General features: G+C 64.6%; 50 protein-coding genes (2 of these 50 cut by a window edge). 19 read left to right on the top strand and 31 right to left on the bottom strand.

What is annotated here, in order from left to right:
• Positions 1-1,053: the 5' portion of a hypothetical protein gene (locus tag H6718_29740; protein ID MCB9589634.1), read on the bottom strand. It extends 363 nt beyond the left edge of the window; the window shows 1,053 of its 1,416 coding nt (coding positions 1-1,053); it begins with the start codon at positions 1,051-1,053; its stop codon lies off the left edge, out of view.
• Between the two features lie 307 nt (positions 1,054-1,360).
• Here H6718_29740 and H6718_29735 point away from each other — a divergent pair, with 307 nt between their 5' ends.
• Complete coding sequence (locus H6718_29735) at positions 1,361-2,599, top strand: hypothetical protein (protein MCB9589633.1); 1,239 nt, start codon at positions 1,361-1,363, stop codon at positions 2,597-2,599.
• 21 nt (positions 2,600-2,620) lie between these two features.
• Here the strand turns inward: H6718_29735 and H6718_29730 are convergent, their stop codons facing one another.
• On the bottom strand, positions 2,621-4,096 hold the full coding sequence (locus H6718_29730) for a hypothetical protein (GenBank protein ID MCB9589632.1): 1,476 nt from the start codon (positions 4,094-4,096) through the stop codon (positions 2,621-2,623).
• Positions 4,097-4,321: 225 nt separating this feature from the next.
• Between H6718_29730 and H6718_29725 the strand changes: the two genes are divergently transcribed.
• Complete coding sequence (locus H6718_29725; protein ID MCB9589631.1) at positions 4,322-6,370, top strand: beta-lactamase family protein; 2,049 nt, start codon at positions 4,322-4,324, stop codon at positions 6,368-6,370.
• A 171-nt stretch (positions 6,371-6,541) separates the two neighbouring features.
• On the opposite strand, the gene H6718_29720 is transcribed toward H6718_29725, so the two are convergent.
• The 4 genes from H6718_29720 to H6718_29705 form a co-directional block, all read right to left on the bottom strand.
• A complete protein-coding gene (locus tag H6718_29720; GenBank protein ID MCB9589630.1) occupies positions 6,542-7,939 on the bottom strand; it encodes a hypothetical protein in 1,398 nt (465 codons plus the stop codon).
• A gap of 104 nt (positions 7,940-8,043) precedes the next feature.
• Complete coding sequence (locus H6718_29715) at positions 8,044-8,415, bottom strand: hypothetical protein (GenBank protein MCB9589629.1); 372 nt, start codon at positions 8,413-8,415, stop codon at positions 8,044-8,046.
• A 185-nt stretch (positions 8,416-8,600) separates the two neighbouring features.
• Positions 8,601-9,989: an OmpA family protein gene (locus H6718_29710; GenBank protein MCB9589628.1), complete on the bottom strand. Its 1,389-nt coding sequence runs from the start codon at positions 9,987-9,989 to the stop codon at positions 8,601-8,603.
• Positions 9,990-10,307: 318 nt separating this feature from the next.
• Entirely contained in the window at positions 10,308-10,478 is a 171-nt protein-coding gene (locus H6718_29705; GenBank protein MCB9589627.1) for a hypothetical protein, read from the bottom strand.
• On the opposite strand from H6718_29705, the gene H6718_29700 reads away from it, so the two are divergent.
• Genes H6718_29700 through H6718_29690 form a run of 3 tightly spaced genes read left to right on the top strand, consistent with a single transcriptional unit; the run spans position 10,477 to position 14,383 of the window.
• The gene (locus H6718_29700) at positions 10,477-11,793 is read left to right on the top strand and encodes a mechanosensitive ion channel family protein (GenBank protein MCB9589626.1); all 1,317 of its coding nucleotides are present in this window, start codon (positions 10,477-10,479) and stop codon (positions 11,791-11,793) included. The genes H6718_29705 and H6718_29700 overlap by 2 nt on opposite strands.
• On the top strand, positions 11,790-13,016 hold the full coding sequence (locus H6718_29695) for a potassium transporter Kef (GenBank protein MCB9589625.1): 1,227 nt from the start codon (positions 11,790-11,792) through the stop codon (positions 13,014-13,016). The genes H6718_29700 and H6718_29695 overlap by 4 nt, the downstream gene beginning before the upstream one ends.
• Complete coding sequence (locus H6718_29690; protein MCB9589624.1) at positions 13,013-14,383, top strand: sodium:proton exchanger; 1,371 nt, start codon at positions 13,013-13,015, stop codon at positions 14,381-14,383. The genes H6718_29695 and H6718_29690 overlap by 4 nt, the downstream gene beginning before the upstream one ends.
• Here H6718_29690 and H6718_29685 read toward each other — a convergent pair.
• The 5 genes from H6718_29685 to H6718_29665 form a co-directional block, all read right to left on the bottom strand.
• A complete protein-coding gene (locus H6718_29685) occupies positions 14,350-15,600 on the bottom strand; it encodes an OmpA family protein (protein MCB9589623.1) in 1,251 nt (416 codons plus the stop codon). The genes H6718_29690 and H6718_29685 overlap by 34 nt on opposite strands.
• A gap of 188 nt (positions 15,601-15,788) precedes the next feature.
• Positions 15,789-17,240 (bottom strand): VWA domain-containing protein, encoded by a 1,452-nt coding sequence (locus tag H6718_29680; protein ID MCB9589622.1) that lies wholly within the window; start codon positions 17,238-17,240, stop codon positions 15,789-15,791.
• An 84-nt stretch (positions 17,241-17,324) separates the two neighbouring features.
• On the bottom strand, positions 17,325-17,669 hold the full coding sequence (locus H6718_29675; GenBank protein MCB9589621.1) for a hypothetical protein: 345 nt from the start codon (positions 17,667-17,669) through the stop codon (positions 17,325-17,327).
• Positions 17,670-17,760: 91 nt separating this feature from the next.
• A complete protein-coding gene (locus tag H6718_29670; GenBank protein ID MCB9589620.1) occupies positions 17,761-19,269 on the bottom strand; it encodes a tyrosinase family protein in 1,509 nt (502 codons plus the stop codon).
• 234 nt (positions 19,270-19,503) lie between these two features.
• Positions 19,504-20,088, bottom strand: coding sequence for a hypothetical protein (locus H6718_29665; GenBank protein MCB9589619.1), 585 nt, complete (start codon positions 20,086-20,088; stop codon positions 19,504-19,506).
• 95 nt (positions 20,089-20,183) lie between these two features.
• Here H6718_29665 and H6718_29660 point away from each other — a divergent pair, with 95 nt between their 5' ends.
• The 3 genes from H6718_29660 to H6718_29650 all read left to right on the top strand — a co-directional run bounded on the left by H6718_29660 (position 20,184) and on the right by H6718_29650 (position 23,190).
• Positions 20,184-21,179, top strand: coding sequence for a hypothetical protein (locus tag H6718_29660; protein ID MCB9589618.1), 996 nt, complete (start codon positions 20,184-20,186; stop codon positions 21,177-21,179).
• Positions 21,180-21,363: 184 nt separating this feature from the next.
• Positions 21,364-22,548 (top strand): hypothetical protein, encoded by a 1,185-nt coding sequence (locus tag H6718_29655; GenBank protein ID MCB9589617.1) that lies wholly within the window; start codon positions 21,364-21,366, stop codon positions 22,546-22,548.
• Between the two features lie 39 nt (positions 22,549-22,587).
• Complete coding sequence (locus H6718_29650; protein ID MCB9589616.1) at positions 22,588-23,190, top strand: hypothetical protein; 603 nt, start codon at positions 22,588-22,590, stop codon at positions 23,188-23,190.
• 25 nt (positions 23,191-23,215) lie between these two features.
• Here the strand turns inward: H6718_29650 and H6718_29645 are convergent, their stop codons facing one another.
• The 3 genes from H6718_29645 to H6718_29635 form a co-directional block, all read right to left on the bottom strand.
• On the bottom strand, positions 23,216-24,166 hold the full coding sequence (locus H6718_29645) for an MBL fold metallo-hydrolase (protein MCB9589615.1): 951 nt from the start codon (positions 24,164-24,166) through the stop codon (positions 23,216-23,218).
• 174 nt (positions 24,167-24,340) lie between these two features.
• A complete protein-coding gene (locus tag H6718_29640; GenBank protein ID MCB9589614.1) occupies positions 24,341-25,240 on the bottom strand; it encodes a LysR family transcriptional regulator in 900 nt (299 codons plus the stop codon).
• Between the two features lie 28 nt (positions 25,241-25,268).
• Positions 25,269-26,135, bottom strand: a complete 867-nt coding sequence (locus H6718_29635) for a hypothetical protein (protein MCB9589613.1) — start codon at positions 26,133-26,135, stop codon at positions 25,269-25,271.
• Positions 26,136-26,731: 596 nt separating this feature from the next.
• Here H6718_29635 and H6718_29630 point away from each other — a divergent pair.
• Complete coding sequence (locus tag H6718_29630) at positions 26,732-27,838, top strand: hypothetical protein (GenBank protein ID MCB9589612.1); 1,107 nt, start codon at positions 26,732-26,734, stop codon at positions 27,836-27,838.
• 27 nt (positions 27,839-27,865) lie between these two features.
• Here H6718_29630 and H6718_29625 read toward each other — a convergent pair whose 3' ends face one another.
• The 9 genes from H6718_29625 to H6718_29585 form a co-directional block, all read right to left on the bottom strand.
• Complete coding sequence (locus H6718_29625) at positions 27,866-28,750, bottom strand: hypothetical protein (GenBank protein ID MCB9589611.1); 885 nt, start codon at positions 28,748-28,750, stop codon at positions 27,866-27,868.
• Positions 28,743-29,357: a sigma-70 family RNA polymerase sigma factor gene (locus H6718_29620; protein MCB9589610.1), complete on the bottom strand. Its 615-nt coding sequence runs from the start codon at positions 29,355-29,357 to the stop codon at positions 28,743-28,745. Before H6718_29620 ends, H6718_29625 begins: the two co-directional genes overlap by 8 nt.
• Positions 29,358-29,467: 110 nt before the next feature.
• Positions 29,468-30,391: a hypothetical protein gene (locus H6718_29615; protein ID MCB9589609.1), complete on the bottom strand. Its 924-nt coding sequence runs from the start codon at positions 30,389-30,391 to the stop codon at positions 29,468-29,470.
• A 263-nt stretch (positions 30,392-30,654) separates the two neighbouring features.
• A complete protein-coding gene (locus H6718_29610; protein MCB9589608.1) occupies positions 30,655-33,567 on the bottom strand; it encodes a hypothetical protein in 2,913 nt (970 codons plus the stop codon).
• A gap of 85 nt (positions 33,568-33,652) precedes the next feature.
• Entirely contained in the window at positions 33,653-35,446 is a 1,794-nt protein-coding gene (locus H6718_29605) for a hypothetical protein (protein ID MCB9589607.1), read from the bottom strand.
• Positions 35,443-35,937: a hypothetical protein gene (locus H6718_29600; protein MCB9589606.1), complete on the bottom strand. Its 495-nt coding sequence runs from the start codon at positions 35,935-35,937 to the stop codon at positions 35,443-35,445. Before H6718_29600 ends, H6718_29605 begins: the two co-directional genes overlap by 4 nt.
• Positions 35,924-37,105 carry an AAA family ATPase gene (locus H6718_29595; GenBank protein MCB9589605.1) on the bottom strand — a complete coding sequence of 394 codons (1,182 nt, stop codon included), beginning with the start codon at positions 37,103-37,105 and terminating at the stop codon, positions 35,924-35,926. The genes H6718_29600 and H6718_29595 overlap by 14 nt, the downstream gene beginning before the upstream one ends.
• A gap of 60 nt (positions 37,106-37,165) precedes the next feature.
• The gene (locus tag H6718_29590; protein ID MCB9589604.1) at positions 37,166-37,750 is read right to left on the bottom strand and encodes a hypothetical protein; all 585 of its coding nucleotides are present in this window, start codon (positions 37,748-37,750) and stop codon (positions 37,166-37,168) included.
• Between the two features lie 103 nt (positions 37,751-37,853).
• A complete protein-coding gene (locus H6718_29585) occupies positions 37,854-38,714 on the bottom strand; it encodes a Dyp-type peroxidase (GenBank protein MCB9589603.1) in 861 nt (286 codons plus the stop codon).
• 174 nt (positions 38,715-38,888) lie between these two features.
• Here H6718_29585 and H6718_29580 point away from each other — a divergent pair, with 174 nt between their 5' ends.
• The 6 genes from H6718_29580 (at position 38,889) to H6718_29555 (ending at position 42,511) form a co-directional block, all read left to right on the top strand.
• Positions 38,889-39,602, top strand: coding sequence for an RNA methyltransferase (locus H6718_29580; GenBank protein MCB9589602.1), 714 nt, complete (start codon positions 38,889-38,891; stop codon positions 39,600-39,602).
• A 170-nt stretch (positions 39,603-39,772) separates the two neighbouring features.
• Positions 39,773-40,114, top strand: coding sequence for a polymer-forming cytoskeletal protein (locus H6718_29575; GenBank protein ID MCB9589601.1), 342 nt, complete (start codon positions 39,773-39,775; stop codon positions 40,112-40,114).
• An 81-nt stretch (positions 40,115-40,195) separates the two neighbouring features.
• Positions 40,196-40,510 carry a polymer-forming cytoskeletal protein gene (locus H6718_29570; GenBank protein ID MCB9589600.1) on the top strand — a complete coding sequence of 105 codons (315 nt, stop codon included), beginning with the start codon at positions 40,196-40,198 and terminating at the stop codon, positions 40,508-40,510.
• Between the two features lie 11 nt (positions 40,511-40,521).
• Complete coding sequence (locus tag H6718_29565; protein MCB9589599.1) at positions 40,522-41,157, top strand: polymer-forming cytoskeletal protein; 636 nt, start codon at positions 40,522-40,524, stop codon at positions 41,155-41,157.
• 3 nt (positions 41,158-41,160) lie between these two features.
• Entirely contained in the window at positions 41,161-41,715 is a 555-nt protein-coding gene (gene pyrE, locus H6718_29560; GenBank protein MCB9589598.1) for an orotate phosphoribosyltransferase, read from the top strand.
• A gap of 85 nt (positions 41,716-41,800) precedes the next feature.
• Positions 41,801-42,511: a hypothetical protein gene (locus H6718_29555; GenBank protein ID MCB9589597.1), complete on the top strand. Its 711-nt coding sequence runs from the start codon at positions 41,801-41,803 to the stop codon at positions 42,509-42,511.
• Between the two features lie 95 nt (positions 42,512-42,606).
• On the opposite strand, the gene H6718_29550 is transcribed toward H6718_29555, so the two are convergent.
• The 3 genes from H6718_29550 to H6718_29540 form a co-directional block, all read right to left on the bottom strand.
• A complete protein-coding gene (locus tag H6718_29550) occupies positions 42,607-43,869 on the bottom strand; it encodes an FAD-dependent monooxygenase (GenBank protein ID MCB9589596.1) in 1,263 nt (420 codons plus the stop codon).
• Between the two features lie 35 nt (positions 43,870-43,904).
• Positions 43,905-44,567, bottom strand: a complete 663-nt coding sequence (locus H6718_29545; protein ID MCB9589595.1) for a class I SAM-dependent methyltransferase — start codon at positions 44,565-44,567, stop codon at positions 43,905-43,907.
• A gap of 149 nt (positions 44,568-44,716) precedes the next feature.
• A complete protein-coding gene (locus H6718_29540; GenBank protein ID MCB9589594.1) occupies positions 44,717-45,754 on the bottom strand; it encodes a 2-dehydropantoate 2-reductase in 1,038 nt (345 codons plus the stop codon).
• A gap of 459 nt (positions 45,755-46,213) precedes the next feature.
• On the opposite strand from H6718_29540, the gene H6718_29535 reads away from it, so the two are divergent.
• The 3 genes from H6718_29535 (at position 46,214) to H6718_29525 (ending at position 48,605) form a co-directional block, all read left to right on the top strand.
• Positions 46,214-46,669, top strand: coding sequence for a hypothetical protein (locus tag H6718_29535; GenBank protein MCB9589593.1), 456 nt, complete (start codon positions 46,214-46,216; stop codon positions 46,667-46,669).
• Positions 46,670-46,717: 48 nt separating this feature from the next.
• On the top strand, positions 46,718-47,920 hold the full coding sequence (locus tag H6718_29530; GenBank protein MCB9589592.1) for a hypothetical protein: 1,203 nt from the start codon (positions 46,718-46,720) through the stop codon (positions 47,918-47,920).
• Positions 47,921-48,014: 94 nt separating this feature from the next.
• Positions 48,015-48,605 (top strand): hypothetical protein, encoded by a 591-nt coding sequence (locus tag H6718_29525; GenBank protein ID MCB9589591.1) that lies wholly within the window; start codon positions 48,015-48,017, stop codon positions 48,603-48,605.
• Positions 48,606-48,625: 20 nt separating this feature from the next.
• On the opposite strand, the gene H6718_29520 is transcribed toward H6718_29525, so the two are convergent.
• From H6718_29520 to H6718_29500, 5 genes are read right to left on the bottom strand one after another with little or no spacing between them, the layout of a single operon-like run.
• Positions 48,626-49,780: a class I SAM-dependent rRNA methyltransferase gene (locus tag H6718_29520; protein MCB9589590.1), complete on the bottom strand. Its 1,155-nt coding sequence runs from the start codon at positions 49,778-49,780 to the stop codon at positions 48,626-48,628.
• Positions 49,781-49,794: 14 nt separating this feature from the next.
• Positions 49,795-50,898, bottom strand: coding sequence for a tetratricopeptide repeat protein (locus H6718_29515; protein MCB9589589.1), 1,104 nt, complete (start codon positions 50,896-50,898; stop codon positions 49,795-49,797).
• Positions 50,895-54,281, bottom strand: coding sequence for a tetratricopeptide repeat protein (locus H6718_29510; protein MCB9589588.1), 3,387 nt, complete (start codon positions 54,279-54,281; stop codon positions 50,895-50,897). Before H6718_29510 ends, H6718_29515 begins: the two co-directional genes overlap by 4 nt.
• The gene (locus H6718_29505) at positions 54,278-56,434 is read right to left on the bottom strand and encodes a hypothetical protein (protein MCB9589587.1); all 2,157 of its coding nucleotides are present in this window, start codon (positions 56,432-56,434) and stop codon (positions 54,278-54,280) included. Before H6718_29505 ends, H6718_29510 begins: the two co-directional genes overlap by 4 nt.
• An 8-nt stretch (positions 56,435-56,442) precedes the next feature.
• Complete coding sequence (locus H6718_29500) at positions 56,443-57,267, bottom strand: hypothetical protein (GenBank protein ID MCB9589586.1); 825 nt, start codon at positions 57,265-57,267, stop codon at positions 56,443-56,445.
• A gap of 157 nt (positions 57,268-57,424) precedes the next feature.
• Here H6718_29500 and H6718_29495 point away from each other — a divergent pair, with 157 nt between their 5' ends.
• A protein-coding gene (locus tag H6718_29495; protein MCB9589585.1) for a metal-dependent hydrolase crosses the window boundary here: on the top strand, positions 57,425-57,671 show its beginning. The gene runs 917 nt beyond the window's last position; the window shows 247 of its 1,164 coding nt (coding positions 1-247); its start codon is at positions 57,425-57,427; the stop codon falls past the right edge of the window.

Below are 57,671 nucleotides of genomic sequence, written 5' to 3'. Positions count from 1 at the left end.
GGTGCCTACCACGTCGACGACGTTGTTGATTTCCGAGCTTGGATAGCCGCGCTCCCAGCTCACCGCGCCGTCTGTAGTGAGGCGAGTGGCATGCACGGTGGTGGCATCGGGATCGTAGTCGGCCGGCTCGAAGGGCGTGGAGCGAACGACGACCGCTTCGTCCGCGATCAGGGCAAGGAAGGCGTTGTCTTGACCGGTTGAACCGACTGCGGTCGACCAGCTGAGCGCTCCCGTGGCATCAAACTTCATCAGCTCTGCCTGGTGGGGAGCGCTGAACGCCAAGGGAGACCGCGTCAGAAAGCTCGCGAACACGTTTCCCGACGGATCTGTCTCTAGCTGCTGGGGAGCATGCGCCTCGCTCGACCCGGTAGCGCTCCACTCGGCGCTGCCATCTGTCCCGTGTTTCCGCACGAACCACTCCCCTGCGGCAGCATCTGGCTGGTTCGTGAGCCCCAGGCTGTAGCAATCCCCCGCGCTGCTGATGGCTACATCCGTGACCTCCGCGCCATCTCCACTGAACTCGCTCGCCCAGACCAAGGCACCGTCCGCAGCGTACTTGCGCGTGAACCCACCCACGGGCTTCGCCGACGCCTTGGGACTGTCGTAGCGCTTGCCAGCGACGCACAGCGTCCCGTCCGGGTTCGCCGCGACAGACGTCGCGTCATCGCGATCCGCGGTACCAAACTGATCGACGAATTCGACCCGAGCGCATACTCGGTCCGTGTACTCATCGGGGACGTTCAGCGGAACTTCGTCGGTCCCACACTCACTCCACAGTTGGCACGGGTGCCAAACGTCTTCATGCCAGCTGCCCTCGTCGCACTCGTACGTCTTGCAGTCGATGCAGTCATCACCGCCCACACCTCCCGCACCGCCACCCGCGACACCTCCCATACCTGCCATCGCTCCAGCGCCTGCCGTCGCGCCAACACCTGCCGTCGCTCCAGTGCCCGCTGAAGCATCGTCATCGGCCGGTCCGCAGGCGGCGCAGAGCATTGCCAAAGTGAGCCACGAGATGGATTGAGCCCGAAAAGCTTGGAATCGAAGTGTCATGACATCCGACCCAGCAAGCGGTGTGCCGCTTACCCGCGGATCCACACTATCGGTACGGTCGCTCAGATCCGCCGCGTGTTTCAGCGTGGGTACCCAAGGCGGCCGAAATCAGCCTGAAGCGCAGGGCTCGCAATGGTACCCAGGGCAGCAGGGGGTGAGGATTTCCGCCGGGCAATGGATTTTCGAGAAACCTACCGTCACCCACAACGGAACCATGGACCCGGTACGGGTGGCTTGCGCCAGAACTAGCCGTTTTTAAGGCACTTTCTGACTGTGGACTCGTGGACGGCGACCGTTCCGAGACTCGATGACCAAGTTTCGAGCAGTTTCAGGGATTGTCGGCCTTTCACTGATTGCCGCTTGCGGCGATCCCAACGCCTCCGGCCTCGGCGGCTCGTCTGACCGGGCGGGAGCGACTGGCGGAACCGATACGGGCGGGTCTTCGGGCGCCGGCGCCGGCGGCTACATCGAGCCAGGGACTGGCGGCGGAGGCGGGACGGAGCTTGGCAGTCGAGGCGGCATGGGCCAGATGCCCCACGCCTCTTGCTCGGACTCGGTAACCAACGGGAACGAGAGTGACACCGACTGTGGTGGGTTCTGTGCGCCCTGCGCCGTGGGTCTCGCGTGCAACGGTGCCAGCGACTGCGACAGCTCGTCGTGTCTGAGCGGCACCTGCGCAGCGCCGACGTGTACCGACGGAGCGCGCAATGGGGATGAGACGGACGCCGACTGCGGCGGCTCGTGTGACCCATGCGCAGACGAACAGGCCTGCGCCAGCGACAACGACTGCGTGAGCGGCGTCTGCGGCGAGAAGACGCCGGTAGACAACGGACTCGATGACGAGGTCGACGAGCACGAAAAAGAGCCGCACCATACCGTCTGCCTGCCTGCGAACTGCGTGGACGACGTGAAGAACGGCACGGAGACCGCGGTCGACTGCGGCGGCGATTGCTCACCCTGTGGCGAAGGCAAGGCTTGCACGGGCGGAAGCGACTGCCACTCCGGAGTGTGCAGTGACGGCGCTTGCGCCGCACCACGCTGTGGCGACGCAGTGAAGAACGGCAGCGAGCACTGCGACACAGCTGGCGACACCGGAACGTGCGACGCAGACTGCAGCGCGGCGACTTGTGGGGACGGCTACGTCAACGCCGCCGCCGGCGAGGAGTGCGACGACGGCATCCTCGGCGCGACGGACGGCTGTGACGACCAGTGCAAAGTCCGCATCCCTAACGCATGCGAAGGCGGAAAAGACCACGCCAGCGGCGCCTCCTGGGTGGTGTGCTCTGCAGACGAGACTGAAGCGTGGCTCTCCGCCGACAGCGAAGGCGAGTACCACCCGGAACTGATTTGCGAGTTCTTGGGCTACTCCACGGTGGGCGCCTGGGACGGAACCTATGGTTCGGTCTGCGGCTACCGCGAGAGCTCGAGCTGCGCGGCTCCAGGAACGAAGCAGCTCACGCGCCCCTGGACCGGTGTGGGCAACTGCGGCGCCGATGAGCTCGGCCAGAAGCTCTGCTACGCGGTGCAGTGGTCCTGCGTGCGGTGAGATTTTCCACGCGACAATCTGCTACTTGAGCCATGGCCTGCCGCCCTCGGCAAAGCTCGCGATACGGTTCACGCAGTGCAAGAGCTCGGGGAACTGGTCACACGCCGTCAAGGTGGTCGACCGGGACCACTTCAGTTCTAGCCGGCGCAGGGTTTGCAAGTGGTGAAGCGCCTCCAGCTCCTGGTCGGTTGCGCCTCCTGCGAGGTTCAAGCTCTCCAGGGCTGGGCACTCTGCAAGCACACGCACCGCGCTCGCTTCGACCTTGATACTCAGGTGCTGGAGCCGAGGGAGTCGCTTGAGCGGCTCGACTTCGCTCGGAGAAAGCGGAGACGACTCGATCTCCAAACGCTGCAACGTGCGATAGGAAGCGAAGTGCGCGATCGCTCCGGGCGTATTGCGAAACTTCAGACTTTCCAGCGCCGGAAGCTCGAGCCCTAGAACGTCGCTGCCGTAGAACTTCGCCTGGAACAAGTCGAGTTCACGCAAGTTGCGCAGCCCGTTGATATACGGGACGGCGCTCCGATCGAGCTCTTTCGGTAGGCCCAGGACCTCCAGCTGAGGTAGCTTCGCGAGGAAGGACGGATCTTTGGCCCCAATGAAGACCGCGTGCAGCTCCCGTAGCTCCGGAAACTCCGTCAACGCCCCCATACCAGCGTCGGACAGCTGATGACCGCTGATCTTCAGGCGTCGTAGCTGCTTCAGTGGAGTCAGTTCCCGCAGCTGGCGATCGGACACTAGCTCGATGTCCAGATCCTGGAGCTCAGTCAGCTTCGCGACGTCTACGAGCGGCCCCCGGTAGAGGTCCGTAAGGCGCACATCGAGCACGCGCAGCTGGGTCAGTTCCCCAAGGATCTTCGCGTCAGCGGCGGGAACCTTGCCGGACCAGGCGAGCGTGCGCAGTCCACGCATGCTACGCAGCGCCCGCAGCGGGGCTGGATACGCAGCGTAAGTTCCAGCCTCCAACATCTGGAGCGCCGTGAGCTTGGCGAGGGGGCCGGGGGCGAAGCTGCTCTCCGCAAAGTAGCTCAAGCCAACCGGGAAGCGTCGACTCAGACGGTCGATGGTCTTGAGCACCCAGGCGTCGTGCAGGTGCGCCAACCGGAACGTCACCGGCCCGTCGACCTTGCCGATCAACGCAAGCCCTTCACGCTTGCTCAGATCGAGCCACACGATGCGACCGTCGAGCCGCGCAACGAACGCCTCTCGCCGATCCAGCTCTGCCTCGCGATGCCCTTGCAGCGGCAGGCGCCCCAGATCCGTAGGCGTCCACTCCAGCTCTCCGTCAGCGAGCTTGCGCTGACTCCGCGGGGATACGGGCGGGCTTGGAACGGCGACCGCGCCACCCCCGAGGTTTGGCGGCGTGACGACAGGGCGCTGCCCATGAGCAACGGGCGCACGCTCAATCGGCCGATGTACCGGCTCTCGATTGGCTCCAACGGAGCAAGCTAGACTGAGGCACCCGAGGGCCAGCCAGGTGACGCGGCTTCGAAACTGCATCGGTTCAACTACGTGTAGCAGCGCCGGAAGTGCCCAATCGCGAGCATTCTTCAGGAGCGATCGTCGGATTGCTCGGGTTCGGGGGGTGAGGGCACGAGTCGACGTAGGGCGCTCGGCCGAGCGCGAAAACGCGTGGCGCGACGATTTCGGTGAACCGAACGCCACCCTTCGTCACTTGCCAGACGAGGGACGAGATTGGTCCCCGCAAATACTTGGAGGAAGTTCATGTTTTCGCGCATTCGTCGTTCACGTTTTGGTCTGCAGTCTTTGGCGCTCCTGGGTGGATTCGTCGCAAGTGGGGCCCTCACGGGCTGCGCTGCCCCCACCGCGGAGGATGTCCGCTGCGCGGACGACAGCTGCAATGAAGCCGTGTCGGAGAGCACTGACGAGCTCCTGGTGTCCCCCATCAACAAGCTCCGCTGGCAGGTCACGTCACCGTTCGGGGACCGCGCAGAGCTCCAGCAGACGCTAGCAAACCTCGCCGCGTCGAACACGCCAATCGTTGACATGACCGCGGGCCCCGGGGGCGCCTGGGTGATCCTCACGGAAGAGAACGTCTACTCGGGCGGACCATTGCCGAGCGGAATGGGGTTCTGGCTGAGTCTCATCAAGAGCAACGGACACGCCCTCAAGGCGGTCGATATCAACTCCGACGGCGGCTATGTGATCATCGCCGACGGCACGTACCACATCGGCGGGAGCGTGAATCAGCTCGCCAAGGACGCTGTCGCGAACTACTACAGCAAGGGCTGGGCGATCCGCGACGTAGAAACCACTCCCAACGGCTACGTGATCTTGGGAGACGGCAACCGGGTCTCCTACGACAACACTGGCACTCAACTGATGGCGCTGCTCGCCGACCGACTCAAGTCGAAGCGCCGGGTGGAGCAGGTGGAGATCGGTCTCGACGGTGGTTGGGTCGTGATCTCGGACCAGGAGGCGGCAGTAGCCCAAGCGTCCAGCACCCTCACCAACTCCCTCAAGGCGGCAGCCAAAAACGGCAAGCATCTATCGAAGCTGATGCTCGGAGAGGACGGCGGCTTCGTGCTGTGGAGCAACGGCAACGCCGTGGCTAGCCGTGGCAACGTGATGGAGGCCGTGGAGTACGGCGCTGGAGGCCAGAACATCTGGGAGCGCATGGACTTCTATGGAATTCCCGGCGCGAGCATCTCGATCATCGAAGGCAACCAAGTCACGTATTCACGCGGATACGGTGTGCTCAAGCAAGGGGAAGAACAGCACGTCTTGGCGACTACCGTCTTTGACATGGCGTCGCTCTCCAAGTTCGTTGGTGCGCTCACCATGATGAAGCTCGACAGCGATGGCGCCTACGACTTCGACGTCGATGATTCGATCGTAAACACCGCAGTCGACAACGGACATATCGACAAGTGGCTCACCGCAGGAGAGGCAAATCCAGGCAAATACGGCTTCGCCAACAAAGACGTCTCGACCTCCCTGACCACCGCACACTTCATGCGCCACCAGACAGACTTCATTCAATCCGGAGGCTCTCCCGGCTACCAGCGTGGCTCGAAGTCTCTCGGTGGCGAGACCTGGCAGTACATGTTGGGCTGGAACTGTTCCACGACTCCTTGCGACTACGCTAACGCAGATGCGGCGTGGACGACGACCGGCGCTGGCAAGATCACGTCAGACTACGACAGCGTGAACTTCCTCATCCCGCAGGCGGTGGCCGAAGACGTGTCCGGCATGGAGGCCTATGAGCTCATCGCGAAGTACTGGACCACGCCGATGAACCTCAAGTACCTCCACGCCTACACCTCTTCGCGCGGCATGGACATCGGCAAGGTGGCCTGGCAGCACGGCCCGAATGGTCCCCAGGACAAGCTGTTCGTCTACCCGTGGACCTTTGCTGGTGGCGTGTACGCGGCGCCCATGGACTACGCGGAACTGATGATCTTGGCAATGAACCAGGGTAGAGACTCGACCGGCGTCCAGCGTATCCCCGCGGCATCCATCGATCGCATGCTGACGGCGGACGACGGCAACGTGGGCTTCGGGCTCTTCGGTGACCGAAGCGGCGACATGACCGAGGGCACGGACAACGCCTTCCGTCACAACGGCTCCCACTCTAGCCGCGCGCGCACCGCCATGTGTGGCAACCCCACCCGGGACGAAGGCATCGTGATCACCGTGAACATCGAAGGTGGCGATCGAGACAACAACGGCAGCAACGACTCCCTCGAGTTCATCAACTGGATCCGCAACGAGTACGTCAAGGCCACGGGCTTCAACGGCAACTGCCAGTAGTCCCCTCACCCCCAAACCCGCGAGCTGAATCGCGGAGACTGGCGCGGCGCTTCCTTGCAGGTGTTGAAAGACACTCTGCCGATTGGGAGGTGCCGCGCTGGCGTTTGGGGTCAGTAGTGCATTCGCAGATCACTGCGGCCGGTGCTCCCGGGTGCAACCCAACTTGCTTGGTTAGTTCACTCGCAACTTCACCACCACGGCGTCCCACAACCCAAGGTTCGTTTGCCCGGCGAGGGGCTGAGTTGGTTCACCCACCAGCACCACGAAGCCCGGGATTGACGCGAAGTCGTGCACCGCGACTGGGAAACTGAGCTCGCCGAGGGAGTAGAACCACTGGCCTGCTGCTGACCACGCAGAAATGCCATCCCAGTCTTGAAGCCACACAGCGCCGTCCTCACCGCTTCGCACCTTGGTCGGCAGGTAGGTTGGCACGCCGAGCGGTGTTCCATTTCCGCTAGGATCCAGCACTAGCAACCTACCGCTGCTCGATGATGTAGTATCCCCCGTCAGGAATGCGTAACCGGTCGCATTGGCGGCGGCATCCGTCACGTTGGAAATCTCGGCGCCCTGGTAGGTCTTTTCCCAGCTGACCGATCCCTCGCCAGTCAAGCGGGTCACCGTGCTTGGCGAACGCACGACAACCGCCTCGCGTCCGGCGAGAGCGAAGTAGCTCCGGGCCACGTCGTCGTTGCCCACGCTCGCTGACCAGCTGAGCGCGCCGCTCGCGTCATACTTCACTAGCTCGGTGTGCTGGGGAGTATCCGTGCTGGCCTCGGGAGATCGTGTCACGAAGCTCGCGAAGACATTACCGTCGGGGTCGACTTCCAGCTGCTGCGGGGTCTGAGCCTGGGTGGAGCCAGTCGCTGCCCACGCGACCGCCCCGGCGCCAGTGTGCTTGCGGACGAACCACTGCCCGACACCACCTTGGGGCTGAGACGCCAGACCTAGCGAGAAGCAGTTCCCTGCGGGATCGATCGCCACGTCCGTCACGTTCGCACCATCCCCATCGAAGGACTGGTCCCACAGGAGCGAGCCATCCGCGCCGTACGCGCGCACGAACCCGCCCAGTGACCGCGCAGCGTCGCCGGGTCCCTGGAGACGCGCTCCGGAAACGCATATAGTTCCGTCGGGATTCGCTGCGACCGCCGTCGCCGTGTCGTAGCCCGCGGTACCAAACTGGTCGAGGAACTCTAGCCGTGCGCATGCTCGATCGACATAGTCGTTCGGGAGGTTGATCGCGACTTCGTCTCCTTGGCACTTCGTCCAAGGCCAGCAATCCCAGTCATGGTCGGTGGCGTGCCACCCATCCTCGCAGTCGCAGGCGGCCCCATACGGTTCGCAACCGCCACTGCCTCCGTCTCCTCCATTCCCCGAACCTCCACCACCGTCGACGCTGGCTCCGGTTCCTCCATTCCCCGAACCTCCACCACCGTCGCCGCCTGAGCTACCCGATCCACCGATGGCTCCCTCGCCACCCGTATCGCCAGCATCCGTAGAACACCCACTGCACAGCAGTGCCACACTGAGCCACGTCGCCAAACCAGCAGAAAAGAAGGGAAAGCGTTTCATCACTCCCCACGAGACAGCAAGCACCATGCCACACACGCGACCGCAGGGTCACCAACGCTCACCCACGGAGTTCTCCGTCGGAGGTGCCGCGCTGGCGTTTGGGGTCAGTAGTGCATTCGCAGATCACTGCGGCCCAGCTGCTCGACCACATGATTGAACACGCTGATGTCGTCATCGAGGCCGAGAATCGTCTCCGTGTCGGGGTACTCGTCGTCCTGAGCAACGAAGTAGCGTGCGGCGCCGACGACCAGAGCCTGCTGCTCCACGCTGAACTCCGCCATGAGCGCGAACAGAGCGAGCAAGTTGTCGTGGAGTTCCTGAGCGAGATCCACCGGGAGCATCTCGTGCTGCTTCGCTGCCTCGCGGAAATTCACGAGTTGCTGACTCATCTCGTCCTTGAGCCGGATCAGATGAACCGGCTCGAAATCCTGGGCAAGCCTTTGAAAATGCTCCGAAGCATGCTCGCTGAGTGCCATCTGTTGCCTCCTGACGAATCTCGCCAAAGGCAAAGCGTAACACCGGCTACCGGGCGCGTGGCTCGCTGAGCCAAACACCGCAAACAAAGCCGCCTGGATTCTGGTAGGCGCAGCTTTCGCGTGGTCGCAGTGTTGATCAAGCGCGGTGTTGATCAGTCGCAGTGTTGATCAGTCGCAGTGTTCCCTTAGTCGCAGTGCACTTCGACTCGGCGGTTCAGGCTGCGGCCGGTCTCGTCGGCGTTGGACGCGATGGGTGAAGCCTCGCCACGACCGACGGCGGAGATCCTCCCAGCAGGTAGACCGCGCCGGGTCAAGTCGGCGACGACGGCCTCGGCGCGGCGCTTGGAGAGGTCCAGGTTGTACGCCTCCGAGCCTTCGCTCGAGGTGTGCCCCTCGATGCGGATCTTCGCGTGCTTGTCTGCTTTCAGGCTCGCGAAGAGCTGCGCCAGCAGCGTCTCCGAGTCCTTCTGGATTTCCGCAGAGTTATACTTGAAGTTGATCCCATGGAGGATGGATCCGCAGCCGAGCACCGGGGGCTTGAGGCTCGGGCAGCGGCCTTTGGCGGCCACTTCGTTGCTGAAATCTACGAGCTTGAAGGGCGCGCCGTTGGTGGAGCGGACACCACGGATCGAGCCGTCGGGCATGATGGTCAGCACGAACAGGCTCACCACCTTCGTGCGGGGCTCCTCACCGCGTGCACGCAAGATGTTCCCGCTCACGGTCCCGCTCAGCGGCGCGACGCCGTCATAACACCCGCTCACCGCCGCTCCGCTCTGGGTGAGCTCGAAGCCATGATTGCCCTTGCCCCAGTTGCCCTTGAAGCCCGTAGCCAAGGCGCTGGCCGCTTGGCTGCCTCGCCCGATCAGCTCGCTGAACTGCAGGCTCGTTTTGTCCGCCTCGATCAGGATCCCTCCCGAGAGTCGCAGCTTGATCCACTTCGCGGGCTGCTTGCTGACGACCTCGAGTTCGGTTTGTTGCCCACGCTTCTCGTGCGTCTTCAGCGTGCCCTTCGCGAGCAACGTGTATCCGCTGTCCGGTCCCGTTGCCGATCCGTGAACCTCGACGCCCTGGGTAAACGTCGTGAACTTGCTGGGTACCTCCCAAACGTTTGGCACCGCGAAGCCATCGAAGGTCGTCTCCGCAGGGAGCTGATAGACGAGCTCCGTCGTCGAATCCGCTGCGCCCTTGGAGAGTAGCGTGAAGGGGGTGGAGCTACCATCGATCGACTCGATGGCCTCCTCGATCTTCGCTCCCTGGCTGGCGCCGCTCCCGCCGACCTTCAAGGGGATCGCACCGCGGGCGAAGGTCATCAGATCTTCAGTCGCGGGCAGCTCGTCGTCACCAGCCGCCGCAGCAACCCCGGTCCCTCCCGATGTACCGCTGCCGCTCGCAGCGCCTTCACTTCCCGGCGGATCAGCGACAGTCGACGTCCCGACTGCTCCGCTGCCAGGCGTCGAGTCAGGATTCGCGACCTGCGCCGCGTCAGCGCCCTTCGGCCCAGCGTCCCCTTCTTTTGGCTGACAGCCCCAGGCCAAGCACAAACCACACCCAACGAGTCCAATCCTCAATCCCATGTGTCTCCCCCTATCAAGCACGCGCCGGTTGTACGCGCGGCCCCGACTTTCGCGTTTGGCAATCGATGCCTGGATAGCGGAGCGTCGCAGGTCTTGCGCAGTGAAAAGGCAGAATTGTGTTCTCGCCTCGTAAAACACGGGGCGAAATAGCAACAAGGGCGCACGGCACGCGCACTACCGACCAAGCCTGTTATCGGCGAATTTCCGTGCTTGCACGCGGAAGCCACCCGAGCACGCTTGGGGCGTGCGGCGGTGCGCCTGTTGGCTGGCGACCCGTTCGGGGCGATTGCTCTGGGCGTTGGCACTCGCTTGGCTGTTCTACATCGGTGCCCCGTCCGCGCTGGCGCTGGCCCAGACCCCGAGCAGCGCTCCCTCCGCACCGCCAGCCAGCACACCGCGCACCGACTCCCAGAGTCGGTCGGCGGCGATCACCCTGAGGGGCGCGGAGGTGTTCAAGGTACTGCGCCCTCGCGCCGGGCGTTCGGCCATGGAGCGAGCTCAAGCTGCTAGCAAGGCCTTGGACGCGGGGTTCGAGGATCACACCAGCAGCGATATCCGTACGGAATCTCGCCCCGAAGGGACGCTGATCCTATTTGTTGATGAACCACTGATCTTGTTGACCAAGGAAGACTCGCTCGCCGCCGGGGACTCGAACCTAGACGAGTTCGGCGCGGCCGCAGTCGCGCGCATGCGCGCGGTCTTCGACCAGGAGAAGCGGCGCAGCAATGTCGCTCATGGGGTGTTCTCGATCTCTCTGGTGGTCTTTCTGGGCCTCGTCGCGTTCTACCTGATGCGGAAGGTGAGCGAGCTTGCGGCGCGAGGCCACGTCTGGCTCGAAGAGAACCCGTCGCGAGTGCCCGCGCTGCGCCTGCAACGCATCGAGCTCGCTGGCCCCGCACTGTTACGCACGAGCCTAGAACTCTCGCTGGGCGTCCTGCGGCGAGTCGGCCAAGGGGGCTTGCTCTACTTGTGGGTGGTCGTCAGCTTGTCGCTGTTCGAGTCCACTCGTGGGTACACCAAGCGCCTCACGGGTGTGCTGCTCACCCCGCTTTCCGAGCTGATGGCGCGCCTCGTCGCGTCGCTTCCACTGTTCGTCGTCGCGTTGACGGCGCTGCTGGCCGTGGCGTTGACGCTGCGCTTCGTGGGTCTCTTCTTCGACAACGTGAGTCGAGGAGAGAGCCACGTTGCGTGGCTACCGCGAGACTTCGCTCGCCCCGTCGGCCTGATGGTGCGCGGCGGCCTGGTGATCGCCACGCTGGTGTTTGCGGCTCCGGTGATCACTGGCGACTCCGAGGGTGCGCTCGCACGCTCGGGCACGGTGCTCCTGGTTTCGATCGGCTTGGCGGCCGTGCCGTTGCTTGCGACCGCACTCGTCGGCAGCGTGACCGTGTTTGGGCGACGCCTCAAGCTCGGAGAGCTGGTGGAAACTGACGGGGTTGCCGGGCGGATCACCCGACTCGGGCTGCTAGACCTCGATGTCGCAACGAACGCCGACACAACGGTTCGCGTCCCTCACCTGTTGACTCTGACACGCCCGATTCGGCGTCTCGCAGCGAGTCCGGCGACGCTGAGGGTCACCTTGCCTCGTGCCACGCCAACCACGGAAGGCGTTAGTCTACTCACCCACGTCGCCCAACAAATCCACCCGGATACTAGCGCGAGCGTCCAGGAAGTCTCGGAGCACAGCACCGTCTACGTCCTGACCTTCAACGGCTTGGATTCAGCCGGAAAAGCTCTCCATTTGGAGCGCGTCGCCCACGCGCTGGAAGAAGCAAAGATCGACTTCAAGGAGCTTCGGCCGTGACTGGCGTGTGGCTGTTGCTCGGCTTGCTGTTGTTCGCCTACGCGGGCAGCATGCTCCTCGGCTCGGGCAAGGCGCGAGGCTATGGCTTGCCCTCGGGCGCCGAGTACTTGCTCCTCGGAGTCGTGCTGGGGCCGCACTTCCTGAGCGCCGTGCCTCGCGAGAGCGTGCTCACCTTTCAGCCGCTCATGCTCGCCGCCTTGGGTTGGCTCTGCGTGGTCGTGGGCGTGGACTACGGGGTCGTAGGAGAGCGGCGCATCGTTACCGGCTCTGCGCTGATCGGGGTGGCGCTCGGTGTGCTTTCGAGCGGCGCCGCGTTCGCGGCGGTGATGTGGGTTGGTGTTCGGGTCTTGCATCAGAGCTTGTCAACCCTCCTGCCGCTGGCGCTCGGTCAGGCCATTTGCCTTTCGGAAACGACCCGCCACGCGGTGCGCATGGTCAGCGAGCGCCACAACGCCAGCGGTCCGCTCACGGACTTGCTCTCGGACGTCGCTGACGCGGATGATCTGTTTCCAATCGTGGGGACGGCGATCTTGCTGTGCTTCGCCCCGAGTAGCCCAGGCTGGAGCCTCTGGACGCAACTGGGCATCACCATCGGCGCAGGCGCGGGACTCGGCACGGTCACCGCCACGCTGATGGGTCGGCATCTCCGCACGGATGAAACCTGGGGCTTGATCTTGGGTGCCGCTCTGCTTGGTATTGGGATCTCGACTCACTTGCAGCTTTCGCCGCTGACGCTGATGTTCGCCTTCGGGGTGGCCCTGGCGAACGTCTCGAGACGAGGTGTCGAGCTGAGGGCGATGATGGGGGACTCCGAGCGATTGGTCCTCCCACCCCTGTTGCTCCTCGCCGGCGCGCTGATCGACCTCAGGTTGTCAGGTCACATCTGGCTCCTGGTCGGCGCGGCCCTCTTCGCGCGGCTCGCAAGCAGAGGGATTGGAGGCGCCTTGCTCACGCTACGCAAGGAGGCGCGTGGGAGCGGAGCCAGCCTTGGGCTCGCCACGACACCTGCAGGCGCGATGTCAGTGTGCGTGGGACTCCTGGTCTACATCCGATTCCCGGCGGATATAGGTGGCGCGGTACTCACGGCCTGTGTACTGAGTTCCTTCGTCGGTGAGCTGATCGGAACCACGGCGCTCAAGCGCAGCCTGCGAAAAAAGGGCGAGATCAGCGATGACTCCCAGGGCAGTGCGGCTCCCCTCACACCCGGAGCACAGCTGCCGTGAGTGCCCATACGGCCGCGCTCAAGCCTTCCGGCCTCGCGCGACTAGCGCAACTCGTGGGCCTGGCGACGATGCTCGGCGTCGCCTACGCCTCGAGTCGCTATGCATCCCACCAGATCGATCCCGGCGCCGCGACCATCGCGGCGATTGGCCTCTTGGTGATCGGTGGCTTGCTGCTCTCAGAGTTGCTCGAGCCGCTGGGCCTACCGCACCTCTCTGGGTACCTGGCGGTCGGCGTGTTGGTCGGCCCCCATGTGTTGCACTTGGTCGACCATCACACCGTGGAGCGCCTGAGCCCGGTCAATACCTTGGCCTTGGCGCTGATCGCACTTGCCGGTGGCGCCGAGCTCAAGACGTCACTCCTGCGTAGCACAGCCCGCAGCGTGGGGTTCGCGACGTTGGCGCAGAGCCTGGTCGTCTTCACCCTCATGACGGGTGTGTTCCTCGCCTGCTCGCGCTACCTGCCATTCGCAAAAGCACTCAACGTCAAGGCGCTGATCGGTCTCGCCATGTTGTGGGCGGTGCTGAGCGTCAGCCGCAGTCCGTCGGCGTGCCTCGGCATCCTCGCCCAGACCCAGGCCAAGGGACCGCTCGCGCGCTTCTCCCTCACCTTCATCATGGCTTCCGACGTCGTCGTGGTGGTGATGCTGGCAGGTGTGCTGCTGATTGCGCGACCGTTGATCATTCCCGGAGCGGAGTTTTCCCTCGACGCGCTCAGCGCGCTCGGCCACGAAATCCTGGGGAGCGTCTCCCTGGGGACCACGCTGGGCTTGATCCTCGCGGCCTACCTGCGTCTGGTAAACAAGCAGCTCTTGATCGTGTTGCTGCTGCTGGGGTTCGTGTTTACGGAGGGCCTGCGCTACATCCATCTCGATCCCTTGCTCACATTTATTTCCGCAGGGTTCGTAGTCGAGAACTTCTCCGAGCAAGGGGAGAAGCTCCTGCACGGAGTAGAGCGCACGGGCAGCGTGGTCTTCGTACTGTTCTTCGCCACCGCGGGCGCTCACCTCGATTTGCCGTTGCTCGCGTCGCTCTGGCCGGTAGCCGTCACCCTGGCGGTAGGCCGCGCTGTTTCCACGTGGATCGCAAGTCGAGTGGGGGCGCGCTGGGCGGGGGACACGGACGTCATCCGACGCTGGGGTTGGTCAGGGCTGGTATCGCAAGCGGGCTTGACCTTGGGGCTCGCCGTCGTAATTCAACGCGCTTTCCCCGAAGCCGGAGCGGGTTTCGCGGCGCTCGTGGTCGCCACGGTCGCCATCAACGAGGTGTGTGGCCCGATCTTGTTCAAGCTTGCTTTGGATCGGGCGGGAGAGAGCGCAGGCGCGCGTCCCGCCGATCACCAGAGCAAGCCGAACGAGATCTCGCCGTAGAGCTTCGGGTCGAGCAGGTCGTTACCGTCCGAGTCGAAGGCCGCGCTGAGTGCTTGAGACGTCGCGGCGGGCAGATTGGACGTCGTGCTCGAGCCGTCCATGTCGCCTGTCTGCACCAGGCCACCGATCACGGCCGCGATGCGCCAGGGTGCCTCTGAGCGGTAGCCATAGCCAAGCCCAAGAAAGCCGCCTAGATGCGTGCTGGTGCGCTCGTAGTCGAACTCCCCAGGTGCGTTCTCTTCGTGGCCATTGATGCGGTAGTGGGCGCCCAGCACGCCGAGCTCAGCGATCAAGCTGTGGGTGTCCATGAACCACACGCGACCCCTCACCGGGATGTTGAACTTGTGGGCGGTCGCCTTGGCCTCGGCGCCGGCGGCATCCTCGGTGAACTTGGCAAAGCCGTAGTACAGGCCGCCGCTCACTTCGAGCCAGCACAAGGGCTGCCACGCCGCTTCAGCGCCGAAGAACGAGTTGGGGCCAAGCGCGTTGATGTGGAAGCCAACCAAGTTGGTGGGACAAGACGGCTTCGGCTCCGGCGCTGGAGTGGGCTCGGGTTCCGGCTCCGGCTCTGGCGCTGGGGCAGGTGCAGGGGTTGCGACTGGTTCCTCGGGGATCGTCTCGGCACCGGCGGTGATGGCGAACACCACGCGGCGGTTCCGCTGCCACGGCTCCTCGCACTGGCTGGTGTCGTCCGGGGTCTTGTTGAGGCAGGCGTCGGGTTCCGGAACCTGGGGCTTGCTCTCTCCATAACCTACGCTCGTGAGGCGCTGTTCATCGATGCCGCTCGAGATCAGCCATTTGCGCAGGCTGGCCGCGCGACGCTCCGAGAGATCTTTATTGTAGCGGTCGCTACCTCGCGAGTCGGTGTGCCCCTCGATCTCGAGCTTCACGTCGGGGTACTTCTTCAGGTAGTCGACCAGCTCCTTGAGGGTGGACTGGGTGCCCTCATCACTGCGCAGATTGGCCTTGTTGTACTCGAACTCGATGTTGCCGCTGTAGTTCAGCTTGCCGTCAACCTTGCGGAAACGACCGATCCTGGCCACCTCGACCGGCGTGACCTTCGGTTCCTCCGACCCGGCCTGCGCATCCAGAGATGCGTCGGCATCCGCCTGAGCCTTGGCGTCCGCAGAGCTATCGACGTTGAAACTTCCCGAGGCGCTGGCTTGGCAGCCCACGGCGCCCGCAGCCAGGCCAAGAGCAAAAACGCCTCGCCTCACCCCCAAAAACCAACCCTCAGACGTCGCGCGCAAAGCCATATTATCCTCACTTACGTGCGGAAACCTGCGCGACCTTCCCAAAGCCGGCCACGAGCCCCGCAAACGAGACCCTTTTAGCTCGACTACCAAGGCTAGGCTAGGTGCCGCTGAGGAACGACAGGCGATGCCGGTGTCGCGTTATGAGGCGCTCAGAGGGTGTTCAACAGCACGCGACCGCCGGTCTTCTTTTGGCTGGCCTTGCCATCGCGGGTCTTGGCAGCGGCGGCGGGTGCGGGAGCATCCAGCTCGGCGTCCTCGAAGTCGGTCTGAGTGGCCTTCAGATCGCTCAGCTGGCGATCGATGTCGGCCTTGGCGCGTTTGGGAGCCGGGGCCTTGGCGCGGTTACTCAGGTCGTCGATTTGCCGCCGCAGCTCGCGCTTGGCAGCGTCCACGTCGCCGTTGCCGAACAACACGTTGGCGCGGGTCAGGCTGTCCGCGGTGCCAGCGCGTGCAACGCGGGCCTCCACGATGGGATCGAGCTTCGGTGCGATCCCGGTGAGGAGCGCGGTGCTGAGCGCCGCCTCGGTCTTGCTGGCTCCACCTCGCATCAGATCGGTGTAGCCGAGGTTCACCTGGGCTATCGGACGCGTGCCATCCGCACCTGCCGGGACCTCGACCTCGGCGAGCACGGTCTTCACGTCCTTCGTTGCGAAGCTCCCCAGGGAAACGAAGACGCGGTCACCTTCCTGACGGAACGCGCGATCGTAGATCTTTTGCAGGCGCACGCCGGGAGCCAGCACCAGCTCCACCTCCGCGGCGTCTGCGACGGTGCTCTGCAGGGAAGCAAGCTCGGTGTCGAACACCTGGCCCAAGTCCTTCGCCTGCTCCGCGAAGTGGTGGCGCCCGTTGGTGCCGGTGGCGAGGGCCATCAGTAGCGTCTCGTTGTAGTCGACGTCGATGCCAATCGAGCTGATCGCACAGTCCATGCGCGCGCTGCGCGACGCCAAGCTGCGGAAATCTGCAACGCTACGCAGGCCACTCGTCGGCTGACCGTCGGACAGCAGCAAGATGCGGTCGACCATGTTGCTGCGCTTCTGCAAGAGGCGCATCGACTCCTCGAGGCCGCAGGAGATGCAGGTGTCCCCCTGAGCGGTGATGCGATCGAGCGAGTCCATCAAGCGCGCACGACTCGAGCCGTCGATGGTGGTGCTATCCGCGAGGATCTCCGTCTGGGTGTTGTAGCTGACGATGCTGACCGCGTCTCCATCGCGTAGCCGCTGCACCATCGCGCGCGCCGCGTTGACCGCGTTGGTCAGCCGCACACCTTTCATCGAACCGCTGCGGTCGATGGCGATGGCGAGGTTCAGCGGCTGCTTGGCGATGCCAGGCGCGGTGTCAGGTGCACTGACCTGCACCGACACGAAAGAGCGGTTGGCGACGCCGGACGGAAGTTGCTGGTGGCCGAGCCGGGCCTCGAAGCTCAAGGTGCCGGGCTTCGACACCAACGGCACCGCCTGAGCTTCCTCCTCGGGAGCGGCGACGGTGAGCGGCACGTTGGCTCCCTCGGCCCCCACAGCGTCGGCGGGGGTCAAGGCCCACACCCCGGCGCTGGTTGAAAACATGCAGACGAACGACAATCCCACGAGGTGTGTCAGGCGCATATCAGAGCCTTCTACGTGGCTGTTGGCAGCGGGATCTCCAGATGCGCGGAAAAACTCACGGCTAGGTCGAGGGACGGAGCCTGACTATCCGCGTTCGAACAGGCGCTCTTCCACTAAGTCCAAGAATCCCGCCTCGTTGACTGCGCTCCCATCGAGCTCGAGCACGCAGATTTCGATCCAAGTGGGCTTGGGCTGATGCACGCGGCGGGGGAGGTCCGCCCAGGTCGCTGGATCTAGCGGCACGCTCACATAGGCCCGCTCGCGCGCCTGGGATCCCTCACCTCTGCCGTACAGCGTCAACTCCCGCAGCGTGCAGATGAGCGCGCCCTGAGCGTCCACCAGCCGCGGCTGCAAGATGCACGAGCGCGGCGGAATGCGCTGAAACCCGAGGCGCAGATCGGCACCTCTGGCAGGGACGTGGCTGGGCATTGGCACTCGCAAGATCACGACACACCCGAAGCAAAGAATCTACCACTCGTCCCTCGAAGCGGCTACCGCCCAAGAGCCGCGCAGACGCGCCTCAGCGTGTCGAGAGTGACACCCCTTTGTACCGCACGGAATCTTGCGGCACCGCATTGCCCTCCGCATCTACCGTGATCAGCGTGACCTTCACCGGGAGCGGCAGGCTGGCTGCGTTGGCTAGCTCACGACGCAAGCCTCGAGTGATGTCGATTTGAAACTTCGTCTTGCTGAAGCGCAACGGATGATCCGGCCGCAAGTCGTAGTCGCCGCGCTCGGCCATGCGCGGGTTGCAGTGACCGCGGGCACCGTGACAGTCCCCATGACCAAACAACATCAAGCGCCCGGCGTAGCTTGGATCCGTGCAAGGTGTCTGCTCGGTCGCATCCGGGTTGTTGATGAAGGCCAAGATCTCGAACGAGCGCTTGGGGGGGTGCAGCTGGTGAAAGTCCAGCTGCGCGCGCCGGAACCCGCCCTTCAGGCTGCCGATGTCCAAGATGGGATACAGGTCCACGGGAGGCGGCGGCGGTGCTGCGCCTGCTGGAGGAGGAGCAGCATTTCCTCCGGGATCTGGCGGAGCAACCACGTCGGGGGTCGCAACGACATCAGGCACGGCTACCGCAACCGGCGGCGCAGCCGGGACGGGCATCGTCGCGCCCACCTCTTCTGCCGCCTCGACGTCCTCGTCCGAGTAGATGTAACGCAGCTCGCGCTCGGCATCGAGCAGCTGACGACCGACGAAGCCGTTGTACACCACCGTGTCGAGCACGTGCTGAGGCACCGTCGAGTTGCCGTGGGTCTGCTGCCAGTCGAACCAGATCTTGTCGATCATCGAGTGGTGCAACCAAAAGATCGGGTCGTACGCCGCGGAAACGACCGAGGCCATATCGCCTGAGCGCCCGGGCAGCGGTGACGTCGGGCCTGCACCGCCCACGCGCACGTGAATCGCGCCGTGAGCACCGAAGTTCAGGTCCGAGGAGAAGCGCGCATAGTCGGGATTCGAGAGGTAACGCTCGACGTCGTCCTTCAGCTGATCGACGGAGTCACGAAAGCGATCCGCGAAGCGCTGGGTGAACTGCTCCTGCCCCTGCAGGTTCTGGCTCGCCACCCGATATAGACTCTTCGCGCTGAACAGCGGGTTAGAGACCTGCACCCCTTGGGCATCCGCATACGTCGCGTCGTTCACCACCTTGGGCAGCCCATTCGGCGCGTCCCTGCCAGCATCGAAGCTGGTCCAGTCCCAGAAGGGCAGCGTCAGCTCGAGGGACTCGTCCCGTCGCTTCCATTTCAGCGCGGAATTGAGCGTGCGCTCCATCACGTAGACGTACGCGCGGTGCCAGGTGAGGAAGACACGGTCGTCGGAGTGACACAGGTCTTGATCGTAGCCATGGCCGCGCGCCACCGCCGTGTAGCCACGGGAATCACCCACGGCGATCTCGCTGATCTCGTAGGCGGCGGCGTAGGCGTCCCGCAGATCTTGAACGTCCTCCTCGGAGAGTCGCCGAAGCTCGAACCGAATCAGCGGCAAGCCCGCCTCTTTCCTACGCCCGTTCAGCTTTGCGACCGACATACTCACTCTCCCCATGCCCCGAATGGCTTCGAAGCTTCAATCCCTGAAGACCGGCGCAGGGTAGCCGATTCCTCCAGGTTTGGGGGTGAGGAGTCACGCAGCTCGACTAGCCTGACTCGGACGCCTCGGGTGCGCGGTGCGCTTGGAGGTATGGCGCGCGAAGTTCAACAACTCCGTGGCCGGGGCGCCGCCAGGTAGTCGCTGATGCCCTGCGGCAATGTCCTCTTGAAGTAGCTAACACTCTATCCGCGCGGATAAAACAAGATGCTCTTTGATCGCCAAGTCGAGCAGCTGGGCCAGGTGCTTGACCTCGGGTAGTTCGCCTAGCTCTGACACGAGCTTCCGCATCTCCACCGCCGAGATGTACGCAACGCCGCTCAAGGGATCGCCGCTCGGGGCTTCGGAGAGCTGCGTCGTGCAGTGCGGAGGGAGGATGAGCATGCGAGTGGCATCCATCATCGGGCCGATGAACACCGCACCAAGCGCATCCGGCACCTCTCCGCTGCGTCCGAGCGCGTCGACCTGAGCGATCACCGCTCGCGCCGCGTCTTCCGCCAATGGTCCGCCTTGGGCCTCGGCCACCAAGAAGAGCATCTCGCCCTGAGTGATGTCGTGGGGACAGTCGACGGGGGCGTCCCAGGGAAGAATGACGCGTAGCTGGTACTCATCGACGAGAGCGACCTGGTGCACGACGGAAGCGAGCAGCGTCTCGCAGTTGCGTGTCCGTGACGCCTCCACGAACCTGAGGTCGTTTGCTCGATCTTCCGCGCCCGGCGCTGGCAACGCCAACTCCATCCCCACCGCGTATCGAATCGTCATGTCAGCAGGCTACTTGGAAGCTCCCGCGGCCGTCCACGCAGCGACGCACGGGCGCGAAGGTTGCGCGATTTGGGATTCGAGCATACACCGCCAGCATGCGTCGCTTTGTCTTCTCTGTATGCCTTGCAACACCGCTGCTCACACTCGCGTGTGGCAGCGATCAGCCAGCGAATTCGCCGGAAAGCACCGGAGGCGGCGCGGGCACTTCCAACGCTGGCTCGGGGAACGGCGGGTCCGGCGCTCAAGGCGGAAGCGACAACGGGGGCAGCGGGGGCACAGCCGCGAGTGGAGGCACAGCAGGTAGCGGCGCGGGCGGCAGCGGGGCGAGCGCGGGCAACGGAGGCAGCGGAGGAAGCAATCCGGGACAGCCTGGTGTCGTCGGCATGGACGGCATGGGTGCTTGGGATGCTCTGCCCGCGGGCGAGAAGGCCAAGGTCACCACGAACACATCGTTCTTCCTGCATCAATCCGTGGGGCAAGACCTCGAAGACGGTGCTGAAGCCAACGGCTTTTCTTTCGAGTACTGCACCAGCGGCGCGACCGATCTGGCGCAGGGACTGAATGGCGGTTTGTTCTCGAGCAGCAACGGCGACCCCGCAGGCAAGATCGCCGAGTTTCGCTCCATGGCCCTTGCGAACGCCTCTGGCGGACTGCGGGTCGCGATCATGAAATTCGGCTACGCCGACATCGTGGAAGGCAAGGCCGTAGGCGCACAGACCGCCTACCAGTCCGCAGTGGCAGACATCAAGGCCGCCGGCGTCCGCGTGCTCCACGTCACGCCTCCGTTCGTGTACAATGTCCCTGCGGAAAATGCCACGAAGATGGCCACGCGCACCTGGATGATGAATACGTTCAAGGACGACATCATCTTCGACCTCGAAGACGTGGAGAGCACGAACCCGGACGACAACTCTCGCTGTGAGCGCGGAGGCTCGTGGGAAATCTGCGACAACGTGCGCTCCACGAGCGGCTGTCCAAGCCAATCCCAGGGGGTAGACGCTCCCTCCGGACAGGGTCACATCTGCTTCAATCCCCACGCCCAGCGCCTCTCGAAAGCGTTTCTCTACGCGATCTACCTAGCCGCCAAGTAACGCTGGACCGGGGTACAGATAGGCGCGACCACGACCCGAACTGCTGGCCGAATGTGCGCATTCGGCTACGTTCAGGCTGAATCGTGAACTTCATCACGCCCGCGCGGCACCCTGGTGAAAACTCGGGCGCCGCCGTTGCAGCCCTAGAGGTTTGCCGCTAAGTGACCGCGCTATGCGTCGGATAATGTGTGCTGGGCTCGTACTCTCGCTTACTGCACTCGCCTGTACGGGTGAGGTGGGAGACGCCGAAGACTTTCCGGGAGCCGGCACCGCGGGGCAGTTCGGTGTCGCGGGAAGCAGTTCCGCAGGGAACGGCGCGACCGGTAGCGGCGGGAGCGAAGCGTTTGGCGGCTCAGGCAACACCGCGGGCGTTGGCAACGCGGGTAACGGCGGCGACGGTGGGTCAGGCAACACCGGCAACGCTGGCTCAGGCAATACCGGCAACGGCGGTTCAGGCAACACCGGCAACGGCGGCAGCACCGCTAGCGGTGGCACTGCGGGTAGCGCAAGCGGCGGCGCTGGCAACGGCGGCTCAGGCAACGCAGGTGGCGGCGGCACGGGCAACACCAGCAACGGCGGCACGGGCGGCACGGGCAACGGCGGCACGGGCAACACCGGCAACGGCGGCTCAGGTGGTGGCTCGACGCAGCCAGGTGTCGTGGGCGTGAACGGCGTCACGGCTTGGGACGCGCTCTCCTCGACGGAGAAGGCGAAGGTCAACGGGTTCCGCAGCTTCTTCCTTCATCAATCCGTGGGGCAAGATCTCGAGGACGGCGTCGAGGCCAATGGCTTCCGCTTCGAGTACTGCACAAGCGGCAGCACGAGCCTGGCTCAGGGGCTGAACGGCGGACTGTTCTCGACGAGCAATGGCAACCCCAGCGCCAAGATCAGCGAGTTCCGCAGCCTCGCGCTGAACAACGCCGGCAACCTGCGGGTGGCCATCATGAAGTTCGGCTACGCGGACATCGTTGAAGGCAAGGCCGCTGGCGCGCAGACTGCCTATCAATCCGCAGTGGCCGACATCAAAGCCGCCGGCGTCCGCGTCCTGCATGTCACTCCTCCCTTCGTCTACAATGTCCCTGCGGAAAATTCGACGAAGATGAATACGCGCACCTGGATGATTCAGACGTTCCCCGGTGACGTGATCTTCGATCTCGAAGACCTGGAGAGCACGGAGCCCGGAAATGGCTCGCGGTGCACCCGCGGTGGCTACTGGGAAATCTGCAACTCAGTGCGCTCGACCAGCGGCTGTCCGTCGAACGGTCAAGGCGTGGACGCACCGTCGGGCCAGGGGCACATTTGCTACAACCCGCACGCCATGCGCATCGGCAAGGCGCTGCTGTACGCCATCTATCTGGCTGGCAACTGACGACTGGCGGCGGCGCGACCCACGGCCCACACTCCAATCATGAGGTGGGCCGTCATTGCGCTGGGCATCGCGAGCTGTAGCCACCCACCACCCACGGCAGCCCCGATAGCACCCGAATCGCCACCTCCGAGCGCTGCAGTCGCTGAAGCCGACGCGCCAGCCCCGGCGCGTGCGAGCGAACCGGGCGGCTCTGCTGAAGACGAAGAGCGGCGCTACCTCTCCCTGGAGGACGTGGACTGGAAGAACTACACCTACATCCCGGGGCTCTGCACCTTGCGCGATGGATACAGCGAATATCGCGAGTACTCCGAGGATTTTGGCGGACTTCATGACACGACCATTTGGAAGTTCGTCAGCGCCGCCACGGGCAGCTCGGCCACTGGGACGCAGGTCGCCATCGTCCTGGTGAGCGAGGAGTATTCGCCGCCCAACGGCCCCGGCTCGAAGCGCACTCGAGTGTTCGTCTATCAGTTGATTGATCGCAAAGTCACCGCGCTCGGAGATTCATTCGACGTAGGCGAGGCAGAGTCTGCGGCCATCGACAAGGACCGCGCGTCCCTCTTCGTCGATGGCCACTGCGAGATGTATCGACTCGAGGAGCAGAGCTGGAAAGCCACGACCGAGAGCTGCCCGGGCAACTAGTCTTTTCCCTGAGGATTAGGGCACGCTACTGCCACTTGAGTTCGCCGGTTTGCACCTGGGAACCGAGCTGCAAGAAGAGCTCAGCCTTCAGCTCCGGGTAGCTTGCCTTCATCGTCGCGATCAGCGGAGCTGACTTCTTCGCCTTGGCGACCTCGCTGTCGAAGCGCTCGAGATAGCCCTCGGTCTGCTTCAATGCCGCCGAGGTCTGCGGCGCACCGGACGCCTGATGCCCCGGGATGATGCGATCGAAGCCCATTCCTTGGAGCTCTTGCAGTTGCTTGATCCAAGCGACCCGAGACGCGTGGCTCGAGTCAGCGGTCCACACATGGGTATTCGAGAACACCACGTCTCCAGCGATCAACGCGTTGGCCCCTGGCACCTTCACGCCTGTGATGGGGTGGGTGTCCCCTTGTAGGCCCTCGAGCAGCGGCAGCACCTGGCCGTCGACGCTCAGCTCACCCTCGAGCACTTCGGGGATCACCGGTTCCCCGGGGAATTCATCCTTGAGCATACCGGCTTGGGCTTGCGCCTTCGCAGCCGCCGTCTCCTGAATGTGTTCTACCGTGCTCGCGCTGGCAACGATGCGCGCCGAAGGAAACCGTTGTTTGAGAACAGCTGCGCCGAAGTAGTGATCCGGGTGGGCATGGGTGATGAACACGTAGGTCAGCTCGCGGCCACTCTTCTCCACGGCGTCGGCTACCGCATTCGCTCCACTCTTCGTCCACTGCGCGTCCACGACGACCACCTCGCGCTCTCCAAGCACCAAGGTGGAGTTCACCGCCCCCGCAGCCTCTGGCGAAGTCACGACCTCGAGCTCCAGGGCGCGAGCTGTCTCAGGCGCCTCGGCTGACTCGGTTTTTGGGGGGGAGGGTGCAGTCGCTGCCTGGCTGTCCGGCGTAGCAGGCGCCGAGGGCACACCGGAGCATGCAACGAACAGGGGCAATAGCGAAACGGCGCAAAGACTCGATAGCTTCATGACGAACTCCTCCGAGGCGAAAGCTGCCTCGACTACGCAGCCTCGTTTCCCCGAGGTACTGCTAGCGCCGGCACCCAGCGGCCGGCGACGGAGAGAAACCTAGCCATAGCCAGCCGGCAGCAGAAGCCGCTGAGTCCCGAACCCAGGGTTCGGCCCAGGCGAACGCGCTGAGGATCAGCGTTTCAGAGCGTGGACAACCGCGCGCGTGAAGACCTCGACGCGCTGCGAGCGGTGGCGTCTGGAGGGATAGACGGCCACCAGCGGGATGCTTCGGCCCACGAGGTCGGGAAACACCCGGCGCAAGCGCCCATCGGCAATCCGCTCCCGCACGAGCAACTCCGGCATCAACGCGATCCCAAGTCCCACTTCCACCAGCCTCAGCGCGCCCTCGGTGGAGTTCGCTACGCCGCGCACCCGTGGCGCGGTCAGCGTCAGCGCTTCGCCGCCTTCGCGGCGCACGTTGCGGTAGGCGTGCAGAAAGGCTGAGTGGCATACCCAATCCGCGCTCTGCAGGGCGCCCAGCGTGGTCGGGGACGGCGACGCTGAGACGAACACCTCGGGAGTCTCCCCGAGCTTCTTCACGCTCAGGCTGGATGAGGGGTGCGAGCCCATGCGCAGGCCGATATCGAAACCGTCACCCACGAGGTCCAGCGGTCGATCGTCGAAGCTGAGATCGTAGCCGAGCTCAGGGTGCTCTTTGCATAGAACCTTCACCACGCCCGCAAGAAACTGCTCGAAGCCGACCGGCGCCGCGACGCGCAGCGTCCCCGCGACGCGCTTCTGATGCTGCCCCGCGAGGGACCACGCCTCTTCCCAAGCCGACAGGCTCTTCAACGCACCTTCGAAGAAGACTTGTCCCTCCTGAGTGAGGACCAGACCACGGCTCGTACGCTCGAGCAATCGCGCGCCCAGCGCATCTTCCAGAGCGGTGAGTTGCTCACTCAGCGTACTTTTCCCGACGGAAAGCTGTTTGGCAGCCGCGGCGAGTGATCCTGCGCGCACGACCGCCACAAAGGTCGCCGCCTTCGCCAGATGCTCCGTGTGTTCACTGTCCGGACGGCGGCTCTTGGACATCGGGCTACAGCGTAACCCGATTCATGGTTCATTCGATACGCAGGCTGACGGCGCGGTCGATATGCAGGCCCGCCACGTTGCCGATGAAATCGAGGCAGCTCGTGATGCGTCGCCGCTTCGCCTGCTCACCCGCTAGCTCGCGGAGCTGGATCAGGGTCTCTGCGCTGGCTGACTCCGGCGCGTGGTCGTCCAATTGATCAGGGCGCCCGTACAGTCCGAGCCAGGCGTTGAGCCGCCCTGCGTAGACGCGCTCGCTGGGGTTCAGCAGTGGCTGGTCGTCGCTTGCACTCGAACCGTGGATTGCGCGCCCGCCCAGTACGCCGAGGGCCACCTGAATTGCAGGAGGGACATCGCACACGCGTTCGAGGGCAATCTCACAGCTGTCTTGGCTCAGCAAACACACCAGGAGCCACTCGAGGTTGCCTTCCGCTCCCGGCAATGGCGTGGGGGACACATTGAGCCCGCCGGAGGAGACGCGGAGCAGGCGGTCGCGCTCCGGACTACCGATCCCCAGCCCGAGGCGCGTCGCCAGCTCCTCGCGCAACATCCGGCGCGCGCGCTCGCTGCCGTCACTCTGCTTCGCGAGGCCATCCAAGCCAGCGAACCACGGCGCGCCCCCCAAGGGCGGTGTGTCGACGCGGACGCGCAAGCCGCTCGACGTGCGCGCGTAGGGATCCCGCTGGTAGGGCGCACGAGGCACTCCAGAGCGGTTGACTCCGGAGCTCGGGGGCATGCAGCTCGCCGGTGCGACGCCGCTCGAGGGTGGACCGCTAATGGCCACTCCGGGTGCAAACCCAGCGGGGATGGTGTCATCGGCGGTGATCTCATCAAACGCCGGATCCCCCGTGGGGGCTTCAGGCTCAGGAGTTTTCCGCGTAGAATTAAAGTTCGACACGCTGGGAGGCCTCCACGGAATGCCACGAAGCTAAGCGCCCCGCGAGGGTGAGAGGGTGGGATGATTCGAGAAGCATGACATGTGCTACGCGCTGCGAGGCGACTCTACTCTAGTAGGCGAGCCATCGTCGGCTTGCTGGATCGAAACAGCTCTTAACCGTGTCGGCATATATATCGTCCTCGAGATGCTCATGCGTGTCCCGCTCTGTCTCAAGCTGGACGCGATCTTTCCGCAAGGTTTCGGGCTGCTCGCCAACGTACGCGCTCCCACGTGAAAGTAGAACCCAGTTCCACCAGCGAACATGCCCGCGCACTCCTTCCCCCACGAAAAAACAGACATCAGACGGTTATGAATGGTGTGTCCCTGCTGCCTGCTGATGCCCGCGCCGACCATGAGAAGAGTGATTTTCAGGCCGTACCTGAACAGGCGCTGAACGAACGAGTCATACAGATATCGGCGACATGGCGGGATTTTAGGGCGTCCGATTGCTCTCGCAGCTTGTAAATCGGGGCGTTTCGCCGCGTCGAGACAGTCTGAACGTCCTGGTGTAGTGGTGGTCTGTCCGCTCCTCGAGGAGCCCGGATTCAACCGTCGCGATGGCCGCCACCCCGCAACAAGTCAAAGCTGCACTCAGTGAACTGAAGCAAGCAGCACGCAAGGAGCCGAAGCTGGCGTTCATGGGCTGCTTGGGATTGCTCGAGCGGCTCGGAACCAAAGGCAGCGAGTACGACGAAGTGCTGGCGAGCATCGCGAGCTGGTTGCCGCAGGTGCTCAAGCGCTCCAAGCCATCTCGCGATGAACTCGCGGAGTGGCAAGAGCGCCTGTATCGCGCGCTCACCAAGAACCCGGAGCGCCTGGCCGCGCTCGGGCTCCAGTGGGGTCGCTTCTGCCTAACCAAACCCAGCGCCTTGACGTGGGCCGATCGTATCCGCAAGGAGCTGGACGGCAAGTGGGAGCCGAGCCACCTCGTCGCGGCGTACCTGCGTTGCTTGCTCCCCGCCGAGCGCTACGCGGAGCTCCTGGAAGCCCTCGATGAGCTGCCCTCCCCGAGCTGGGAAGAACGCCTGCTTGGGGTGGCCGCCCTCGCCGCTGGTGGCGACCCCGACGCCGCCGTCGGCTATGCCGAAACCCACGGGGCGGTGACGAACCCCACGGCGGTGGCTCAAGCCTGCGAAAAGGTGTTGATCGACGCCGGCCGCCGAGATGAAGCCTATAGCCGCTTCGCGCTGCGGGCGGGCGAGGCCTCGACCTACGTTGCTTGGTTCCGCGTGGTAAGAAAGAAGTATCCAGGAAGAAGGCCTCAGGGCATCCTGGCAGACTTGGTCGCGACGACTCCCGACGAACCCGGAAAGTGGTTCGCCGCTGCAAAGGACGCCGAGCTGTTCCAAGAGGCGATCGACCTGGTGCAGAAAAGCCAGGCCGATGTGCGCACGCTCCTTAGAGCAGCTCACGACTACGCGGACAGGCAACCATGGTTCGCCATGGAGGCCGGCCTCGCCGCGCTCAAGTGGATGCTCGAGGCACCGCACTTCGAGATCACGAACACCGAGATCTGGAACGCTTACAATGCGACCCGGGTCGCGGCGAACGCAGCGGATCTGCGCGACGAAGCAATGGATCGCCTGCGCGAGCTACTCGGGCGCGACTCCGTCCGTGACCGTGTCGTCACCCGCGTGTTGAGCCGAGAGCTCGGGTTGAGCTGATCTCTTTTTGGGGGAGAGAAAGCCGCGTCAGCGTGTTACGCGCGCCAAGTAGGAAGCGTATGGGCTCTCCGGATGCTTCACGATCAGTCCTTGAGCCAGCTGCCGCGCTTCCTCTTTGCGGCCCAGCATAATCAGCGCATCCACGCGGATCACGAGCCGCTCCTGCCCCAGGAGTCCAACACCGGCGCTCGAGTCCAGCAGCGCCAAGCAGTCCGCTGCACGACCGGCTCGTAATAGCCCGCGAGCCTCGACGAGGTGCTTGCGCTCCGCTGCCAAGCGGCTGGCTCGGCTCTCGGGCTCCTTCGGCGTGGTCGCCTCTGGAGTCGGGCCTGCGCCGCCTGCAGCTGCGCTGCTCCGCTTCTTCGTCGGTGATGCTTCGGGCGTCGCTTCGATTGGTTTCGACGTCGCGCCAGGGCGCTCCGCGGGTCGCGGTTGGGTCTTGCTCGGAACGATTTGCCGCACGGAATCAGCCGGAGCGACCGCAGGCGGGCGTTCCTCGGTCACTTGCTTGACCTCATGGCTCACCACCACACTGCCTGCCCCCAACGCGATCCCCAAGATGAGCGGCTTCGCCAGCGCTGCGAGGCCTATGCCCGCCGAACCACTGGTCACGACCTTCGCAGTCGCGCCGAGGTGTGCAGCCTTCACCGCTGCTGCGCTGCCGCCTCCAGCCGCGCTGCCGCCTCCAGCCGCGCTGCCGCCTCCAGCTGCGCTGCCGCCTCCTGCCGCGCTGCCGCCTCCAGCTGCGCTGCCGCCAACCACGCCGGCCACAGGCAGCGATGCGGAGAGCTTCGTCCAAACGCCGCTCACCACCTGCTCGCTTGGACCGCTGATCGCCTCACCTTGGATCAGCACGCGTTCGAGCGTCGTGGCCTCACTCTCGGGATCAGTCCAGCGCCGCGGGTCAGACATCGTTCGTCTCCTTTGCGAGCGCACTCGTCGGCAGTGCTTGGTCGCTGCCTTCGACCACGGCGGGATTTCGCATGGGAGCGGGGACCCCCGTCGCTGGCGTATCAGGATCGCTCAGGCCCAGCTCCGCACGAAAAGCAGCCCGCGCGAGCCGCAGACGCGAGCGCACCGTGCCAACCGGCAGGTCGAGCAGCTGAGCGATCTCCTCTCCGGAGAAGCCTTCGATCTCGAACAGGGAGAACACCAATGACTGCTCCTCTGGCAGCCGACCGAGGATCCGAGACACCAAGCTCAGCTTGTCGCGCCGGCTCTGAGCGCGGCGCCCGTCGTGACTACCAGGGCTGTCAGCGACGTCCTGGCCCTCCCCGACGGACTCCCGCCGCGCCAAGTGACGGCGGTGGTTGCGGGCGACGTTGAAGCAGATCCCAAACAGCCAGGTGCTCTCCTTCGAGCGTCCCGCAAACTCGGGCAAGCGCCGGTACGCGACCAGAAACGCCTCCTGGAGCAAGTCGGGAAGGTCAGCATCTGGGACTCCCAAGCGCACCAGCGAGCGCCACGCGAACGCGACGTGCTCCTGGTAGAAGCGTTGGAAATCACGGCTTTCTGTCATTGGATCGACCTGCGGCGAGGACCGCCCGGCAGGGATACGCGAAGGTTTCGCGCAGCGCCACAGCCAAGAATCGCGCAGTAAGTGTGAGTGTACCTAGTTTGGCCACGCGATCACTCGACGCGAAATCCGAGCGCAATCTGAGCCGATTGGCCGAAACGATTTCCGGGGGTTAGCTCCCCCACCCCACGCACGACGAAGCGATCGTCATTGAGAGGCGCCACCAAGCGCAGGTCCCCGCCGAGCCAGAGCCCCGGCGCAAAGCTCCAGAGGGCGGCGACGCCAGCCTCCGCACCGAACCAGGGGTGAGTGGCAGATGATACCTCGCGGAAATTAAACGCTTCTCCACGGATGGCGCCGCCCAGGAGTGCGCCGCAAACGCCGAGCTGCAACGGTCGTTCGCCGCCGAAATAGCAGCCTTCCAGTCCGACCTGGGTCAGACCGATCTCCACTTCTCCGTCACCAAGAGCCTGGGTACGAACCGCGAACTTGCGGCCCAGCATTCCCACCCTCACATTATCCCCAAGGAAAATTCCAAGGGACGCTCCGAGACCGAAGACCTGCCCGCCAACCAGACCGTCGCTTTCGGCGGGCCCCAAGCCAAAGTACCAATCCGGTGTCTCGAGCGGCAAACGGCGACCGTCGCGTTCTTCGCCGGGCAAGGGCGCGGCGGCTGGCAGCGGCGGCGCGATGAGCTGGGGCGCCAAGTCTGGTGGCACCACTGGGTACGGCGAAGGCGGCAGGTCTTCGCCCTGCATCGTGTCATAGGGGGAGCCAGGCAAAGGCTCATCGACCGGCGACAGCGTCGGGTCGAGGAGCATGCTGATCGCCAACGCAGCTGCGCCCCCAAGCTCTTCGCACTCACCGGAGCTGCCAGGTTGCGCATCCGTGTGGATTCGGCGAATCCCCCTACGCGCACCGCTCATCGTGACGACGGCCTCGAGGCCCGCAGGCGAGCGCTTGAAGTGCACGAGTAGCGTGACCGGGTCCTGCGTCGCTGCCCCGAACGGTCGCTCGAGCAAGGACTCAACGCGCAACGAGCTGATCGTGCCCGGGACAGCTGAGGGCGTCTGCCTCACGCAGCACCATGAGCGAAGCAGCGCTCTGAGCGTCAGCCGGAGAGGCAAAAGCAGCCCACGCGACGCCCCCAATCAGAAGGCTCACCCAGCCGCGCGTCGGTTTGCCTGCCGCTCCCACCGTCTCACCACGTTAGTGCGAAACCCAAGGAAAGCACACGGGAATCACTGCTCAGATTTGCCCAATCCGGGGAGCGTTGCTCGAACTTCGGGCTAGCGCCTCGCTACAGCGTCAGCCGCAGTTCCTCCACGAGCCGCCGCTGCGCCAAATCGCAGTGCAGCAAGCGGCCGTAGTCATCAAAAACTAGCAACTGCTCGCCGCAGAGCCGCATGGAACCCCTGGGGGTGGCGGTACGCCCTTCGAGACGCACCTGAACTTGGTGTGATCCGACGGTGAGTGCGCTGAGATCGAATACATATCCGACGAAGGAACGCTCCTCAGTCACAGGCACAGCGAGCCGTCGCCCCAGGACCGGAATGCCAACGCTGGGCGACTCAGGGAAGACGTAGCGTGTCCCACTTCTAGGGGTGAACACCTTGACGGCGTACCCCTTGAACTCTGTCGCCTGGCTCTGGACGGCGACGCACACTTCTCCGTCCGTACCTACCGTGGCGCGGATCACCTCCCCCAGATCCGGCAAGGCGGTGCGCCTTCGTAGGGTCAAGCCTGAAAGGTCGTACTCCCACACCTCTGGTTGCGCTCCTCCAATTACCGCCCGGATACACTCAGCGCCTGCAGTGATTGCAAGAATGACCCCGGTGCACCGCAGCAGCGACTCCGCCTCCCACTCTCGCGTCACGTCGATGGCCAGCAGCTCTGCGGAGTTCGTTTGCTCACTGCCTGCTTGATCACTGCGTCCTACCAACCAGGTCTGACCGTCGAACTCCGCCGCATAGACGTCGATTCGTGCGTCGCGCCACGGCTGAATACGGCGCGCCACCAGGTCGAGCCGAGACAGACGCCACACTTCCCCACGCTTGGCGAGCAAGATGGCTCGATCCCCGTGGCGTGACATCACGATGCGCTCTGTCGGCTCGGCAAAACGCTGAGTGACCTTGCCGCGAGGAGTGACCACCCAGAGCCCAATCTCGCCGAGAGCGACGAGGTAGCTTCCTCCCGGCAGTACGACGGCGTCATGAACGCGCAGCGAGCCAACCTCCGCAATCCCGCGTTCGATGCTCAAGACGCGCGGCGCCGGTGACTTGCGCCCATGTCCCTTCGCGTTGGACAAACTGAAGTCGAGCACCGGATCCTCACACAACGTGAACAAGTCTCTGAGTTCCGTGCCACGACCAGGAACCTCCTCGCCGCGTCGCCCCAGAGCGGACAGCAAACGCGGGGCGAGTAGGCGCGCGAGACTCACGGCCTCCTGTTTGGGGAGGGGCCACGTCGCGCGGCTGTCAGCACCACTCACTAGCTCTTCAGCCAGGGTGCGCAACGTCAGCCAGACGGAGTCGTCCTCCCCGCGCTCTGGAAGCTCGGAGCTAAGCACGTCGACGCGCTCGAACCACACTTGAGCCTCATGAGGCGCCAACCTCGCCTGCCGTATCAACATCCGCGCGGTAACAGCACCACCGACACGAGCAGCGAGCTCTGCCCAGCGCCTGACCAAGGGCCGAAGATCTGCCGCGCCCCACGCGGCGTCGACGGCCCCGACGTAATCCCCGACACTGGCGAGGCGGTCGGCCCACAGGGCGCGGAGCTGTAGCGCCAAGTCTTGGTGTCCTTGCTCCAGCCGGCTGATCGCATCCGCGAACGCCGCGTGACGGACCGCCAAGCGCATCGCGCGTTCACGGTTACCGGCAAGCAGCCACTGGCGCACGACGAGGCCGGGCGCCAACTTTCGGGCTTCGGCGAGTTCTGCCGCCAAGGTCAGGCGCTCGTGGCGCTCGAGGAAGGACACGGCCTCCTCGTTGGCGTGAAGCAACTCGGCGAGCACGAAAGCCGCCTTTTCGATCTCCCCTCGTTCGACCAACGCCTCGAACGCACGCCGATAGCGCCTGCGGATGTCCTCATACAGGTCATCCTGAAGCCCCAAGGAGCTGGTTCTCGAGTTGGCTCGCCAGGGTTGGATGCTCAGCTCACTGCGCTTGCTCGGCAGGCTGAGGGGAGGTGGCTTGGGCTCTCCACTCGCCTCTCCCCCAAGGGGGATCGCCCGCTTCAGTGCCTCATCCCACTCTCCGCGATCGAGCAACTCAAGCGTTTCCCTCAGGAAATCTGCTTGACGGCGCATCAACGCGTTTCCGAGCTGACTCCGCAGCAAGAGACGCGCCGCCCAGCCCTGCAAGCTCTGGGAGAAGCGCTGAAGCCACGAAGGCTCTGGCGGCGTGTAGTCGGTGTCCGGTAGCCCTTGCTCGCGCGTGCCGGGCTTCATACGCTGCCGCGCGTCGCCTCTCCACGCCGCATCCGCCCCCGACGCCGTATCCACCCCGGACGCCCTGCGTGGGAGCGCTCGCATCTCAGAGTCACTCCTGGGCCGGATGAAATGCGCAAGGAACGTCAAGAGACGCGCCAGTAGGCGCGCAGTTTTCACGCGAAGGGTCAAGCGCGCTGGGCCCGACGCCCCGGAAGCGACGTCCCACGTAGAAAACTCATCTTGGCTCTCGCTCGCCGCCCGAGCTTCCAGCACCTCGCGCACGCTGCGCGCCGAACCGAGCGCGGCCTGGCGCTGGGCCAGTAGCGCTGCACCTTGCCTCGCGGAGATGACTATCCCGGCGCTACCGAGCAACTCGGGCTCGGAAGCTTTCGCGAGTCCGGGCTCGGGAGCCTCGCGCGCCGGCACCTGTCGTAGCGGTTGAGCCACCTGCCACTCGAAGGCGCTCAAGTCGACCCACTCGCTGGGATCCACGAGGTTGAGTTCGCTCAGCACCTGCGTCTCAACTCTTCCAGCGCGCACGACTAGCAAGGCGCCGCCAGCCGCTGGCGTTCCAAGCTGCCGCAGCGCGGCCTCGCGAAGGGGCAGTCCAGAGAGCCAGCCACCGTAGTCGACCAAAACGAGCCCTGGCGCGCGCGCCGAGTCCAGGCGCATCGGGCGACGGAGCACGACCAACAACTGGCCGGGGAGCTCGAAGAGCCTCGCGACGGCTGTCAGCTCGGCGACCCTACGGCGCACCTCCCCCACCCCCGAGAGATCCATATCCATAAGGAAACCGTCCGCTAGCACCGACCCGCGGTGCGTCAAGTGAGGCGAACGAACGAGCTGGGTCAGATCCTGCACGGATTCAGGCTCCAGGCTCATAGTGGACCAACTGTGCCAGCGGATTGAGCTGGTAGGCGAAGAGCTGACCGGCCTCCGTCAGCACAACCAACCTGTCTTGACTTGCCTCGAGGTCGACGATTCGACGCTTGAAGCGCAACAGCAGCGACGAGCCATCCATGCTGATCCGGAAGAGACGGCAGGGGTCTTTCCCGATGGCCAAGAGCTCTGGCCCTCGAGCCCCGTGAAGCACGGCGCAGGGGCCTGCGCCCTCGGGCACAGGCAACTCCACCTGCAGCCCGGCATCACGCACTATCCATTTCCCCGAGGTATTCAGGTACGCGCGCCGTGGGTGCATCGGCTCCGGAGAGAGCAACACCCGGCCACCTACGTCTTCCAGCACGGAACCGAGCTGGGCATACTCGACCGCCCACGCTTCGGACAGCTTGGCCTTCACCACACGGACCGCCTTGTCCTTCCAAACGGCGAGCAGCACGCCGTAGTGCGCGGGTGCAAAGCCCAGGATGTCCTCGACATCCAGCTGGTTGCATGCCCCCCAAGCCACGTGGAAAAGCCGGTCACCAAACACACAGAGGAACTCCTCGCTCTCCGCGCGCTCCGAACGAGACAGGCCAAGGTCGCTCCGCGCCAAGAACAGCTGCCCCAGCGGCGCGCCGTAACGCACCTCGGCCGAAACACCGTCACCGCCTAGCTGCTGCGTTTCCATGACGCCGCCCTGTTTGCCGATCACGACCAGCACCGCGCGCCCGTACGAGTTCACGCACAGCGCCACGCCACGCTTACGTGACGGCGAGTAGCCAACCGCCACGGGCGTACCGTGCCGAGCCAGCTGGGTGAAGCGTACAGGCGCCGCAGGTTCCCGCACGGACTGCGGGATGTGCAGCGTCATCAGCGTGCCCTCTTGAGTAAGTGCCCAAGCCCTGCGCTGATCCGCATGCAAGACGACGCCGTCGCTGGTGGCGATTGGCGCGCCGCGAGCTGGCGCGCTCACCGCTGCGCGCGCCATTGGTTCCCTAAGGATACGGACTGCCAGCCTTGACTCGGGCAAATCGAGATGCAGCGTCCGCTGCGGGCTTTGATAGCGCCCGGACGCATAGCAGCGCACCGTAAGTCGGGATTGGCTCTCCCGCGTCACCTCCGGCTCGACGCACAAGACGAATGACTCTGGTTCGCAATCCAGGGAGAGCAGGTGACGCCCGCCGACGCGCCACACCTCGGACTCCTCGGTCCCGCTCAGTGCCTTGATTGTGAACGCCCAGTGCTCGAGCTCGTTGCGCGCTGGGAGCCGAAACGGAGAATCACGCAGCATCCGCTCCACACGGCTTGGCGCAAGCTCTTGATGCACGACCTCTGGTTCCTGGATCACACCCCAGGAGAACGACGCGTGCGCCGCGTCGGCGCGCTGCTTCTGCAAGATCAGCCACGCCAGGTGCACCAACCGTGGCGCCCCGAGCTGTTCGCATCCTGTGTCGAGCAACACGAAAACGTGACGACTCCGCTGGGGCGTCGCGAAGCTCCGTTCAAGGAACAGTTGCTCGTTCATGGCGGCGCGGCGCAAGAACTCCTCAGGCAGCTCGTCGTGAAGCAACCACTCGCTCGCGAGCAGGCGCTCGTAGGGGCCACGACTCGTCAGCCCGTCGAAGCCATCCGGCTCGGTGTCACCCCGTCGCCCGCGCCCCAGATCGCCGAGCGCCGCGGCGAGGCGCAGCAGATAGCCTCCAAGCACGCGAGCGACCTCCGCTTCGAACGGCGCGAGCTGTTCGGCCCATGGCCGCAGCGCGGGCGGCAGAGCGCTCACGGAGCGTCGTGACTCCTCTCGAGTTCTGCGCGCCAGTGAAGCAGATCCTCACGGCAAAGCGCCCGCGCTGCCGCCAAGCTAACGATCCGCGGCGGCGCGAAACAGATTGCGAAGGGAGGTTCGGCGCCGGCGTGGGTAGCAGCACCGCGGGCGAGCGCCGCGCGAAACCACGCGAGGGGTAGCGCGGGCTCCGCGTCCGTCGGTAGCAGCAAGTCTGGAGCTTCGACGTCACGGCCCAGGTAGCGCACGCCGTCGACCCACGGCAAGCTCCGGGTCTCACCGAGTAGGAAGAGGGTGTCCGCCGTGCGCGCTGCGCGCAGATCCGCGAGGCAACGCTCGCCAGTTTGGCTCTGCTCGGGCCAGGTCAACAGCTGCTCCAGCAGCACCGCTACGGTCGGCCCGCTCGCCATCACCGCAAGTGGCTCCAGCGGCGCCTGGCGTAGCCGGCTGCGCTGGGCGAGGAAGCTACGAGGAAGCTCAGCCGGCTCCACCTGGCGCTCCAGTCACGTCGTCAGCGGCATCTGTTGCCTGCTGCTCTCCCAAAACCTTGACCACCTCTTCTCGCAGGGCCTGCAGCTCAGGTTCGAGGTTCTGACTGCCAAAACTGGCGTCGATGTCGCGCGCAAGGTTTTCCACCGCCAGGCGCCAGGCGCCGCGGTCAGCCGCCGCTTGGCGATCGTCTAGCAGCGCGCGACCGTCTCGCAGCAGGCGTCCTGCTCGCGCCCGCGCTCCCAGAGAGCTCTCGAGCGCTGCGCTCAACAGGCTGGTGTTTTGCGACTCGCTCAAGAGCTCCGCGAGCACCTCACGCCCCGCCGCCTGCGCCTCCGCGGTCGGAAGCGCGAAGATCAACGGCCACAGGTCCGCTCGACTGACCTCAGCGCGGCCAGCCAGCACCGCACTCGCCGCGACCAAGCGCTGGGAGCGCACAATGCGACGATCCGTCCACTCGATGCCGGCGCGGCGAAGCAGACGCACCGCGTGGGCCATATCCGCACGCACAGGAGCCAGGTCGAGGGCGAGCGCTGCCTTACTCAAGCCGTCCAAGGCCTCGAGCGCTTGCTTTGGCGCTGGCTTGGGAGCCGCGGCTCCAAGCGACCAACCAGCTTCGAGCAACGCCTCCAGGCTCGTGTCCCCCACAGGTTCCACGAACTGCCGCACCAAGAAGCGATCGGCGAAGGCTGCGAGTTGTGTTTCCTCCGGGAGACTGTTCGCGGCACCGACACAAACTCTGAGCGGGCAGTGGAGGTCGGTGTGCCCGCGACGAAACCGGCGCTCGTTCAAGATGGCGAGCAAGGTGTTCAAGATTGCCGTCGAACCGAGGAAGACCTCATCCAGGAAGGCGATGTCTGCCTCTGGCAGCATCCCGCGGGTCTCCGCCTCGACCACACCTTGCTTGAGTTTCTGCAGGTTGATTGGCCCGAAGATCTCCGTTGGTTCGGTGAAGCGACCAACCAGGTACTCGAAGTAGCCGCCGCCCAAGCGTCGGGCGATGCGCCGCACGGCTTCGCTCTTGGCGGTGCCAGGCGGACCAATCACCAACAAGTGCTCACGCGCGACGGCACACAGCACGACCAGCTCGACCAACGACTCGCGTTGGACCAGACCACGGCTCGCATCCTCGACCGCCCGCCTCAGCTCTTCAGCGTGGCGGGCGACCAGCCCCTGCTCGGTTGTCACGGCCGCTATGTAGCACGCCGCTTGTTGGAGAGCAGTCGCTGGCTACAGCGGCGTGTTGGCACCCTTGCTGGGCTTGTCTCCGCGCGGTTTCGTCGGAGCCAGCATGCCGAAGTAGATCTCCTTGAAGGAGCGCTTGAGGGTCGGACTGGAAAAATCGTGCATCAGGGTGGCGCGCTGGATCTCCACGTGCTGCCCCTTGGAGAGGTCTGTCTTACCAACTGCTGCCCAAACCTCGCCCTTGGGCGTCTTCAGCCGAACGTAGGTGTAAGAGCTGACCTGAATCGTCTCGAGCACCTCACCGCTGACGTCACCCGCGGCGTCGCCTTGTGCAGGCGCAGGCGCGGCGCCTGCTCCCGGGTGCCCGGGAGGTAGATCCGTAGCGGAGCCAACTTGAGGATGACCCGGTGGCATGTCCTGTTGCTCATCCCCAACCGCAGGATGCCCCGGCGGTAGCTCTTCGGATTCGTCGACCGCGCCGCCCGTTGGCGGGTGCCCTGGAGGCAAGTCGGCGTTCTCCGCCGCCACTCGGACTTGCTCCTGCTTCGGCTGATCCTTCGGCGTGGTGACGAAGAAGCCGATGCCCGCCGCGCCGATGATCGCTGCCCCCAAGACGTAAGCCATCTTCATGACGAATTGGAGCTAGCACGGCCTTGGCCGGCCGCCCAGGCGCAAGCGGTCGCACGCTCGGGCGTCAGTCGTCTCGGTCCGGTCACCCGAGCCGTTGCAGCGCTCAGTCTTTCAGCAGTGCCCGAAAATCGAGCCGCCCGTCTCTGACGGGTGGACACCAAAAGTAGTTGCCCGTCAGCGGCGTCGTGAAGCGAAACAGCGCATCTGTGATGCCGTCGTCGAGCCCCACCATGCGCCGCAGCTGTGCCTCGAAGGCGTCGAAGGAACGGCCAAATGCCACGAACATCAGGCCCGCGTCCGCTCCATCACTCCAAGGCATGGAGCGCCGCCAGACGAACGCCTCGGGTTCGAAGCTCTCTTGCGCGGTGCGCTTGACGTGCGCCGATGGCGGCGCGTCGTCCAGCTCCTCATTGTCGGAGATCTGCCGGCCAATGACCAAGTCGCGCTGTTCCGGGAGGATCCGTTCAAGGGCCTCGAAGTCGTGGCGCCAAAGCTGCACCGCGACGTAGCTCGAACCGGCAACTCCAGTGGGCCCTTCCGTGCGGATCCCGGCGGCAACGGCGTCCTCACCTTTGGGGTTCTCCGTACCGTCTTCGTAACCGCTCAGATCACGATTGGTGTCGTGGGTGAACGCCGACACCGCGCGCACTAGTTCGAAAGCAGGCCCAAGCTTGCGCAGCAGACGCTGGCTCTCCAGGAGCAGCTCGCCGGGGCTCTCGCCGCGGAGCCAAACCCAGAGCGCACAGGGCGTCGAAGGCGAAGACACGCCGGGTCCACTCAAGGCTGGGATCTCCCGCAACGCGTCCACGGACGCACCCACGCTGGCCGCGAGGCTGTGGCTCACCCCCAAAACCCACTCGGCGTTCCACGCAGACTCGCCAACTGCTTCGAGCACCGGCCGCGGATCCGTATCTGGGATCTGGCGCAGGAACAGGTAGCGACCAAACGCGGGAAGAGGCTGCATGATCGCGGGTTGGAAGAGCGTCGGCTGGGCAGTCATGGGTGTGGCATCATCGCCCCCACATCGCCCGGTGAGAACCGGCAAATGCGCGCTAAATCCCCGGCGGCGCTGTTGACCCGAGCGACGCGGGTCGGTGATAAGCTCGCAGCAAACTCCCGCTCCAGGATCGAGGTACGCGTGAAGCGACAGGAAGAAGACGACGTCGTCGAAGTCAGCGAGCTCTACAGCACCGCGTTGCCCTGGCCCACGCAGTGGAGCGTCGAAGGCGTAATCGACGCGCTCGAACCCCTGACGCTGAAGTCGCGTCAGGAACGCATGCAAGAGGTGATCGCGCAGCGCCTCTCCAGCGTCACCGTGGTCATGGATGAGCCCCACGATCCCCACAACGGCGCCGCCATCGTGCGCAGCGCTGAAGCGTTCGGGGTGCAGCAAATCCACGTCGTGCCCCAAGCGGAGGACAGCTTCTTCGTTTCCACGGGTGTCGCGCGAGGCACGGAGCGCTGGGTGGACGTGATCGTCCACGCGAGCCCGCTCGAGTCGATCGAGAGCCTCCGCGAGGCGGGATTCACGTTGGTCGCCACTCACCCTGAGGGTGAGCTGATGCCGGAAGACTTGGTGAACATCCCGAAGCTCGCGTTGGTGCTCGGCAACGAACACGAAGGCATTGGCGAAGTGTTGATGCGCGCGGCGGACCGGAGCGTGCGGGTGCCCATGCGTGGCTTCGTGGAGAGCTTGAACGTCAGCGTCTCCGCCGCGGTGCTCCTCGCGGCGGCCACTCGGGACCGACCGGGGGATCTGCCGGCGGACGACCAACGTCGGCTATATGCCCGAGGACTGTTCCGTTCGGTGCACCGTGCAGGCGAGATCCTGGCTAATTTGCAGCCTCGCTGAGACAACGCGCCCCTGAGCGAGCGAGCGGGGGTGACTCCAGCCGCGGCCCTGTGCTACCGGGGTTCTCCTTGATTCGGGCGTCGATAGCGGCGCAACGAACCCCTCTACAATTCGCGATTTCAACCTGCCGAGGTCGGTACTAGCGTGCCGAGCGGCCGAAGGTGACTTCGATGGCAAGCAAGTCTCAAGAAACCAGCGTGATCGGCGCGTCCACCCAGCTCGTGGGGCGTGTCAGTGGCAACGGAGCGTTGCGCCTCGAAGGCAGCGTCCGGGGGGACGTCAGCATTTCCGGCCCGATGGAAGTGCTCGCCAATGCCGCTGTCGAAGGCGACGTGGCGGCTGAGTCGCTGGACCTCGCCGGATCGCTGGTTGGGGATGCGCGCACTTCGGGTCCCATCACCGTGCGCGACGGCGCGACGGTGCGCGGCACCTTGGTGGGCTCTCAGGTGACGATCGATCCCGGCGCGCGCGTTGCCGTGCGGCTGGAGACGGAGTTCGAGCTCGACTTCTAAACGGCGCCGTCCAAGTGGACGGCTGCATCTGAACTTTTTCCCGCGGCATAGCGAGCGGTAGCTTCACGGAGGATTTTCCCCATGGCAGGCACGGTGATTGGTGAAGGGCTCAGCATCGACGGCGAGCTCACGAGTGAGGAAGAGGTCGTGGTCCACGGCACGTTGCGCGGCACGTTGACCGCGGGTGATGTGGTCTCGGTGGGTACCGAGGGCACCGTGGAGGCGGACATCAACGCCGCTTCGTTGAGTGTGGCGGGGCGCGTGACGGGTAACGTCACCGCGTCGGAGCGCGTGGACATCCAGGCAGGCGGTCGCCTAATCGGAGACGTCAAGGCAGCCCGCCTGACGATTGCAGACGGAGCCTCGTTCAAGGGCAACGTCGACATGGACGCGTGAGGTAAAGCCGCATGTCTGACGAGTCGATCATTGGCGCGACGACGCGCATCCGCGGAAACGTCACCGGCAGTGGTTCGCTGGTGGTCGAAGGCACCGTCGAGGGCGACATCGCCATGGAAGGCGACGTCGTGCTGGGTGGCGCAGGTCGGGTGCGTGGCAGCATTCAAGGCGCAAGCCTGCGCATCGCCGGCCAAGTCGCCGGGGACCTGAAGGCCAGCGACAGCATCAGCATCGATCCCGGTGCGCGCGTCGTTGGTGACATCATTGCCGCACGGATCGGCATCGGCGAAGGCGCGCTGGTGCGCGGCTTGGTGCAGACGGAGGGCGAGCCAGCCCCGCGCGCTGCACGTAGCGCGAGCGCCGCTCGCAGCGTGCCAGCGGCACCCGTTCGTAGTGCTTCTCCAAGTCGCAGTGCTGCCCCAGCTCGTGCAGCTGCAGCGCCGGTTCCCAGCCGCCGCAGTGTCGCGGCCAAGACTCAAGCCAGCCCGGCAAAGCCCAAGCCAGAGGAAAAGGCCGAGAGCAAGTCGGCCAAGCCGGCTGCCAAAGAAGCGGCGCCCAAGAGCCGCAAGAGCCGCACCCCGCCGGCACCCGTCGTGCCCGCCGTGCGCCGTGGCGCCCAAGCCAAGAAGAAGCGAAAGGCCCGCTGAGCCATGAGCGATCGGCGTCAGCGCCTGCTGGAGCTCCTGCGGGAGCTCAGCTTCGCGCGCAAGAAGGTGATCCTAGCCAGCGGTCGTGAGAGCGACTTCTTCATCGACTGCAAGCAGACGGTGCTCACCGCTGAGGGACATGCCCTCGTTGGCGAGTTGATGTTCGATCTATTGAGCGAGCTCCCCGAGTGCGATGCGGTCGGTGGTGTCGAGCTCGGTGGTTGCCCACTCGCGAGCGCCGTTTCCCTGGTGAGTCACCAGCGTGGACACGATCTGCCTGCGCTCTACATCCGCAAGCAGCGCAAGGATCACGGCAGCGCGAAGATGGTCGAGGGCGACAAAGCGCTCAAGCCGGGCCTGCGCGTCGTGATGCTGGAGGATGTCGTCACCACCGGCGGTTCGTCGCTGCGTGCGGTCGAGACGCTCAAGGCGGAGGGCGCCGAGGTGGTCGCCATCGCCGCGCTCGTGGATCGCTTGGAAGGTGGCGCTGAGACCATCTTGGGCGGCGGTCTCGCCTTCAAGGCACTTTTCACGCGCAAAGACTTCATCCCGGACTGACGGGCTGCGGGTAGCGCGCAAATCAGCCGCTGATTCCTCAGTAAATTCGCGCCTCAAAGGCGCGATTTCGCGTTAGTCTCGCAGCGTGGGTGCCCGTTGGATCCTGCCTTGCGCGGCGTTGCTCTGCTGGTCGTCGGTAGCCGCCGCAGCAGACGAAGCCGAGGCTGAGAAGCAGCCGAGCCGCGAAGAGATCGAGGCTTGGCTCGAGGCGCGATCGCTCCCGGACACTCGCGGCGACGAGCCGGCGGAAGGGGACGACGAGGCGCCTCCCCGACCGCCACGCGCCCACGGCTTCGTGGTGGAGAGTGGGCTCGGCGCGATGGGCTACGCGGGTACGTTGAAGAACGTGACTCCAACCTCGCCGTGGTTTCACCTGCAGGTCGGCTACGAGATCTTCAAGTGGGCAATGGTGTTCGGCGAGGGCGACTTGATGTTCGCGAACACCAGCTACGCCAACCCCCCGCCGCAGCCGCGTGCGTTCGCGATTTGGGGTTTCGGCGGAGGCGTGCGCTTCACCGTGCGCCCGACGGATCGCTTCGGCATCTACCTTCAAGGCAGCGTCGGAGCAGCAAAAGCCACGGAAGACGTGCTCCAGGTCTACGGCTACCGCGACGCTCAGGATCTCAACCCGTACTTTGGCGGTCTGCTCGGGCTCGAGTGGTACCAAGTCAGCCCGCACTACGCGCTGTCCGTCGCCGGCGGGGCACGCAACTACGACACCGGTTTCGCACGGCAACGCTCCACAGCCACCGAGATGATGTGGCTAGGCATCGCGTCGCTGCGCTATGCCTTCTGAGCCGCGCGCCTTCTGAACCGCGCGCCTTCTGAGCCGCGTGCCTTCTGAGCCACGTGCACCCTGGATCTCCCGGGTTTGGGGGTGAGGGTGCGCCGCTACTCGCTGGAGTGAGCCTCGAACCAACGCGCGGCCTGCGCTGGCTGAGCCAACTCGAGGCGCTGAGAGGGCAACACCCCGGTGCGCAGCCCAGCCATCGACTCCAACATCAAGCGTTGGAACAGCGGGAAGCGGGCGACAAGCGGAATGCTGAGGTCTCGCAGCAATCCAAGCCCGCCGTAGCCCGACTGGAAGAACGGCGTCAGGAAGCGAGTCGCCCACTGGTAGTACCCGAGGTGCGCAGCTCGCGCATCCGCGAACGCAGCAAGGCGCTCATCCAGTGATTGCTCACTGCTCAAGCACTGCGCGAGCACCCAGCTGTCCATCAACGCGAGATTCGCGCCTTGCCCGAGCTGGGGACTCATCGCGTGCGCAGAGTCGCCCAGGTAGACCAGACCGGGGCCATTCAGGCGCGCCATGCTCACGTCCGCGTAGGAGGCAAACAACAGCTGATCCAGACTCTTGAGCTCGCTCACTAGAGCTTCGCCTTCGGGCGCCATCTGGATCACTTCGTCACGCCACGCCTCGACCCCCGCTTCACGCCAGCCGCCGGCGGCATCGCGCTCCAAACTCCAAAACACACTCACCAGCGGGGTCTGATTCCCCGAGGATTCCGGCCCCAGCCCCGTGGGCAAGAAGCCCAACATGCGCCGGGTACCACGCACGCGTTGCCGGAGGGCGTCCACGAACACGCGCTCGGGGTCGGGCAACACCGCCCACGCTGCGCCCCACGGGTAATCTCTGACGTGGCGCGCAGGAGCGGGCGCGAGATCGAGGCTCGAGTGCGCGCCCCCCGCAACGACGAGCAATTCATGCTCCCCGATCACCGCACCGCCCGAGTCCCATAGTCTCCAGCCGCCGCCTGCAGCGACCCGCGGCCTGCCGCGCACCACCTCACAGCCACAAACCAGCTCAATCGGGGCGCGACGAACGGCCGCGAGCAGCACCTCGTAGAGAGCGCCCCGATGCATGCCTTGGGCAAACGAAGTCGCGCCGAGCCCCGCGTACTCCAAAGTCATGACCTCGCGTTGTTTTTCCCTATGGATTTCTAGTCGGCGCACCAGCGCCCCGCGAGACAGCACCGGCTCGAGCAAGCCGAGCGCCTCAAGCACGCACATGCCTGTCGGCTGCAGCAAGATCCCTGCGCCCACCGGGCCAGGGTCCGGGACGCGCTCGTACACACGCACCGCATGGCCAGCCCGCGCCAGGAAGAGTGCGAGCGCGGTTCCTGCGTAGCCTGCGCCTATGATCCCGACGTCCACCAGCCTCCGAGCATGCGCTGGCGGCCAACGGATTGCTAGCGCGACAGATCGCCAGAGACGACGAGGTGGCGGTCGCTTGTCGCGCGCACGCTGAGCCCGCCCAACGCGGCGGCAGCCAGCTGCTGCTTGACCTCTTCCACCGTGAAGGCCGCGCGCAAGGACGCCTCGAAGTCCCGCTTGAGCACGTCGGGCGCGTCTCCCGCGTAGGTATCGACCAGGTGCTTCACCTCTGTCTCTGAATCTGGCCTAAACAGGTCCATCACGATCACGTAGGCCGTCGGCTTGGCGAGCCGACGCACGCTCTGCCACATCACTCGCGGCTCGTGCAGATGGTGGAGCAAGCTGTTGCTGATCACCAGGTCGTACGCGTGCGCGGGCAACGGCAGGTCGGGCAGCAGCGCGCGCGTGAGCGAGATCCGACTCCCCAATCCCTCTCGATCCACCAGACGCCGTCCGTGAGCCAACATCGCCTCAGCGCCATCCACTGCGTCTATTTTCCACGCAGTAAACGCGCGCGCCAAGCGCACAGGGATGTCCGCTGGTCCGCAGCCTAGATCCACCACCCGGTGAGCGCCCTGAGGCACGGCTCCAGCCACCAGCTCCGCGAACGCGGCGTTCGGCTCCGAGAAGTCCGCTTGAGCATAGGCCAACGCCTGCTCTGCTTCGTCCATCAGCTCCGGTTCAACGACTCGTTCCATGCAAGAATCCTCACACTACGAGTCTCGCGAAGCAACCAGTCAACGCTCAGCTGCCCCGGCCAGCGCAGCTCCCTTGCCCCAGCGCAGCTCCCTTGCCCCAGCGCAGTTTCCTTACCCGAGCGCGGTCTCCTTACCCAAGCGCAGTTTCCTTACCCAAGCGCGGCGGAGATCCTCGCCCAAAGCTCCCTCGACGTGAGAAACGGCAACTTTTGCTGCGCGACTGCGGCCTCTTCGAGCTCGTGGATCACATCGGCGATCACCTGGTTTGCCGGGGCAGCGAGTCCAGCACCTTGGGCACGGTCCACGACCTCTCCGTTCAGGTCGTCAATTTCCGTGCGGCGACCACGCTCCAGGTCCTGCAATGTACTCGACTTAGCCCGAGGATCGATGGTCACGAGCGGTTTGGCAATGCGCAGGAAAATTGCGTCAGGCAGCGGGAGCGCCTTGACGATGATCGCTGGCGGCAGCGCGACGACCTTGGCGGGACGTAGCCCCGTGCGCCGGAAGACGTCCAACCCCTCGGACACACACGCCGCAAAGCAACGCCGAATGTCCCGATTGGACACCGCGTCCTTGATCGTCATGCCAACCGCGGCGGAGACCCCGTTGTTCAGATTCACGAGCAGCTTCCCCGCCTGTACGTTGCCGATGTCGTGATGCAGCTCGAGGGGCAACCCACCTCTGCCAAAACAAGCCTCCAAGCGCTCCAGCGTGAACAAGCCCGAGCCGAGCACTCGTCCCGCGCTCAAGGGCCCACTTGTTGCCTGACGGAAACGTCGGTCCTCCTCGATGACCACGTTGAATGAAACCATCGCCGGCACGACGGTTTGCTGCCTCAGCACCTGACGCAGGCGCTCCGCGTTGCGCATGCCGTTCTGGAAGCTCACCACCAGGGCCCCAGGCGCCAACACGCGGCTGAGCTCCTCGGCCGCGCCGTCGGTCTGGGCGCTCTTGACCGTAACCAGGCACACATCCACGTCGGAGAGCGCGCTTGGATCCGTCACCACGCGCACTTTGGGGGCGAAACGCTTGCCCTCCAGGTCGAAGGCACACAGCTCGTCTGCGACCTCAGCCAGCCACGGTCGTCCATGCAGCACGACATCAGCGTCCCCCGCCGCCAAGCGCAGTCCCAGATAGCCACCAATCGCGCCGGCGCCGAACACGCCTACCTTGAGCGGTTCCGACATCATGCCACCTCGGAAAGGGCTCGAGGGGCGAGCTCAGCCGTTGCTTGATCGGGCCTCCGGGGCGCGAATTCGAGTTCCAACATGCCGGGTATCCTAGCAGGGTGTTGAAAAACACCCTGCCAATCAACAACGACCGTGCCCGCGCACAAATCGACCAGATCTCGCTCTCGCAAAACCCTCACTTTCATGGGGTTTTGCGAGAGCGTGGTTCGAAGATCCGCGCGGATAAGCACGCAGGATGCTGAAAAACGAAGCTTTTCAGCATCCTGCTAGTGAGGCGAATCTGTGATTCGCCGAACAAATCAACACAGCGTTTCCTCGTCTCAAAAGTAGCGCGAAGGCGCAAAACTCGTGCGCCCACACCCTGAGGGGGCGGGCGAGTTTTGCAGCGAACTACGGAGACAGGACACTAGTCCCGGAGGACGAGAACGACAGCGCTGATGTGTTACGGTGACACCCGTGACTGAGCTTGAAGTGCTCGCGTGCCCGCGCTGCGGCGCGGACGCCTCTGGAGCGGGAACCTGCAAGTTCTGCGGCGCCACTCTAGTGCTGAAGGGCAGCGTGGAGACTCCTGACGCTTGGGTTGCGAGGGCCGTCGAGGCGCACGCAACGGGGCGAGGCAACGGAGCCGAGCGCTTGTTGGTGGACGTTGGAGGCTTGACCTACGCCGAAGCCAATCGCTTCGTGCGGGACGGTCGCTTGCCATCACTACAAGAAGATTGGATCCACGCGGCACGCCGAGATCTGGATGCGGGGAAGCCGGTCAAGGCGTTGAAGGCGCTGCGCCAGCACTTGCACCTCGGCATGGCTGACGCCAAGCAGCTGATAGACAGCGGCGCCCTGAATGCAGCGGACTTCGTGACGCGAGCGCGCGCGCTGGTGCTGAAGAGCGCGAAAGAAGCCCCCGAAGACTGACTGCGTCATCCGGCGCCATCGGCTACCAGGTGCTGTATGCTCACCCCAATGCGGCGACGGGTCGTGGCGATGTGCTGGGTTCCCTGCGTGATGCTCGGCGTCTGGAGTTCGTCGGCGGTTGCCCAAGACGAAACCTACGACAGCGGCATGCTGAGCGCGGGGTATATCCACAGCTTCGTTTGGGGGCACTCACCGGCGGCGGGCAACGGTGTCGAGGTGTCGTACGAGTACTACCAGAGCCGCTATGAGCCCATTGGCGTGGGCGCGTTCCTCCAGCTTCAAGACTACAGCGGCGCGCGGCGGGAGGCATTTGGGCTCCAGGCCAACGCGTACTTCTTCGGTGCCGAGTTTGGCTACGCACATCGCGGGGCGGATGACGATCACGTCTCGACCCACGGCATGCACCTCGGCCTGTTCGCCTCTGCCGGCTTCGCCCTCCTTTCTTTCCGCGTGGTACCGCCTCTCTCTACGCTCGAGCCGAACCATGGCACGGAGGTTAGCCTCACCCTCGGGCTGAAGTTCTTCTTCGCACTCCACGGGCGGATGCTAGAGACGTTCACGACGCCCCACGGGCGGCCACTGCGAGTAGCTGGTGCGCCACGCAGCCTGCGTAACCCGCTAGTCACTGATTGGAGCGACGCCGCCTTGGCAGAACACGAATCCGTCGCGAGCTTTGCGGCGCTCGCTCTCGACCTCCTAAACCTGGGTGCCCCCAGAGCGTTGGTTCGCGCATGTCACGAAGCAGCCCGTGAAGAGCTTGCTCACGTCGAGTTTTGCGAAGCTCAAAGCGCTGCGGCCAGCGTGAGCACTGATCGCCCCTCGTTGGCGCCCTTGCTCGATGAGTACTGTGCGAGCAGCCTCGAAGAACTCGTCGTAAGCTGTTTCTTGGATGGTTGTTTGGGTGAGGGTTTCGCAGCGTTGGAGGCGGAGCTCACTGCACAGCATGCTCAAGCCGCTGACACGCGTCGGGGCTTGCGTGAGCTGGCGGCGGAAGAAGCGCGCCACGCGGAGCTCGCATGGCGCGTCCTCGATTGGGCCCAGCGCACCTCCCCCCAAACCCACGCAGAGGCGCTCGGCACAGCGCTGACGCGCGCGGCCCGCCACGACGCGCCCCTGACGAACGCCTATGGGGCGCTACCTGAAGCGCTGGGCGCCCTGGCGTTCGAAACCACGCGTCTCGCTGCGAGCACTCGCGCCCTCGCGAGCCTGCGCCAAAACGACAGCGGTATCCACCCAGCGTTGTCAGCTTGACTCGCACGCGTAAGTAGCAGCGCCGGGAACACCGCGCGGAATCGATGAGAGAGGTGAAAACGCAGCTGGCATATGGGTTGCTTAGGGGCGCTGCATGCAACCCATCCAGCACACCGTCACCCCCAACCCGTTTCTTGGAACTCGACGCAAGCTTGCCGGGCTAGCAGCCCTGGGGCTGGCGCTATCGCTCGCGTTGCCCGCTCACGCCGCTGACAGCGCGAAATCCAAGCGCAAAACCCAACGCGTCCTTGCGCTCAAGGCGACGAAGCGCCTCGCCGCTCCGGCCAAGCTCGCCGGTCCTCCGAATCGACTCCTCCTGCAAGGTCCGGCGTTGCTGCGCTTGGAAATCACGGATCGAGAAGGTTCGCACAGCAAGCGTATCCAGCTCGAGCTTTTGATCAGTAACGAACGCACCGCAAACCTCGAAACGCGGATCGACAGCGATGAATACGAGCTGAGCGTGAGCCCAGCATCGACGGCTGGAATGCTGCGCGTCCATGTGCGCCGCAGAGGCAACGAGAGTTTTCAGATCGCCACGCTGGTAGACCCTAAACGGCCCGCACTGTTGAGCCGCGTGGGCAACGGAAGTAACCTCACGGAAATTCGCCTGCTCGGCATCCGTGCGCTGCCTCAGGCCAAGGCGCCTGAAACAAAGACGCCCCAAACAAAAGCGCCGACGCGCTGACGTCGCCAGTGCAAATGCAGCTACGCGTTCGGCAGCACCCGGCTGACCACGTACTTCAGGTAGCGCCCCTCGACGTGGCTCGCCATCACCGGATGGTCGATGGCGTGTCCCGCTTCGTGAACCATCTGTAGGCGCAGCTTCGCGCGACCTGCCGCCTCGGCTAACACACCTCGAAACGCCTCCGGGCTGACCTGACTGGTGCAGCTCGCAGACGCGAATAGGCCCCCGGGCTCCACCACTTTCATGGCGAGGCGGTTGACACGCTCGTAGGCACGGAGCGCCTTGCGCAGCTGCTCCTTGTTCTTGGCGAACGACGGCGGATCACAGATCACGAGGTCGAATCGTTGCCCCTTCGCCGCGGCCCGCTCGAGGTACTCGAAGACGTCTTGAGCGACAAACTCGTGATTTTCCACTGGGAATTTATTGAGTTCGAAGGAAGACTTGGCATCCTCGAGCGCGCCTCGGCTCACATCCACACTGGTAACGCTCACGGCGCCGCCCCGCGCGGCGTAGAGTGAAAAACCGCCGGTGTAGGAGAACAGATTGAGCACGCGCTTGCCCGCGGCTAGCGTCTCGATATGCGCGCGATTCTCCCGCTGGTCTAGGAACAGACCGCTTTTCTGTCCCTCACCGATCGCCACTTGGAAGCGGATCCCGTTCTCTCGCACTTCCACGCGCGCTGGTGGTAGCTCGCCGCTCAGCAAGCTGAGCTCGCTGCCCTTCTTGTGAAGCGTACCGCGAGCGGGGAGAACCTGTTCGAGGGCGGCTGGCAGCCAGGCCAGCAGGCGCGAGACACTCGGTGCGTACGAGAGCACGACGTTGTAGTCGCCATAGCGATCCACCACGAGGCCCGGGACGCCGTCGCCCTCGCCGAACAACCAGCGGTAGGCGTTGGTGTTTGATCCGAGCAGTGCGCGTCGCAGTTCGTGGGCTTGTGCCAAGCGCTCGCGAAGCCAGCGCTCATCAGGCGCTTGTTTGCGCGAGTAGATACGCAGCGCAATCGGTCCTCCGGTGTCCCACAGCGCGTAGCCCTTGAAGCGCTCGCACTCGACCTCCACCCACGCGCCCGTTGCCGCGCGAAAACCCCGTTGGACGTGGTCGCGGTACACCCAAGGGTGCCCGGCGAGCAACGCGTGCTCCAGCTTCGCTGGCAATTTGAGCCGAGCCATGGCCATGGCGGCGTTCTAGCCTATTTGATGCCGGCCAGCCGCTTTTCCGCTTCGGGGCGCGCCGGATGTTTCTTCGGAGACTTGGAGAGGAAGCTCTTGAGCAGCGGTTTGGCTTTCTGCGGCTCCTGGAGGAAGTCCACGTAGAGCACGCCGAGGTTGAACATCGCGTTGATGTTGTCCTCGTCGACTTCGAGCACGTGCTGCAGAACTTTCTCGGCTTCTCGGTAGGGGCCCTGCTTCTCGTGGGTGCCTTGACCACGGAGCGACGCGGCTAGGCCTAGCATGGCGTCCACGTCCTCCGGGTTGACCTGCAGCACCGCACGAAACTCCTGCTCGGCCTTGTCGTAGACGCCCGCTTCGATCAGCACGGTGCCGATGTTGAGACGCGCGGTCGTGTCCTTCGGGTCAATCTCCGAGGCCTTGGCGAAGTGCTGAAAGGCGATCGCGTCATCGCCCTTCTTGAGCGCGATGAGACCTGCGGTGCGTTCCGCGACGGCGCTCTTCACGTCGGCCTTGAGCGCCTCTTCGATCAAGAGCTGCGCGGTGTCGATCTCACCGCGCTCGAGGTGCGCCAGCGCCAGCTCCGCACGCGCCAGGGGATCCCCAGGGCGTCGCACCAACACTTCACGCGCGTTGTCGATTGCCTTCTCGATCTGGCCCGCGTCGCGAGCTGCCGCGATCAGCGCCGTGCGTGCAGCCAGCGCATCGGGATGCGCCTTGACGAACTCCTCGAGGCCCGTGGCCGCGCGTTCCGGTTCTCCGAGCCTGCGCCGCACCTCACCCAGGGCGACCGCCACGTCTTCCGCGTTTGGCGCCAGCGTCGACGCTTTCTCGAGGGAAGCTTCAGCCTTCTCGAGGTCACCGGTTTGGGCACGCAGTACGCCGAGGTTGAAGTGAGCCTCCCAGAGCTGGGGGTCCTTGCCGACCGCTTCCTCGAGGAGACTGATTGCCTCTTTGGTTTTGCCGTCGCGCGCGCGCTCGACTCCGGTGATCATCTTCTTCACCGCTACCGGGTCTGCCGGTTTGAGCGTAGGCGCGCTCTTGACCTCGGCCTTGCTCCCTCCGCCGCAAGCCACGCCCGTGAGCGCTAACGCTAGCGCGCAAGCTTGGAACAGGCGCCTCATTTGCTGCCCTTCCCCTTCTTGTCCTTCTTCTCGTCCGCCTTCTTGCCGGCGTCGTCGGACTTCTCGTCAGGCTTGTCGTCGTACGGGTTGTCCGCTTCCTTGGGCGCGGCGGTCTCGCTGACGTCCTTGACCTTGCTTGGGATCAGGTACTTCTTGCTGCGCCCCTTCTCGCGGCGTGGCCCGTCGATCAGTTCGGGCAGCGGCGCGGTACCCTGAGATCGCAGCTTGAGCCCGATTTCATGCATCGGTGAGTAGACCTCGGAGAGCAAACGCCCCAAGGCGTCCCGCATCTTGGCCGTCCAGGAGTTGAAGATCCCGAGCTCGATGGCTTTGCTCCAACCGCTCTCGTACGCCTCGATCGCCTTTTCCTCGATGGGGACGATGAACTCGTCGATCTGCTGTTTGTAGAGTTCTTTGTCGCCGGGGCTGAGCGCGTCCGGTGGCGGAGAATCCGTGAGCGCCTTGGCGAAGCTCTCGTAGGTGTAGCCGATCTGGTAGAGAGAAGCGGTCGTCCACTCGGCGACGCCCATCTCGGCGGTGTCGAGGAATGTCTCGGCGGCGTCCTTCAGTAGTTCGCTCTTCTGCTTGAGGCGCTTCTTGAGCTGCTTGACGTCACCGGAGATGGAGATCTTGTCGTATTCCGCGAGGATCCGCTCGCCCTCCATGTAGCGCGCCTTGGCGGCGAAGTACTTGCCGCCTGCGTCCAAGCTGCTCTTCTTCTGCTTGCCTACCTTGACGGCTTTGCGGAGCGCATTCTTGGCACCTCGCTCATCGTTGAGCTTCACCCTTACGGTCGCCAGCCGGACGAGCGCCTCGACTTGAGTGTTCGGGTTCCTGGAAGCCAACTCGTAGCGAGCGTAGAGCCGCTCCGCGTCCTTCCACTTCTCCGCCTTCTCGTGGGCCTTACCCATCAAGAACGCGACCTCGTCCGCATCTTCTCCGCGCGGATATGCTTTCTTGTAGGCTTCACCGTCAGCGATCGCCTTTGAGTGATCACCGACAGTAGTGCGCAAGAGCACCGCGTTGTAGGCCGCGTCCTGGTGGTGTTCGTGCTTGGGGAAGCCCGCCACGATCTGCTCGTGGTAGCCCGCAGCTTCCGAGAACAGACCAACGCTCTGATAGGTGTTGGCCGCGATCCACAAGCCGTCTCCGGCTTCCTTCGTGCCCTTGTGATTCTCAGCGAGCAATGTCGCGGCTGCAGCAACCGTGGCCAGATCCGCAGCGCGTTTACCTTCGATCTCCGCGTTCACCGCGGCTTGGGCGGCTCGCTGATCCTTCGGGAACTCTCGCGCCGCGCGGAGGTAGGCGTTGGCAGCATCTGCGTGCTTGCCCTGCGACGAGAGTTGCTCGCCCTGCTTGAAGACGGACTGCACGATCAGGGTATCGAGGCGCGCCTGCTGCTCCGGCTTCTGGAAGGCGGGTGCCTTCTTCAGGCGCCGCGCCCAGGTCTCGATGTTTCCGTAGTCCTTGCTCTTGTTGAAGCTGTCGAGGATCAACTCGCCGGCGCCCACGGAGTAGCTGCTGTCCGGATACTTCTCGAGCAATAGACCCCAGAGGCGCACCGCGGGATCGAAGACTTCGTAGTCGTAGTAGAGCTTGCCCTGACGGAAGAGCAGCTCGGGGACGTCGGGGTCCTTCGGATACGTCTGGACGTAAAGCTCCATCGCCTCCGTGAGCTTCTTGTCGGTGGGCGACTCTTCTTGCTTCTTGCCCTTGGCCTTTGCTGCCTCGAACTCGCCAGCGCGCGCACGCTCCAGCGCCGCAAGAGCGTTGTACAGCGCGTCACGGGAGAGCTTGCCCTTCGGGTTCATGCGCACGGCGGCCATGTAGCTCTCAGCCGCGACCGCGCCGTTGTTCAGGTGATAGAAGTTAATTTCCGCGTGATTAAAATAGACTTCGTAGGCCGCGGGCTTGTCACCGAAGCGCGACAGGTAGATGGCGTAGAGCTCCGAGGTTGCTTCCCACTCGTTGCCGCTCGCCTTGTCGGCCTGAGCCTTCGAGTGAAGCCCCACGCCGTCGTCCGAGAGCTGGCGCTCGATGGCGCGCTCGGAGTCCGCGAGCGTCAGCGGCCGCTGGACCTTGGTCCACGGGCTCGCTGGATAGGTGGGCAAACGCGGCGTCTTGGAACCCTTCTTGGGCGGCGCGGGCGGCAGCGTGTAGGTTCGAATCAGCCAGCGGTAGTCCTTCTGCAGGTTCTTCCAGTCCTGCATCGTCGAATGGCCTGCTGCGATCTGGAGGCCATACTTGTAGGCATCCGGGCTGGTTGGCTCGAGTTTGAGCAACAGACGATAGGCCTCGATCCCGCGCTCGAAGTGCGCTTGATCGTAGAAAGCCTCCGCGAGCGCTCGCACGATCTTTCCGGCGAACTTCTCCCCACCCGCTTTCACGAGGAACTTGTACATGTCCTCGGCGGAGTTCTTTTCGTCTTCAACGAACACTGCGACGAGGTTGCGCAGCGCTTCTGCCTGCAGTTCGTCGAGCTCGTCCTGGGTGCGCCCCTTGCCGCCCTCTTCGGTGGCCTTGAATACCGCGAGGAAGCGCTTCGCGGCTTCGTCGGTCTGCCCCAAGCGCCACAAACACCAGGCGCTCTTGAACAACGCCAGATCGTAGAGCGGGCTGTCCTTGTACTTCAGGACCTCTTCGTACTCGTTGTAGGCGTTCTCGTAGTTTGGAGCGTCCTTCAAGAACTCCGACTCCGCGCGCACCATATGAGCGTCGGGGACGAAGCGGCTCTTGGGGAACCACTTGAGGATCTTGTTGAAGCGGTTGAGCGCCTCCTCACCCTTGCCCTCTTCGGTGGCGAGGAAGCCGTCCACGTAGAGCGCGAAGTCGTACTCGGAGTACGTCTTGTGCTTCTTGAGCACGCGCTCGAAGCGAGACCTCGCGAGCGCATAGTTGGGTGACGGAGGCTCCCCGCGCTTGCTCGCCGGGGCCTCTTCCCATTTGTTGAAGTCGACCAAGAACTGATCGCGCGCGTCTTCCCACTCGAGCTCGCCCAAGCGCATCAAGGCCTCGGGCATGGAGGGTGCGCTCTCAGGGCTCTCCTTGATGAACTTCCTGAGCAGGCCCAGCGCCTCTTTCCTGAGTTTCTTTGCCTCACGGATATTGCGCGTGATGCGCTGATCGATCTTCTTCTCGAGGGCAGCCCGCAGCTTGGCGGGGATTTGCCAGCTGACCTGCTTGCTGCGCTCTTTCTTCTCTTTCTCCGCCTTCTTCTTGGCGACGGTGGGGCGCTTTTTCTTGCCGAGCTTGCGCTCCGCCACGGGCTTGATGCTCGACGACTCGCCCTTGAGCGCAGGAGCGGAGTCTTGCGCTGCTGCAACCCCGGAGAGGCTCAAGAGCCCCACGAGAGCGCCGCCAACCAACCAGCGCGTGGGCCTCATCGCAGGCCCTCCCCGCCGACGTACTCGTCAGCCCAATCCTCACCGTCGAAGGGCCAGTATTCCTCGTCATCCCCGAGGAAACGCGCCGCGTCTAGTGAATCCAGAGCCTGCTGAGGTAGCAAGCCCTGGCTCAAAGCTTCAACTTCGAGCTCGAGGGCGCGCTTGCGTCCGAGCACGGTTTCGATCCGCCCAAGCCTCGCCCGGCGCAGCAAGCGCGAGAGGCGCTTGTCCAGCCGGATCAAGGCGTCCTGAGCGAGGCGCTCCTGCTGAGCCAGCAGGACCTGCCGAAGCTTCTGTGCTTCGTTGTAGAGCTTGGTTGCCCGCTCACGCTCACTCACGACGAGTCCCGGGAGATCCTTCGCGGCCTTGTCGCCGGGCTTGGGTGCCGCCTCTTGTGTTGCGGCGTGCGCATCCTTCGCGCGCTTCTCGAGCTCCTCCAAGGACTTCTCCAAAGCCTTCAGCTCCGCTGACGCCTTACCTTTGCTGGTCTCCTTGGCTTCGCGCACCAAGCGCCGCACCTCCTCGAGTTGCTGATCGATGCGCGAGAGCTTCGCGTCTGCGGAGTCTCCGATGGGGCCAGCCGCTTGTGCCTTTAGCTCCCCCGGCTTCGCCAGCACCTGCCGTGTGTCATCGAGCTCCCCCAGCGCGCCACGGAGCCCGCTCTGCTGGTGCTCGAGCTGCGCTAGGCGGCGCGAAGAGCGGCCATAAGCCGGATCGAGTCGCAACAGAGCCGCTACCGCACGGATACGTCGAGCATCTCCGGTCACGCCGGCCGCTGCCGGGTCCGAGCCACTCTCGATGGCCTCCACCAGCTTGCGCACCGCGAGTTTGTCTTTGCTCAGCGCCCGCGCGGTGTCGCGAACGGGCTCATAGCGTTTGAGGAACTGCGAGAGCTTCTTGTCAGCTGCCGGGAACTTGCACGCTGCGAGGTCCACATAGGCATCGAGGATCCACGCTTCATCCTCGTAGGGGTGGTCCACACCGGTCTTGCGCAGCTCATCCAAGAGTTCGCGCGCGCCTTCGTAGTCCTTGGCTTCGTAGCGACCCGTCGCCGACTCGTACAACGCCTCGGGTAGCGCATCCGAGTCCGCGGGCACTAAGTAGTAGTAATAGCGGGAGTCGTCGAAGCGGTACTGCTCGTGAGCGACGCGTCCAAGCGCAAGCCGCGCCAAGTCGCGCACCCGGAAGAAGTCGCTCCCTCCAAAGAGCAACGCCTGCTTGGGCGTAGCTTTGGGATCCGCGACCTTGCAGAAGAGGTTCTCGCCCTTCTTCAGCTGCCCCCGCTCCACCTCGATGAGCCCGGCGAGGTAGGTCGCTTGCGCCCAGAAGCGCGAACGCGGCGTCACCTTCGCCAAAGACTGCAAGGCAGCGACAGGGCGCTTCTTGCGCTCCTTCGCCCGGCCATCCAGGTAGGCGATGTCCCCTTGCTGCTCTTCTGGCGCTTTGCTCGCAACGGGCTCCAAAGCCTTCAAGAACACCTCGGGGTGATCGCTCTCGAGGCCGAAGTCTACCAAGCTCCGTATTGCCCTACGGAACCAGATATCGACCTTGCCGGTCAACAAGCGCTCGAGATAGCCCCGGGCGGGACCATGGGCCCCCGCGCGTCCGAGGGAATCCCCGAGCCAGAAAATACAGGCGCGCCCCTCGTCGGTCTCCTTGAATGCGTCGAAGCGCTCCGCCTCGACCACGTAGACCAACTGCGCGATGGCCTCGTCTCGACGCCCAGCATCGAGCTTCTCCTCGATGCCGACCAGCTCATCCTTCAAGCGCTGACGGCTGATGGGCGCAGTCGCCGCCAAGCGACGGTCCTTCATCGCCGTCTGGTAGGCCCGCATCTCGGCGGAGCGGGTGTCAGCCTGGGGTCCCTTGCCAGCGTCAGGCTTCGCGCGCGCTGGCTTTGCGGCGGGGGCAGCCTTGGGTTGCTCGCTCACCCCCGGACCCTCGGCAGGCGGTGGCGTTGGTTCTTCAGCAGGCTTGGCTGTGTCCGCCTTACCCTTCTTGTCGGCCTTACCCTTCTTGTCCGCCTTGGCTGGCTTCTTGGTGTCCCCCGCGTCGGTTCCGTACGGATTATCCTCGTCTTGTGCAAGCGCACCACTGGCGAAGCTCAAGGCGAGCCCAATCACGAGCCCGGCGCTCGTCAGCCTGCGTCCCATGGCTCCGCTCACTCGATCACCCGGGCGCGCAAGCGAACACGCAGGTCGTATTCGCCATCTTCGTCGTCGGGGAAGTCTTCGGCCATGTCCGAGTCGTCCTCGATGATGAAGTGGGTCTCGAGCTTCTTCTTCTCTGGAACCACGATGCTGAAGCGGGAGCTCTGGAAGGTCTTGTAGGCCTTGCCCCGCGCGTCGCTGCGCTCGATCTCGACGCCGAGCACGTGGTGGCCTGGCGCCACGCCGTGCTCGTAGACCACCTTCTCGTCTTCGGCGCTGAAGCTCTTTTGGGCCCGGTAGACCACGCCACCGTCGAGGGTCACCATGAAGCTCTCGATCCGGGCGTCGTCACCATCCGTCTCGACTAGTACGCGGATCTTGCTCGCGTAGAGCGTCGTCGTGAGCGCCGATACGCGGCTGCGCAGAGAAGCGATGTCGCCGAGCAGCTGGTCGTAGTTGGGCGGCGTGACCGAGGCGGTTCCCTGGGGAAACTCGTCTGCTTCGGGGTTCAGGGGCGACATTTTTCCACCATCGCCGCTCTGGGGCTGCGGCGGGGGCTCGTCGTCATCTTCGGCCTTGGGGGGAGCCGCGCCGGCATCGGCAGGCGGAGGCGCCTCCTCCTCCTTGGCGTCCTTGCCCTTGGCGTCCTTGCCCTTCTTGGCCTTGTCGTCGTCGGCCTTGGCCTCTTTGGCCTTGGCGTCCTCCTTGGCCTTGGCCTTGCCCTTTGGCTGACCGAAAGCGCTGTAGGCTACCAACAACACGATCGGCAGCATCAGCACCCACATCAAGCGCTGCCCTGAGCCAGCGCCGCCCCGTTTCCCGAGTCGCGTGAGCATGCGCCGCGAGGTTACCACGCTGGGGAAGAGTTAAGGCCGCGAACGGGTTGGACAATTTTCCCGAGCCGAGCGCGGGAAAAAGTGTGGGCCACGGCCTAGGTTTTTGCATGTGGTTGGGGGCTTGGTGCCCCGCACACATCGCTCTAAGAGACGCTGAGTGGACGGGATCACGCAAGCTTTACTGGGAGCGACCGTTGGCCAGGCGAGCGTCGGGCCGCGCCTAGGGCGCAGAGCCGCTTGGTGGGGGGCGCTTGGAGGGCTGCTACCGGACGCCGATGTGTTCGTGAGCGCGGCGCTCGGGGGTGAGTTCACGTCGATGTGGGTGCACCGCGGCACGAGCCACTCGCTGTGGTTTGGTCCCGTCGTGGGTCCGCTCCTGGGGCTTGGGGTTTGGCGCCTCGAAC

The organism is Polyangiaceae bacterium (assembly GCA_020633205.1).
GTDB lineage: Bacteria > Myxococcota_A > Polyangia > Polyangiales > Polyangiaceae > JAHBVY01.
The sequence above is the reverse complement of the archived record's forward strand: the minus strand, read 5'-3'. Positions and strand labels throughout refer to the sequence as shown.

Bases quoted from the DNA above. Each gene is read 5' to 3' on its own strand.
- H6718_29735 (MCB9589633.1), top strand. From the start codon at position 1,361: ATGACCAAGTTTCGAGCAGTTTCAGGGATTGTCGGCCTTTCACTGATT.
- H6718_29730 (MCB9589632.1), bottom strand. From the start codon at position 4,096: ATGCAGTTTCGAAGCCGCGTCACCTGGCTGGCCCTCGGGTGCCTCAGT.
- H6718_29725 (MCB9589631.1), top strand. From the start codon at position 4,322: ATGTTTTCGCGCATTCGTCGTTCACGTTTTGGTCTGCAGTCTTTGGCG.
- H6718_29720 (MCB9589630.1), bottom strand. From the start codon at position 7,939: ATGAAACGCTTTCCCTTCTTTTCTGCTGGTTTGGCGACGTGGCTCAGT.
- H6718_29715 (MCB9589629.1), bottom strand. From the start codon at position 8,415: ATGGCACTCAGCGAGCATGCTTCGGAGCATTTTCAAAGGCTTGCCCAG.
- H6718_29710 (MCB9589628.1), bottom strand. From the start codon at position 9,989: ATGGGATTGAGGATTGGACTCGTTGGGTGTGGTTTGTGCTTGGCCTGG.
- H6718_29700 (MCB9589626.1), top strand. From the start codon at position 10,477: ATGGAGCGAGCTCAAGCTGCTAGCAAGGCCTTGGACGCGGGGTTCGAG.
- H6718_29705 (MCB9589627.1), bottom strand. From the start codon at position 10,478: ATGGCCGAACGCCCGGCGCGAGGGCGCAGTACCTTGAACACCTCCGCG.
- H6718_29680 (MCB9589622.1), bottom strand. From the start codon at position 17,240: ATGCGCCTGACACACCTCGTGGGATTGTCGTTCGTCTGCATGTTTTCA.
- H6718_29675 (MCB9589621.1), bottom strand. From the start codon at position 17,669: ATGCCCAGCCACGTCCCTGCCAGAGGTGCCGATCTGCGCCTCGGGTTT.
- H6718_29670 (MCB9589620.1), bottom strand. From the start codon at position 19,269: ATGTCGGTCGCAAAGCTGAACGGGCGTAGGAAAGAGGCGGGCTTGCCG.
- H6718_29665 (MCB9589619.1), bottom strand. From the start codon at position 20,088: ATGACGATTCGATACGCGGTGGGGATGGAGTTGGCGTTGCCAGCGCCG.
- H6718_29660 (MCB9589618.1), top strand. From the start codon at position 20,184: ATGCGTCGCTTTGTCTTCTCTGTATGCCTTGCAACACCGCTGCTCACA.
- H6718_29655 (MCB9589617.1), top strand. From the start codon at position 21,364: ATGTGTGCTGGGCTCGTACTCTCGCTTACTGCACTCGCCTGTACGGGT.
- H6718_29650 (MCB9589616.1), top strand. From the start codon at position 22,588: ATGAGGTGGGCCGTCATTGCGCTGGGCATCGCGAGCTGTAGCCACCCA.
- H6718_29645 (MCB9589615.1), bottom strand. From the start codon at position 24,166: ATGAAGCTATCGAGTCTTTGCGCCGTTTCGCTATTGCCCCTGTTCGTT.
- H6718_29640 (MCB9589614.1), bottom strand. From the start codon at position 25,240: ATGTCCAAGAGCCGCCGTCCGGACAGTGAACACACGGAGCATCTGGCG.
- H6718_29630 (MCB9589612.1), top strand. From the start codon at position 26,732: ATGGCCGCCACCCCGCAACAAGTCAAAGCTGCACTCAGTGAACTGAAG.
- H6718_29625 (MCB9589611.1), bottom strand. From the start codon at position 28,750: ATGTCTGACCCGCGGCGCTGGACTGATCCCGAGAGTGAGGCCACGACG.
- H6718_29620 (MCB9589610.1), bottom strand. From the start codon at position 29,357: ATGACAGAAAGCCGTGATTTCCAACGCTTCTACCAGGAGCACGTCGCG.
- H6718_29610 (MCB9589608.1), bottom strand. From the start codon at position 33,567: ATGGATCTCTCGGGGGTGGGGGAGGTGCGCCGTAGGGTCGCCGAGCTG.
- H6718_29590 (MCB9589604.1), bottom strand. From the start codon at position 37,750: ATGAAGATGGCTTACGTCTTGGGGGCAGCGATCATCGGCGCGGCGGGC.
- H6718_29585 (MCB9589603.1), bottom strand. From the start codon at position 38,714: ATGCAGCCTCTTCCCGCGTTTGGTCGCTACCTGTTCCTGCGCCAGATC.
- H6718_29575 (MCB9589601.1), top strand. From the start codon at position 39,773: ATGGCAAGCAAGTCTCAAGAAACCAGCGTGATCGGCGCGTCCACCCAG.
- H6718_29570 (MCB9589600.1), top strand. From the start codon at position 40,196: ATGGCAGGCACGGTGATTGGTGAAGGGCTCAGCATCGACGGCGAGCTC.
- H6718_29565 (MCB9589599.1), top strand. From the start codon at position 40,522: ATGTCTGACGAGTCGATCATTGGCGCGACGACGCGCATCCGCGGAAAC.
- pyrE (MCB9589598.1), top strand. From the start codon at position 41,161: ATGAGCGATCGGCGTCAGCGCCTGCTGGAGCTCCTGCGGGAGCTCAGC.
- H6718_29545 (MCB9589595.1), bottom strand. From the start codon at position 44,567: ATGGAACGAGTCGTTGAACCGGAGCTGATGGACGAAGCAGAGCAGGCG.
- H6718_29540 (MCB9589594.1), bottom strand. From the start codon at position 45,754: ATGTCGGAACCGCTCAAGGTAGGCGTGTTCGGCGCCGGCGCGATTGGT.
- H6718_29530 (MCB9589592.1), top strand. From the start codon at position 46,718: ATGCGGCGACGGGTCGTGGCGATGTGCTGGGTTCCCTGCGTGATGCTC.
- H6718_29525 (MCB9589591.1), top strand. From the start codon at position 48,015: ATGCAACCCATCCAGCACACCGTCACCCCCAACCCGTTTCTTGGAACT.
- H6718_29520 (MCB9589590.1), bottom strand. From the start codon at position 49,780: ATGGCCATGGCTCGGCTCAAATTGCCAGCGAAGCTGGAGCACGCGTTG.
- H6718_29515 (MCB9589589.1), bottom strand. From the start codon at position 50,898: ATGAGGCGCCTGTTCCAAGCTTGCGCGCTAGCGTTAGCGCTCACGGGC.
- H6718_29510 (MCB9589588.1), bottom strand. From the start codon at position 54,281: ATGAGGCCCACGCGCTGGTTGGTTGGCGGCGCTCTCGTGGGGCTCTTG.
- H6718_29505 (MCB9589587.1), bottom strand. From the start codon at position 56,434: ATGGGACGCAGGCTGACGAGCGCCGGGCTCGTGATTGGGCTCGCCTTG.
- H6718_29500 (MCB9589586.1), bottom strand. From the start codon at position 57,267: ATGCTCACGCGACTCGGGAAACGGGGCGGCGCTGGCTCAGGGCAGCGC.